The organism is Longimicrobium terrae (assembly GCF_014202995.1).
Classification (GTDB): domain Bacteria; phylum Gemmatimonadota; class Gemmatimonadetes; order Longimicrobiales; family Longimicrobiaceae; genus Longimicrobium; species Longimicrobium terrae.
This window is the reverse complement of the sequence record NZ_JACHIA010000004.1, coordinates 344835-393347: the sequence shown is the minus strand read 5'-3', so window position 1 is coordinate 393347 and position 48513 is coordinate 344835. Positions and strand designations below refer to the sequence as shown.

General features: G+C 72.8%; 8 protein-coding genes and 3 pseudogenes (1 of these 11 cut by a window edge). 1 reads left to right on the top strand and 10 read right to left on the bottom strand.

Annotated elements, in window-relative coordinates; genetic code table 11:
- The 4 genes from HNQ61_RS10155 to HNQ61_RS10140 all read right to left on the bottom strand — a co-directional run.
- A partial coding sequence (locus HNQ61_RS10155) for a non-ribosomal peptide synthetase (protein WP_183685624.1) occupies positions 1-1826 on the bottom strand: 1826 nt, incomplete at its 3' end.
- Positions 1827-1922: 96 nt separating this feature from the next.
- The gene (locus HNQ61_RS10150) at positions 1923-2138 is read right to left on the bottom strand and encodes an MbtH family protein (RefSeq protein ID WP_170040253.1); all 216 of its coding nucleotides are present in this window, start codon (positions 2136-2138) and stop codon (positions 1923-1925) included.
- Positions 2139-2607: 469 nt separating this feature from the next.
- Entirely contained in the window at positions 2608-3819 is a 1212-nt protein-coding gene (locus tag HNQ61_RS10145; protein WP_170040255.1) for an HlyD family secretion protein, read from the bottom strand.
- An 11-nt stretch (positions 3820-3830) separates the two neighbouring features.
- Positions 3831-5642: an ABC transporter ATP-binding protein gene (locus HNQ61_RS10140; protein ID WP_170040257.1), complete on the bottom strand. Its 1812-nt coding sequence runs from the start codon at positions 5640-5642 to the stop codon at positions 3831-3833.
- Positions 5643-6342: 700 nt separating this feature from the next.
- On the opposite strand from HNQ61_RS10140, the gene HNQ61_RS10135 reads away from it, so the two are divergent.
- Complete coding sequence (locus HNQ61_RS10135; protein ID WP_170040259.1) at positions 6343-7116, top strand: aspartate/glutamate racemase family protein; 774 nt, start codon at positions 6343-6345, stop codon at positions 7114-7116.
- A gap of 289 nt (positions 7117-7405) precedes the next feature.
- On the opposite strand, the gene HNQ61_RS10130 is transcribed toward HNQ61_RS10135, so the two are convergent.
- The 6 genes and pseudogenes from HNQ61_RS10130 to HNQ61_RS10110 all read right to left on the bottom strand — a co-directional run.
- Positions 7406-13855: a non-ribosomal peptide synthetase gene (locus tag HNQ61_RS10130; protein ID WP_170040261.1), complete on the bottom strand. Its 6450-nt coding sequence runs from the start codon at positions 13853-13855 to the stop codon at positions 7406-7408.
- A gap of 133 nt (positions 13856-13988) precedes the next feature.
- Positions 13989-20408 (bottom strand): annotated as a pseudogene (locus tag HNQ61_RS10125) (amino acid adenylation domain-containing protein); the annotation flags it as partial.
- A 1070-nt stretch (positions 20409-21478) separates the two neighbouring features.
- A pseudogene (locus HNQ61_RS29960) lies at positions 21479-22252 on the bottom strand (thioesterase domain-containing protein); the annotation flags it as partial.
- 87 nt (positions 22253-22339) lie between these two features.
- A pseudogene (locus HNQ61_RS10120) lies at positions 22340-31939 on the bottom strand (non-ribosomal peptide synthetase); the annotation flags it as partial.
- Between the two features lie 203 nt (positions 31940-32142).
- Positions 32143-38661 (bottom strand): non-ribosomal peptide synthetase, encoded by a 6519-nt coding sequence (locus tag HNQ61_RS10115; protein WP_170040266.1) that lies wholly within the window; start codon positions 38659-38661, stop codon positions 32143-32145.
- Between the two features lie 541 nt (positions 38662-39202).
- Positions 39203-48513, bottom strand: partial view of a non-ribosomal peptide synthetase gene (locus tag HNQ61_RS10110; protein WP_170040267.1) — the 3' portion only. The gene runs 364 nt beyond the window's last position; the window shows 9311 of its 9675 coding nt (coding positions 365-9675); its start codon lies off the right edge, out of view; it ends in the stop codon at positions 39203-39205.

Genomic DNA, 48513 nt, shown 5'->3' with positions numbered 1-48513 from the left:
GGCCCGTACAGGTTGCCGACCTTTTCCACGCCGGGCAGCGCGTACAGCCCCTGCGCCAGCGCGTTGGGCAGCGCCTCGCCGCCCAGGTTCAGCGTGCGCACGCTGGACGGAATGCCCCCGCTGCGCAGCAGTTCCGCCGCGGCGCTGGGCACCATGCTCACGTGCACCACCGGCTCGTCCAGCGTGGCCAGTTCCAGCGCGTTCTCCACCAGCACCAGCGTGCCGCCCCAGCTCAGCGTGCCGAACACCTCCGCCACGGAAACGTCGAAGTTGATGGAGGTGGAGAAAAGGACGGAGGCGCGCTCCGCATCCGTAACCGTCTCCCCCAGCCAGTGCAGCAGGACGACGGTGGACGCGTGGCGAATCATCACCCCCTTGGGCCGGCCGGTGGAGCCGGAGGTGAAGATGACATGCGACAGGTTCTCCGGGACCACGCCGCTCTCCGGCGCCGTCTCCGGCTCCGCAGCGAGCGCCGCGCTCTCCGCGTCCAGCAGCAGCGTGGCCGGGCCCTCCGGCAGCCGTTCCGCCAAGGTGGAATCGGTGATGACGAGCGTCACCCCGGCGTCCTGCAGCATGTAGCCCAGCCGCTCGCGCGGATACGCCGGGTCCAGCGGCACGTACGCCGCGCCCGCGGCGAGCACGCCCAGCATGGACGCGACGAGGTCCGGCATACGCGGCAGGCAGATGCCCACGCGCACCTCCGGCCCGGCACCACGGCGGCGCAGCGCATGGGCGATGCGGTTCGCCCGGCGATCCATCTCCGCATACGTCACCCGCTCGCCCCGCCACACCAGCGCGGCCGCGTCCGGCGTGCGCGCGGCCTGCGCGCGGAACAGGTCGTGGACGCACAGGCCGGCCGGGTAGGGCCGGTCGGTCGCGTTCAGGCCTTCAATCACCAGGCGGCGCTCTGCTTCCGGCAGCAGCGGCAGCCGGTCCACGGGCCGGTTGTCATCCGCCGTCATCTCCTGCAGCGCCCGCCGCAGGTAGCCGGCGAAGCGCTCCACCGTCCCGCGCTCGAACAGCGACGCGGCGTAGGTGATGCCGCCCTCCACGCCGTCCCCCGCCTCGCCCAGGACGAGCGACAGGTCGAACCCCGCCGTGTCCGCCGCATCCGCCGCGCTCTCCCAGGCAAACGTCACCTGAAACAGCGGGGTGTACGCCGGGCTCCCCGCCGGAGCGACCCGCTGCACGACTTGCTCGAACGGGATGGCCCCGTTCTGAAGCGCCTCGTGCGCGCGCGTACGCACGCGACCCAGCAGCTCCGCCACCGTGGGCGCGCCGGACAGGTCCACGCGCAGCGCCAGCGGGTTGGCGGACGCGCCGGACGCATCCCCGGGCTCGCCGGTGCCAAGGCTGCCCGCGGGCACGCCGACCACCACGTCCGTCTGCACGGAAAGCCGGCCGAGCACGAGGGCCCAGCCGGCGAGAAGCGTCATGGAGAGCGGGACATCGTTCCGCCGCGACAGCGCGCGGAGCGCCGCCGCCAGTTCCGCGTCCAGCGCCACGGGCACCCGGCCGCCGGCCGCGTCCCGCCGCGCCGGGCGCGGATGGTCCGCCGGAAGCTCCAGCAGTTCCGGCGCGCCGGCCAGCGCCTGCTCCCAGTAGCGCGCCTGGGCCGCGAAGTGCGCGGGCGAGCCGGCCGGACCGGCGGACGGTGCATGCACGCCCCGGTCACCGCCGCCGGCGGACGGAATCGGCCGTTCCACGCGCGCACGGTCGCCTTCCCCGGCGGCGGGGCGCGCGGAAAGGCCGCGCTCCCCCGCCTGTGCCGGATGCTCCGGACCTTCGCCTTGCGCGTGACTCAACTCGTTCCCGCCAGTGGACATGCAGCCTCGTAGTGCAAAAACGGATGGGGCGGTGGATTTCACCACCGCCCGGTACGGATCGGACAGATGCGGCCAGGGGCGGCCGGCCCCGGTGTTTCAGGCCGCGGCGGACGGATCCGGGCGCAGGCTGAGCGGCCTCATGTCGGTCCACACCTCCTGGATGTAGGCGAGGCACTGGTCCCGGGTGCCGGGCGTGCCCACGGCCGTCCAGCCCCGGGGAATCTCCCGGTCCGCGAGCCAGAGTGAATACTGCTCCTCGTCGTTCACCAGGACGATGTACGTGCTGGTGTCGTCCGTTGCGTCCGTCGTCATGTGCCGGATCTGGGAGGGGGGGGACCGGGAGCCCGCGGGGTTCCGCGAACCTTTCCATCGTTCCGGGCGCGGGAGCGGAGGTGCGCCCCGTCCTCATGCCGCATGCGGCACGGCGGCGGCGCGGCCCGGCATCCACGGAGCAGCGGTGGAAACCGGGTGCATCTGGACGGCGCGCGATGGTGCGCGCGCTGGCCTGTAATGCCTGCCGCAGTATGGATTGATTGGCGAAAAACTAACAGGTACGCCGGGCGAATCGCAACCCGGCGCTCCGCTGTGCTCCGCCAATCCGCCGGTGGAAACCGCTGAAATCCGGGCGCGAACCGTGTCACTCGAACCGCACGACCGAACACTGCATCCGAGCGGAGCACGGCGGCAAACGGAGCGGCGCCCCGCCCCGGCACTCGCCCCGGAATCCACCCGCACCGCCCTCCTCACCCCTCGGGGTGGAGCGGACGGACGAGCGAGCGGCCTAGCGCACCGCCGCGGGTTCCGCCGCCGCCGCCGCCGGCGCCGCGGGCGTGTTCAGCGGGCGGCGGCGTTCCATGCGCTGCAGCAGGTACTCCCACATCAGGGTGATCATCCGCTCCGAGCGCGTGACGATCTTGGCCTGCGCGGTGTAGCCGCGGCGCAGCCGGTCTACCCCCACTTCCTGCAGGTCCTTGGGGTCCAGGCGCACCGTCACGGGGAACATGCGGTTCTCCGTCGGCGGGCCGCCGGCCGCGGGCTCGGCGCCCACCGTGATCACCGTACCGCGGATCTCCGGCGCGTCCACCCGGCCGAACGCGCGAAGCTCCACCTGCGTCTCGTCGCCCACGCGGATGCGCGACACGTCGCGCTCCGCCACCAGCAGCACCGCGCGCCAGCCGCCGTGCTGCGCGATCTCCATCACCGTCTGCCCTTCCTGCAGCATCGTCCCCGACAGCCGCTCCAGCCCGTCCGTGAGCACGACGCCGGAGGCGGGGGCGTGCAGCGTCAGCCGCGAGAGCCGCTGCTGCAGCGTGGCGATCTGAAAGTCCATCTCCGCCACCTGCTCCACCTGCCGGCCCTGCTCGATGTTCTTGAGCCCCAGGCGCTCCCCGTCGATGTGCGCCGTGCGATTGGCGGCCTCGGCGGCCAGCACGTCCGCCAGCGCCGCGTCGACGGCCACGTTGGAGCCCAGCTGGTACGTCTGCCGCATCCGGGCCACGTCCGGATCCATGTCGTGCTCCACCAGGCGCTGGCGCAGCGTGGCGTTGGCCCGCACGAGCGCGGCGTTGGCCTCGGCGCGCTTTTCGGCGATGGAGCGCACCTCCAGCGGAACCGAGTTGCGCGCCAGGCGCAGGTCCAGCTCCAGCACCCGCCGGCGAGACCGGAGCTGGTCCAGCTGCGAAGCCAGCTGCAGAGAGTCCAGCCGGGCAATGGGCTGCTGCGCGCGCACGGTGTCGCCCATGCGGACGAGCACCTCGCGCACCACGCCCGGCTCCTCGGCGCGGACGGACCAGATCCCCGCCGGCTGCAGGGCGCCCGTGCCGTCCACGGTCACCTTGAGGCGGATCAGAACGGAGGCCAGGATGGCGCTCCCGAACAGCACCGTGAAAATGAGCAGCGTAAGGCTGACGGCGCGCGAAACCCACTGGCCGCCCACCACGCGGGGCGAAACCTCGGGAAGCAGCAGCTCGGGCTGGGGCACGGGTGGACGCATCGTGCTGGGCATCAGGTGGTGGCCGGCCTTGCCGCCGGCACGCGGCCGGAGTCGCGGCCGCCGGCGTTCACCATGTCGACGTACGGATCACAGGTGGCCAGGAGCGACTCGTGCGTCCCCACCCCTACCACCCGGCCGGAGCGCATCACGCAGATCTTGTCGGCCGTGGACACCGTGGCGACGCGGTGCGTCACGTACAGCGTCGTACGCCCCGCGCGGTACGAGAACAGGTCTTCCAGAATGGCGCCCTCCGTCTGCTGGTCGATGTTGGACGTGGCCTCGTCCAGAAGCAGAATGGGCGTGTCGCGGATGAGCGCCCGGGCCAGCGAAATGCGCTGGCGCTGGCCGCCGGAAAGGCTGGCGCCCCACTCGGCCACGTGCGTCTCATATCCCTTGGGCAGCTTGGCGATCAGCTCGTCCAGCCGGCACAGCCCCACGATGTCGTCCACCATCACCCGGCTGGGGTTCAGAACCCCCATGGTGAGGTTGTCCCAGATGCTGCCCCGCAGCAGGCTGGTGTCCTGCCAGACGACGGCGATCTGCCTGCGCACGTCCGGCAGGGGGATGGACGACCCGCTCATCCCGTCAAACAGCACGTGCCCCTCCAGCGGTTCTTCCAGGCGGCAGATCAGGCGCAGCAGCGAACTCTTGCCCGCGCCGCTCTGCCCCACCACCGCCGTCAGCTCCCCGGGTTCCAGCACCAGGTCGATGTTGTGCAGCACCGGCTCCTCCGCCTGGTAGCCGAAGGCCACGTTGCGCAGCTCCACCCGGCCGCGCAGCCGGTGCTCCACCGGCGCGGGCGGATGGTACGCCAGGGCGGGGTCCTGCTCCACCTCTTCGTCCAGGTACTCGAACATGCGGGCCAGCCCCACGGCCGACTGCTGCAGCTCCGAGAACATGGAGGTGATTTCCTTGAGCGGCTGCGTAAAGAAGGCCAGGTACGCCACAAAGGCGATGAAGGTGCCCAGCGTCATCTTCTGCTCAAGGATCAGCGTCCACCCGTACCAGGTGAACACCGCGGTGGACACCGCCGCCAGGACGGCGCTGGCCAGGGTAAAGCCCTGCCCCACGATGCCGCCCTGCAGGTTGTGCCCCAGCGCCACGTCGATCTGCCGGCGGGCGCGGTCAAACACCTGGTGTTCAACGGAGAACGTCTTGAGGGTGCGGATGTGGCTGTACACCTCCACCTGGTACGCGCGGAACTCGGCGTACCCCTCGGCCATGCGCTTGAAGTAGACGCGCAGCACGCGGGTGGAAAGGAGGGTGATGCCCACCGTGAGCGGGGCAAAGGCCAGCGCCACCAGGGCCAGCCGCCACTCCAGCAGAAACAGGAACGGGGGCACCAGCACCAGGTACACGGTCTGGATGAACACCGTGCCGAACGCCTTGGACACGGTGCCCAGCGCCTGGCGCACGTCCACGAAGCGGCTCATCACCTCGCCCACCTGGTGCTCTTCAAAGAACCGCGCGCGCAGGTGCTGCACGTGGTTGAAGAACAGGAGCGAGGCCGCGTCCGACAGGCGCGAGCTGACCTGGAACTGGAAGTAGTTGCGGATGGACTCCATGCACGCCACCGACACGGCAATGGCCAGCAGCCCGCCCACCAGCACGTGCATCAGCGTCACGTCACGCGAGGGGTACACCTCGTCGATCAGCAGCTTGGACAGGTACGGCGGCGCCATGCCGATCAGGCCGATGACCAGGGCCAGCATCATGCTCCGGCCGAGCCGTCCCCAGTAGGGGCGCAGCAGCACCAGAAGGCGCCGGTACTGGTTCACCGCGTCGCGAAGCGGAGGCGCGGGGTCTGTTCCGAACTTGGCCATCAGTGTCTGGTCGGGTCGTATGCGGTGCGCACCCCGCCGCGGCGGCGAGTGCCGGCATGCGGGGGCGAGGTGCGGAATTCGCCGTCTACGGGCGGAAAGGGATCGTGGTGCACGCCGGAGGCGGGGAGCAGCGAGGCAAAGTTCCCGCAACGCCGCACGCCGCCCGCGTTCCGTCACGGAACAGGCGAGCGGAAAGGGACATGCCGCGCGGCACGCGCCCGGAGGCGCCCGCGGCGCCCCCGACGCAGGAGTGAAACTTACCTACTCGGGGTCGTTTCGGGAAGCGGCAGCGGGCAAGATGGGACCGGAATGATGTGTCCCCGCGCCCGCGGCCGGGTCCTTTCGCCTCCCCCGCGAACGCCGCCGGCGCGTGCCCGGGACGCCCTTGCGGACCGGGGAAAAAGCGCGCCGCGCGTCAGGCGTTGCGGCCCGTTCCCCCCCGCCGCGGGCACGGGTTTGCGGACACCCATTTTCGCCGGGAACAGATTCCGCTAGATTTTTCTCTTCCTGTCTCCGCGGTGGCAGAAAAGGGGTCCCGCTCGCCGGACCCCGCGCCTTCCCGGAGCGCCCCGTGCACCCGCCCCCGCGGCGGAGCATGCCGTGGCGCAACCCTCCCCGGCCGTCCCCTGGCCGGGGTTCCCCGCGCGGCTCCGGCCCACGCTGCGGCACCACGCCCGCACGCGCACCATTCTGAGGAATCATGAAGAGTCTACGGGGTGAGGTCCTGGGCATCGTGGGCGGGCTGGGGCCGCTGGCGTCCGCCGAGTTCCTGCGGACGGTGTACCGGTGCGCCACGTGGGAGCGGGAGCAGGACGCGCCGCGGGTGCTGATGGATTCCAACCCGGCGTTCCCGGACCGCACCTCGGCCTTTCTGGCGGGCGAGGAGCACACCGTGTCGCCCATGCTGGAGGAAGTGTTGGCCGCGCTGCTGGAGCGGGGCGCCACGCGGCTGGTGATCTGCTGCATGACGGCGCACCACCTGCTTCCCCGCCTTCCCGCGGAGCTGCGGCGCCCCATCATCTCCGTGCCGGAGGTGATCGTGGCCCAGCTGCGCCGCACCCGGGGCCGCTACCTCATGCTGTGCACCCGGGGAACGCGGTACGTGTCGCTGTTTGAGCGCGAGCCGGGGTGGGAAGACGTGGCGGACCGGGTCGTGTTTCCCGAGGCGGCCGACCAGGACCTGATCCACGACGACCTGATCTACCAGATCAAGCGGATGGCGGACCCGGCCGCGCTGGCGCCCATCGTACGCTCGCTGCTGGCCAAGTACGGCACCGACGGCTTCATCGTGGGGTGCTCGGAGATCCACCTGGTGGCCAACGTGCTGCACGGGGGCGCGGAGCACCCGGAGTGCATCGACCCGTTCCTGGCCATTGCGTCGAGCTTTGCGCACGCCGCGGAGACTGCCGCACACGGTGCTGGCGACCGCATTCCGTCGCTGCCGGGCGCAATGGTGCGGGCCTCCGCCGCGTAGCGTTTCCGGGGGACGGAGCAGGCGCGGCACCCGGGCTCCCGTCGCATCCAGGCTCGGTATTGGGGAACGCGGAGGACGCGGGGGAAAAACAGAGGGGGACGCGGGGAAAAACGGAGGGGACGCGGAGAAACTCCTCAGTTTCTCCGCGTCCCCCTTCTGTTCCCCCCGCGTCCTCCGCGTTCCGTCCCGGGTGTTTCCTAACCGTACGCGGGATGGAGTCTCGAGCGTTCCGCGACTCTACCCGCGCGAACGAGTCGGGATGGAGGTCATCAAACGAAACGACGACGGCTCAAATCCGCAGTTCCACCACCTGGTCCGTGCTCGCCGCGAAATCGGCAAAGACGGGGGACAGAAAGAGCGTGCGCACCTCGGCGTGCAGCCCGCGCTGGCGCATCCGCTCCAGCAGCGTAATCGCCAGCAGCGAGTGCCCGCCCAGCTCAAAGAAGTTGTCCCGGCGGCCCACCCGCGCAATCCCCAGCACCTCCGCCCAGATCTCCGCCAGCGACTCCTCCATCTCCCCCACGGGCGGCTCGTAGTCGCGGGTGGAGTACGCGTCCGCCTCCGGGGCCGGCAGCGCCTTGCGGTCCAGCTTGCCGGTGCGCCCCAGCGGCAACTGGTCCAGCCGGACGTACGCCGCGGGCACCATGTACGCCGGAAGCCGCTCGCCCAGGTGCGCGCGCAGGCTTTCCACGTCCGCCGGGCCGTCGCCCACCCAGTACGCCACCAGCCGCGTGTCGCCCGGCGTGTCTTCGCGCACCAGCACCGCCGCGTGGCGCACCGCCGGGTGGTCCTTGAGCCCCTCCTCGATCTCCCCCAGCTCGATGCGGTAGCCCCGCACCTTCACCTGGAAGTCGATGCGTCCCAGAAACTCCAGGTCGCCGTCCGGCAGCCACCGCGCCCGGTCGCCCGTGCGGTAGAAGCGCGCGCCCGGCTGCGCCGCGAACGGGTCCGGAACAAACTTCTCCGCCGTCAGCCCCGGCCGCCCCAGGTATCCGCGCGCCACCCCGACCCCGCCGATGTACAGCTCGCCGGAGACGCCCGCCGGCACCGGCGCCATCCGCGCGTCCAGCACGTAGTGGGTCAGGTTCTGGATGGGCTTGCCGATGGGGATGCGCCCCGCCGCGGGCCGGTCCGCGGGGATCTCGTACAGCGAGCAGCCCACGACGGTCTCCGTGGGCCCGTACTCGTTCAGCAGCCGGACGCCGGGAGCGTGCTCGCGCCAGAACAGCGTGGGCTCCGCCATCAGGTTGTCCGCGCCGATCACCAGCGTTCCCGCCGCGCGCGCCGCGTCCTGCGGCGCCAGCGACTGGTTGAGCAGCGCCAGGTGCGTGGGGGTGATCTTGATCATGGCGAACCCCGGCTCGCGCCGGATGGCCTCCGCCAGCGCCTCCACCCCCGGCCCTTCGGGAAGCAGCGTCACGCGCTCGCCGGCGAAGAGGGGGATGAAGTTGGCCAGCGTCAGGTCCACCGCCATGGACGAAAAGACGGGCGCGCCCCGCCCCGCCGCGGCCCGGTACGCGCCGGTGCCCCAGTCGAAGTAGTTGGTGGGCCCGTAGTGGTGCATCAGCACGCCCTTGGGCCGCCCCGTGGAGCCGGACGTGTAGTAGACGTACGCCAGGTTCTCTGCCCGCACGCCGCTTTCCGGACGCCCCGCCGGCTCGGACGCCAGCACGTCCGCCATGCGGTCCATCCACAGCGTCTGCGGCCGGTCCTCCGGAAGCCCGTCCGCCAGCCACGACTGCGACAGCAGCAGCCGGGCCCCGCTGTCGCGCAGCATGTAGCCCAGGCGGTCCGCGGGATGCGTGGGCTCCAACGGCACGTACGCCGCGCCCGCCTTCATGATGCCGAAAAAGACGGGGAGCAGATCCAGGCTGCGCTCCATGCACAGCGCCACGCGGTCCTCCGGCCCCACGCCCAGCGCGCGCAGGTGGTGCGCCAGCCGGTTGGCCGCCGCGTCCAGCTCCGCGTACGTCAGAGACTTCCCCTCGTGCACCACGGCCACGGCGTCCGGCGTGCGGTCCACCTGCCGCTCGAACAGCTGGTGGATGCAGAGCTCCGCGGGATAGGGAACGTCCGTGCGGTTCCACTCCTCCACCACGCGGACGCGCTCGCTTTCCGGCATGAGCGCCAGCCGGTCCACGCGCTGGTTCTCATCCGCCACCATCTCCCGCAGCACGCGCAGCAGGTAGCTCACGTGGCGCTCCACCGTCGCCTCGTCGAACAGCGCCGTGGCGTACGTGATTCCGCCCGCGATGCGCGCCTCCGTGTCGCGCAGCGAAAGCGACAGGTCGAACTTGGAGGTGGCCCGCACGGTGGACTGCACCCCGCCCACCCGCAGCCCCGGCAGTTCCAGCCCGTCGCCCCCCGGCGTGTTCTGCCACGTGAGCAGCACCTGAAAGAGCGGAGTGTGCGACATGCTGCGCGCCGGGTCCACCCGCTCCACCACCTGCTCAAAGGGGATGTCCTGGTGATGCTGCGCCGCCAGCACCCGCGTCCGCGTCTGCGCCAGCAGCTCCGCCACCGTGGGCCCGCCCGCCAGGTCCAGCCGCAGCGCCAGCGTGTTTACGAAGAAGCCGATGAGCCCCTCCAGCTCCCGCCGCCCGCGCCCGGCCGTGGGCGTGCCCACCACCACGTCGCTCTGCCCGGACAGGCGGCTGAGCACTGTGGCCCACGCCGCCAGCACCGTCATGAAGGGCGTGGCGCCGTGCCGGCGGGACAGCGCCCGCACCCCGGCCGTGAGCTCCTCGTCCAGCTCCACCCCGAGCTGCGCGCCGCGATGGTCCATTTCCGCCGGGCGGGGGCGGTCCGCGGGAAGCTCCAGCAGCCCGGGGGCGCCCGCCAGCGCCCCGGTCCAGTACTCCGCCTGCTCGCGGAGGACGTCGCCCTCCACCCACCGGCGCTGCCACGCCGCGTAGTCCGGGTACTGCACGGGAAGGTCGGCCAGCGCCGGCTCCCGCCCCGCGCGGTGCGCGGCGTATCCCGCGGCCATCTCGCTGAAGAGCACCCCCATGGACCACCCGTCGCTGACGATGTGGTGCATGGTGAGAAGGAGGACGTGGTCGTCCTCCGCCACGCGGACCAGCCGGCCGCGGATGAGCGGGCCGTGCTCCAGGTCGAAGCGCGCGTTGGCCTCCGCGGCCATCAGCGGGGCGAGCGCCGCCTCCGGGTCCGCTTCGCCGCGCAGGTCGTGCTCCACCAGCGGAAAGCGGCTTCCCCGCGCCGGGGCGATGCGCTGCGCGGGGGCGCCGTCCACGCGCACGAACGTGGTGCGCAGCGCGTCGTGGCGGGCCATGAGCCCGTCCAGCGTGCGTACCAGCGCCTCGCGGTCCAGTTCGCCCCGCAGCCGCAGGGGGCGATGGATGTGGTACGCGCTCCCCAGGTCGCCCAGCTGCTCCAGGAACCACAGCCGCTGCTGCGCGAAGGAGAGCGGCACGGGGCCGTCGCCGCGCACGGGCTGAATGGGCGGCAGCTGCGCGCGCGCCGCGCCCTGCAGTTCCCGCGCAAAGTCCGCCAGCACGGGGCGGGTGAACAGCTCGCCCAGCGCGGTTTCCACCCCCAGCGCCTGGCGGATGCGGGAGATGACCTGCACGGCCAGCAGCGAGTGCCCGCCCAGCCCGAAGAAGTCGTCCCGGCGCCCCACCCGCTCCACGCCCAGCACCTCGGCCCAGATTTCCGCCACGGCCTGCTCGGCCGCGCCGGCCGGCGCCTCGTACGCACGCGCGGCAAAGGCGTCGCCCTCCGGCGCGGGGAGCGCCCGGCGGTCCACCTTGCCGTTGGGCGTGAGCGGAAGCGCGTCCATCCACACGAACGCGGCGGGAACCATGTACGCCGGCAGCGCCTGTCCCGCGTGCGCGCGCAGTTCCTCGGCACCGGGGGATTCGTCGCCCGCCGCGTACGCCACCAGCCGCCGGTCGCCCGGCGCGTCCTCGCGGACAATGACGACGGCCTCGCGCACGGCGGGGTGCTCCAGGAGCCGCGCCTCGATCTCTCCCAGCTCGATGCGGAAGCCGCGCACCTTGACCTGGTGGTCCGTGCGGCCCAGGAATTCAATGGTCCCGTCCGCCAGCCAGCGCGCCAGGTCGCCCGTGCGATACAGCCGCGCGCCCAGCTCCCCGCCGAACGGGTCGGGGACGAAGCGCTCGGCCGTGAGCCCGGGGCGGTCCAGATAGCCGCGCGCCACCCCCGCCCCGCCGATGTACAGCTCGCCCGCCGCGCCCACCGGCACCGGCTCCCCCGCCGCGTCCAGCAGGTAGACGCGCGTGTTGGAGATGGGCCGGCCCAGCGGCAGGGTTCGCGCGCCGGCCGCCACCTCGCGCACGGGGTGCGTGATGGCGTAGGTGGTGGTTTCCGTGGGGCCGTAGCAGTGGATGACGGAAACGGGGCCGCCCTCCGCCAGCACGCGGGCAAAGGCGGACGGGTCCGCCGCCTCGCCGCCGGTGAGCAGGTGGCGCAGCCCCGCCAGCGCGTCCGGGATGCTTTCCGCGTAGCGGTTGAAGACGGCCGTGGTGAGGAAGAGGGCCGTGACGCCGTGCTCCCGCAGCGCCCGCGCGAACGCCGCGGCGTCCAGCAGCGTATCGGCGCCGATGACGACGGTGCTGCCGCCGTTCACCAGCGGGGCCCACACCTCCATCGTCGTGGCGTCGAATGCCGGGTTGGCGGCGAAGGCCACGCGGTCGTCCGGCCCGAACTCCGCGTATCCATTGTCGATGACAAGGCGCAGGATGCCGCGGTGCGGCACCATCACCCCCTTGGGCCGGCCGGTGGAGCCCGACGTGTACATCACGTACGCCAGGTGGTCCGGCGTCAGCCCCTCCACGCCCGGGTCGGTGTCCGGGAGCGAAGCCCACGCGGGCGCCTCCGCATCCACCGCCAGCACGGGGAGGTCCAGGCCGCCGAAGCGCTCCGCCATCTCCTCCGTGGTCAGCAGGGCGGCGGGCGCGCTGTCGTCCAGCATCCCGCGCAGGCGGTCGGCGGGGTGCTCGGGGTCCAGCGGCACGTACACGCCGCCGCACTTCATCACCGCCAGTTCCGCTTCCACCAGCTGCGGCGAGCGCCCCATCGCCAGCGCTACCCGCGTCCCGGGAACCACGCCCAGGCCGCGCAGGTGGTGCGCCAGCCGGTTGGCCCGCGCGTTCAGCTCCCCGTAGGTGAGGCTCCCGCCGTCAAAGATCACCGCGGGTGCATCCGGCGCGCGCCGGGCCTGCGCCTCGAACAGCGTGTGCACGCACGACGCGGGAATGGCGGCGTCCGTGCGGTTCCACTCCTCCACCATCCGCGCGCGCTCGTCCGGGGACAGCATGGCCAGCCGCTCCACGGGCCGCCCGTCATCCGCCACCATCTGCTCCAGCACCCGCCGCAGGTAGCCGGACCAGCGCTCCACCGTCGCCCGGTCAAAGAGGGACTTGGCGTACGTCAGGTCGCCCAGGATGACGTCCCCCGTCTCGCGCAGGGCGAGCGACAGGTCGAACTTGGCCTGGATGTCGGAGGTCCCCATCGCCACGCCCTCCACCTCCAGCCCGGGGAGCGACACCACGCCGCCGGCCCCGGGGGTGCTCTGCCAGGCGAAGCTCACCTGGAACAGGGGATGATGGGCCAGGCTGCGGGTGGGCTGAACCAGCTCCACCATCTGCTCAAAGGGGATGTCCTGGTGGTGCTGCGCCTCCAGCGCGCGCGCCCTGACCCGCGCCAGCAGCTCCGCCACAGTCGGCTGGCCGGACAGGTCCAGCCGCACCGCCAGCGTGTTGACGAAGAAGCCGATGAGCCCCTCGGTTTCCCGCCGCTCGCGCCCAGCCGTGGGGGTGCCGATCACCACGTCGTCCTGCCCGGACAGGCGGCCCAGCACCGTCGCCCACCCCGCCATCACCGTCATGAAGAGGGTGGTGCCGTGCCGGAGCGACAGCGCCTTGAGCCCCGCCGTCAGCGTCTCGTTCAGGCTGACCCAGAGCCGCTCGCCCGCGTGTTCCGCCTGCGCGGGGCGCGGGCGGTCCGTGGGCAGTTCCAGCAGCCCCGGCGCACCGGCGAGGGTGCGCTTCCAGAACTCCGACTGCCTGGCGATCCCCTCGCCCTCCACCCGCCGCCGCTGCCACGCCGCATAGTCCGCGTACTGGATGGGGAGCGCGGCAAGCTCCGGTGCGCGCCCTTCGCGGGCGGCGGTGTATCCGGCCACCAGTTCGCGGGTGAACACCCCCATGGACCAGGCGTCGCTGACGATGTGGTGCACCGTCACCAGCAGCACGTGGTCGTCCGCCGCCATGCGCACCAGGCGCCCGCGGATGAGGGGACCGCGCTGCAGATCGAACGGGGCGCGCACCTCCCGGGCCATCAGCCGGCCCAGCTCCGCGTCCGCGTCCGCCCGCCCGCCGAGGTCCTCATCGGCGAGGTGGAACGCCGCGTCCGCCGCCCCGATGCGCTGCTCGGGCACGCCGTTGGTCTCCACGAACGTCGTCCGCAGCGCCTCGTGTCGGGCCACGATGCCTTCCAGCGCACGCGCCAGCGCCGCCCGGTCCAGGTCGCCCCGCAGCCGCAGGCGCAGGGGGATATGGTACGTGCTGCCCAGGTCGCCCAGCTGCTCCACGAACCACAGCCCCTGCTGCGCAAACGACAGCGGCACCCGTGCGTCACGGGACACGGGTTCGATGGGCGGCAGCTCCGACTCACCCCGTACGAGGTCGCGGGCGCGCGCCATCTGCAGAAGCTTGCGGCGCTCGGCCAGGGTCAGTTCGGTCACGTCGGACTTCATCAGTTGGGCGTCCCGTTCGGTCGGGTGGATCGCAAAAGCATGAGCGTCCCCGCGGCCGCGCATGCGGCCGCGGGGGCGTGTTCGTGTACATCGGGGGCGGGCGCGGAGCGGCGTCCGGTTGAACGGCGGAGCGTCATCCCTCGCCGGATTCGCGGAGCATGGCCATCAGCTGCGCCATTTCTTCCGGGTCCACCTGGGCCAGCTGTGCGTCAAGGATCTCCTGCGCGAAGTCCTTGAGCACGGGACGCGTGAACAGGTCGCCCAAGGCCACCTGCACCTCCAGCACCTGCCGCACGCGGGAGATCACCTGCACGGCGGAAAGCGAGTGCCCGCCGAGTTCAAAGAAGTTGTCCCAGCGGCCCACCCGCTCCACGTGCAGCACGTCGGCCCAGATCTCGGCCACGGCCTGCTCCGTCTCGTCCGCGGGCGCTTCATACGCACGGGCCGCGTACGCGTCTTCTCCGGGGGCCGGGAGCGCGCGGCGGTCCAGCTTGCCGTTGGGCGTCAGCGGCCACTGCTCCACCCGCACGTACGCGGCGGGGATCATGTACGCCGGCAGCGCCTCGCCCAGGTGCGCGCGGAGCGATTCCGCATCCACCGCATCGCCCAGCCAGTACGCCACCAGCCGCGGCTCCCCCTCGGCGTCCTCGCGCACCAGGACGACAGCCTCGCGCACGGCATCGTGCGAGGCGAGCCGCGCCTCGATCTCGCCCGGCTCGATGCGGTAGCCGCGCACCTTGACCTGCGTGTCCAGACGGCCCAGAAACTCCAGCGTACCGTCCGCCCGCCACCGTGCCCGGTCGCCCGTGCGGTAGATCCGCGCTCCTGCTTCACCAAAGGTGTCGGGGATGAACTTCTCCGCCGTCTGCCCCGCCGCGTTCTGATAGCCGCGGCCAACCGGCGTTCCGCCGATGTGTACCTCGCCCGCCACGCCGATCGGCACCGGGCTCCCCGTGCGGTCCAGCAGGTAGATGCGCCCGTTCGGGATCGGCCGGCCGACGGGCACCGGCTCCGTCAGGTAGATGGACAGGTCCGGCGCGAGGCGGTGATACGTGACGATGCCGGAGCACTCGGTGGGGCCGTACAGGTTGACCAGTTCCGGCCGCGGCTCCGGCAACTCCATCAGCTTGCGCGGCTGCACCGCCTCGCCCACCAGCACGGCCGTGCGCAGCCCCGCCAGCGCGCCATCCGCGTCCGCTTCCACCAGGGCCTGGAATGCGGAGGGCGTGCAGTTCACCAGCCGGATGCCGCCAGACGCGATCTGCCCGACGATCCCCGCAGGATCGAACGGCTCGGAGGCCAGGTGCAGCTGCCCGCCCGCGAAGAGCGGGGCGAACAGGTTGCGGTACGTGCCGTCGAAGCTGAACGACATCACCAGCAGCACGGCGTCGCGATCGGTGATCCCGAACTCCCGGCCGTACCAGTGGATCAGGTTCAGCGCCTTGTGGTGGATGGTCGGAACGCCCTTCGGCCGGCCGGTGGAGCCCGACGTGTACGTCACGTACGCGGGATGGTTGGGCGTGAGCCCATCGCGATCCGGGTTTGTTTCCGGCGCATCGGCCCACGCAGGCGCGGCCGCGTCCAGCTCCAGCACGGGGACGTCGCGGCCCAGCGCGGACAGCGTGGCGGCCACATTGCCCATCACGGAGCCCTGCGCCAGAACGGCCGCGGGGGCGCTGTCCGCCAGCATGTACTCCAGACGCTCGCGCGGGTAGCCCGGATCCAGCGGGACAAAGACGCCGCCCGCCTTGAGGATGCCCAGCAGCCCCGCCACCATGGACGGGCTGCGCTCCACACTCAATCCCACCCGCACGTCCGGTCCCACGCCGCGCGTCCTGAGATGGTGCGCCAGCCGGTTGGCGCGGCGGTTCAGCTCGCCGTACGTCACCCGCTCCCCGCGGGCGGAAATGAGGGCGACCGCGTCCGGCGTGCGCGCCGCCTGCGCCTCGAACAGCTCGTGGATGCAGGAGTCCGCCGGGTAGGCCGCCTCCGTGCGGTTCCATCCATCCACCACCAGGGCGCGCTCGGCGTCCGGCATGATGGGGAGCTGGTCCAGCCGCCGCTTCGGATTGGCGCCCATCTCCCGCAGCACGCGGCCCAGGTAGCCCGCCCAGCGCTCCACGGTGGCCGGATCAAAGAGCCCCGCGGCGAACGTCACGCCGCCGGCGATCGCTCCATCCTCCTCCCACAGCGTGAGCGACAGGTCGTACTTGGCCTGCATCTGCCCGGATTCCGCCTCCACCGGCTCCGTACGCAGCCCGGGAAGCGGGGCGTCCACCCCGCCGGGGACGTTCTGCCAGGTGAACATCACCTGAAAGAGCGGGCTGTGCGCCATGCTGCGCACGGGATCCACCAGCTCCACCACCTGCTCGAACGGGATGTCCTGATGCTGCTGCGCCTCCAGCGCCCGCGCCTTGGCCCGCCCCAGCAGTTCCGCCACCGTCTGCGTGCCCGACGCGTCCAGCCGCAGCGCCAGCGTGTTGACGAAGAAGCCGATCAGCCCCTCGATCTCCCGCCGCCCGCGCCCGGCCATGGGGCTGCCGATGACCACGTCCTCCTGCCCGGAAAGGCGGCTGAGCACCACCGCCCACCCCGCCAGCAGCGTCATGAAGAGCGTGGTGCCGTGGCGCCGGCTGAGCGCCTTGAGCGACGCCGTCAGCTCCGCGTCCAGCTCCACCGGCATCCAGTCGCCGGCGAACTCCTGCCTGCGCGGGCGCGGGCGGTCCACGGGCAGCTCCAGCAGCTCCGGCGCGCCCTTCAGCGTGCGCGTCCAGTAGTCCGCCTGCTCGCGCAGGACGTCGCCCTCCACCCACCGCCGCTGCCACGCCGCGTAGTCCGCGTACTGCGTGGGAAGCGCGGGGAGCGGATCGCCCCGGCCGTCGCGGAATGCGGCGTACAGCGCGCCCAGCTCGCGGACGAACACCCCCATGGACCAGCCGTCGGAGACCGCGTGGTGCATGGTGACGAGCAGCACGTGATCATCTTGGCCCATGCGCACCAGCCGCCCGCGCACGAGCGGCCCGGCCGACAGGTCGAACGGCGCGTGCCCCGCCTCCGCCACCAGCGGGGCCAGCGCGGCCTCCGCGTCGGGCTGCGCGGACAGGTCGTGTTCCACCAGCGCGAACCGGCTCTCCGCCGCCGGGGTGATGCGCAGCTCCGGCTCGCCGTCCACCACCGCGATCCCCGTGCGCAGCACCTCGTGCCGGGCGACGATGCGGTCCAGCGCACGCACCAGCGCCGCCCGGTCCAGCGCCCCGCGCAGCCGCAGGCGGAACGGGATGTGATAGGTGCTGCCCAGGTTTCCCAGCTGCTCCAGGAACCACAGCCGCTGCTGGGCAAAGGAAAGGGGAAGGCGGCCGCCACGGTCCGCGGGCTCGATGGCGGGAAGGGTGGCGCGCGTGGCGCTCTCCACCACCCGGGCCAGGTCCGCCAGCACGGGCGAGGCAAAGACCTCGTGCAGCGGGATCTCCGCGCCCAGCGCCTGCCGCACGCGCGACCCCACCTGCACCGCCAGCAGCGAGTGCCCGCCCAGGTCAAAGAAGTTGTCCCACCGGCTCACCCGCGACACGCCCAGCACCTCGGCCCACACGTCCGCCAGCGCCTGCTCCGTCTCCCCCGCGGGTGCCTCGTAGCCGCTCCGGGCATAGGCGTCGCCCTCGGGCGCGGGGAGCGCCGCGCGGTCCACCTTGCCGTTGGGCGTCAGCGGAAACGCATCCATCCGCACGTACGCCGCGGGCACCATGTACTCCGGCAGCGTCTCGCCCAGGCGGGCGCGCAGCACGTCTGCCGCGGGCGCGTCCGGCCCCGCCACGTACGCCACCAGCCGCGTTTCGCCGGGGGCATCCTCGCGCACCAGCACCACGGCCTCGCGCACCCCGGTCTGCTCCGCCAGGCGCGCCTCGATCTCCCCGGGTTCGATGCGGAATCCGCGCACCTTGACCTGGTGGTCCGTGCGGCCGAGGAAGTCCAGCCGCCCGTCCGCCAGCCGGCGCACCCGGTCGCCCGTGCGGTACAGGCGCGCCCCCGGCTCCGTCCCGAACGCGTCGGGGACAAAGCGCTCCGCCGTCAGCCCGGGCCGGCCCAGGTAGCCGCGCGCCACCCCGGCGCCGCCCACGTACAATTCGCCCGCCACCCCCACCGGCACCGGCTCTCCGCCGCGGCCGAGCACGTAGGCCTGCACGTTGGCGATGGGCAGGCCGATATCCGGCCGGCGCTCCGCATCGGTGCACTGCGCGGCGGTGCTCCAGATGGTGGCCTCGGTGGGGCCGTACAGGTTCCACAGGCGGTGCCGGGCGCCCCAGCGGGCCACCAGCTCCGCGGGGAGCGCCTCGCCCGCCACGGTGATGGTGCGCAGCGCGGGCAGATCCTCCACCGGGAGCGCGGCCAGCGCGGTGGGGGAAAGCGTCACCAGGGTCACCGCGTGCCGCCGCAGCAGGTCGATGAGCCCCGGCCCGGGAAGCAGCTCCTCGCGCGGGGCCAGGCAGAGCGCGCCGCCGGCCGCCAGCGCCATCACCAGCTCAAAGGCGGCCGCGTCAAAGCTGAACGAGGCGAACTGCAGCACGCGGTCGTCCGGGCCCGCGCCCAGCACGCGCTGCTGCGCGGCGGCCACGTTGCACAGCCCCCGGTGCGGCACCAGCACCCCCTTGGGGCGGCCGGTGGAGCCGGAGGTGTAGATGACGTACGCCGGGTGATCCGGCATCAGCGCGCCGCGCTCCGGGTCCGTGTCCGGCGCCCCGGCCCACGACTCCGCATCCAGCGCAACGAGCGGAACCGCCAGCCCGTCCAGCGGCTCCCGCAGCCGCTCCGCCAGGTGCGGCTGGACGAGAACAACCGCGGGGGCGCTGTCGTGCAGCATGTGGCGCAGCCGGTCCGCCGGATAGGCCGGGTCCAGCGGGACGTAGGCGCCGCCCGCCTTGAGCGTCGCCAGCAGCGCGACGATCATCTCCGGCCCGCGCTCCGCGCAGATCGCCACGCGCACCTCGGGCCCCGCGCCCAGGCCGCGCAGGTGGTGCGCGAGGCGGTTGGCCCGCGCGTTCAGCTCGCCGTACGACACCCGATCCGCGCCCCACAGAAGCGCGTCCGCGTCCGGGGCGCGCCGGGCGTGGTCCTGAAACAGCTCGTGGATGCACGACTGCGCGGGGAACTCCGCCGCCGTGCGGTTCCACCCGTCCACGACCCGCGCCCGCTCGTCGTCCGGGAGGATGGACAGGCGCTCCACCGGGCGCTGGTCATCCGCGGCCATCTCCCGCAGCGCCCGCCGCAGGTAGCCCGCGTGGCGCTCCACCGTGGATCGGTCGAAGAGGGCGGCGGCGTACTCCAGCGATCCGGTGATGCGCCCGTCGTCCTCCCACAGGGTGAGCGACAGGTCGAACTTGGCGGAGCTCCGCGCGTCGACGTCCACCTCGCCCGTCTGCAGCCCCGGCAGCGACAGCCCGTCTCCCAGCGCGTTCTGCCAGGCGAACATCACCTGAAAGAGCGGGGTGTAGGCCAGGCTGCGCACCGGGCGCACCCGCTCCACCACCTGCTCAAAGGGGATGTCCTGGTTCTGCTGCGCCTCCAGCGCCCGCGTGCGCACCTGGGCCAGCACCTCCGCCACGGTGGGCGCGCCGGACAATTCCACGCGCAGCGCCAGCGTGTGCACGAAGAAGCCGATCAGCCCCTCGATCTCACGCCGGTCGCGCCCGGCGGTGGGGGTGCCCACCACCACGTCGTCCTGCCCGGAAAGACGGCTGAGGACGATGGCCCACCCGGCCAGCAGCGTCATGAACAGCGTGGTGCCGTTGCGCCGCGACAGCGCCCTGAGCGCCGCGCTCAGCTCCGCGTCCAGCTCGAGCGGAACAGCGCCGCCCGCGTAGTCCTGCCGCGCCGGGCGGGGATGGTCCGCCGGAAGCTCCAGCAGCTCCGGCGCGCCCGCCAGCGTGCGCTCCCAGAAGCCGGCCTGCCGCTCCAGCAGTTCGCCCTCCACCCGGCGGCGCTGCCACGCCGCGTAGTCCGCGTACTGCGTGGGGAGCGCGGGAAGCGGGTCCGCCGCGCCCGTGCTGAAGGCCTCGTACAGCGCGCTCAGCTCGCCGCCGAACACGCCCATGGACCAGCCGTCGGAGACGATGTGATGCACGGTGATGAGCAGCGCGTGCTCGTCATCGGCCACGCGCACCAGGGCGCCGCGGATGAGCGGGCCCGCCGCCAGGTCGAAGCGCGCTTCCGCGTCCTGGCGCACCAGGGCGTCCAGCGCGGCGCGGGGATCCGGGGCGGCGCGCACGTCGTGCTCGGCGAGGGCGAAGCGGGCGGGAGCGGAAATGCGCTGCACCGGCTTTCCATCCACCTCGCCGAACGTCGTGCGCAGCACTTCGTGCCGGGCCACGATCCGGTCCAGCGCGCGGCGCAGGGCGGCCACGTCCAGCGTCCCCCGCAGGTACAGCCGCATGGGGATGTGGTACGTGCCGCCCATGTCCTCCAGCGCCTCCAGAAACCACAGGCGCTGCTGCGAAAAGGAAAGCGGCGCGACCCGGGACCCCGCGGGCTCCTTGCGGAGCAGGGATTCCAGGAGCGCCCGCTTTTCTTCGGGGGACAGGTTGCGCGCGCGCGACAGGTCGTTGCTCATGAGGCGGTTCGGTAGGAAAGCAGATCAGCCGGCGGCGTAGCGACTCGGTCCATCAGACGGCACACATCCCGGACGAATGGAAAGACCCGCTGCCCGCGCGCCGGCCCGGCCGCCGTGGGCGGCCGCGTATCCGGACGCCGGGCTCGCGGGTAGGCGACGGCGGCGTGGCGGGCGGCGCGCATCGCCCGTGCAGATCCCGCGTGAAATGTCAGCAGACGAAGCGCACGCCTTCACGCCCCTCGCGCCCGCCCTCCGGAGACCGCCGTCGGCCCAGTGCGCGGTGCGCCCGCCCCGGCACTCCGGCGCGGCCAACCGGCGGCTCGGCATCGGGATGACGACCCACGGCGAGGGAGGGGAGGGATGGATTTGGAAACCCCATTATAACCGGCGGAAAACTTTCCTTCAACCGGCGCGCCCCCCGCGCGCGCGAAGGGGCCAATCCGGGACGCCGCGATTCCCCGCCCCGCCGCCGGACGATCCTCCGCCCGCCCCGGACACCGCGTACCCGGCGCGCACCTTTCGGCCGGACGCATGGCCGGACACGCCGCAAAGGCTTCTTCGGCGCGGCATCCTGCATCTGCTCCAGCGTGGCGCCTAAGGGCCGTGGGGGATGATGCCGATCCCGCGGCGCGCGATCGTCCTTTCCCAGCCCCGTGCGCGCGATGGGCTGATGCGGACGCCGCCGCGCGGGTCCGATCCGCCCTCGATCGCACGCCTTTCCGTCGACGCAGACTTTCAGGGATCGCGATCAGGTGGATGCGGTGCCTGGCCGCCCTCATCATCACGATCGCGATCTGTAGAAGCCCGTCGCCCGACGAGGTGTGGATGCGCACGGGAGAGCGGCGCCCGAGACATCGCACGTCATCCACAGATTCCCGTGGCCTCGCGCGGACGGTCGGCCGAGAAAACAGCGGGCCGATGTTCTTTGGCCAGAGACAGCAGAGTCAGCAGAGAAACGACTCTGCTGACTCTGCGTGGGCGGGACCGGGTTCAGGCGAGCCGGCGCGGCTCCCTGCCCCGCGTCACGCGGGCGCCTCCACCCGGGCCGCCCGCGAGCGCTCCAGGCCCCGCGCCAGCGCCTGCCCCAGCACGGCCGAGTTGACCGGATCCATCATGGTCTGGTGCGTTCCCGGCACCGGCGTCACCTGAAGCAGATGCTCGGGGAGCAGGTCCCGCCAGCCGCGCGACGGCTCCTCCACCATCGGGCTCTCCTGCGCGGAGTAGTGGTAGACCACCACGGGGATCGGCTGGGGATCGTATCCCCGCACCGCCTGGTCGTTCACCCGCCCGCGGTTCCGCATCTCCCGGAACTGCGGCACCGTCACGTGGGCGGGCAGCTTGCCCTCCGCCTGAAGCCGCGCCACGTACGCCTCCAGCCCCGCGTCCCCGCCGCCGTCCACCGGGCCGGCCGCCTCCGCCGACGCCTCCGCCGACGGCTCCTCCACCGGCTCTCCCAGCCCGTCTGCGTCCACCGCGTACATGGGCGGCGCCGCGCGGAAGTACGCGGGAGGATACGTATCCAGCATCCCCACGAACTCCACCGTCTCGCCCCGCGCGATGAACTGCGCGGCAACCTCGTACGCCAGCACGCCGCCGAACGACCATCCGCCCACGCGATACGGACCCGCGGGCTGCACCTCGCGGATCATGCGCACCAGGCGCGCGGCCATCTCCTGCACCGTCCGCGGCTGCGCATCGGACAGGGGCGGGGCCGGAAGCGCGTACACCGGCACCTCGCCGCCCAGATGGGGGTGCAGCTTCTGCGCATAGGCGATGGACCCCGCGCCCGTGTACGCCAGAAAGAGCGGGGGCTCCGAGCCCGCCGCGCGGACGGCGATGGCCCGGCCCTCCACCACGGGAGCCTCCGGCGCCGCAAGTCGCGCCGCCAGCGATTCCACCGTGGGATAGGAGAAGACGTGCGTCAGAGGGATCTCCACCCCCAGCGCCTGCCGCATCCGCCCGATCGCCCGCACGGCCAGCAGCGAATGCCCGCCCAGGGCAAAGAAGTTGTCCCCGCGGCCCACCCGCGCCACGCCCAGCACCTCCGCCCAGATGGCGGCCAGCGCCTGCTCCGTCTCTCCCACCGGCGCCTCGTACGTCCCCGCCGCGAACGCGACGCCCTCGGGAGCGGGGAGCGCACGGCGGTCCAGCTTGCCGTTGGGAGTGACGGGGAACGCATCCATCCGCACGAACGCCGCAGGCACCATGTAGTCCGGCAGCTGGCGGGACAGGTGTGTGCGCAGCGCCTCGCCTTCCAGCGCCTCGCCCACGAAATACGCCACCAGCCGCTTTCCGCCGGCCCCGTCATCCAGCGCCAGCGCCACCGCCTCGCGCACGCCGGGGTGCGAGGCCAGCCCCGCCTCGATCTCCCCCAGCTCCACGCGGAATCCGCGCACCTTGACCTGGAAGTCGGTGCGCCCCAGGTACTCCACCGTCCCGTCGGAAAGCCACCGGCACAGGTCGCCGGTGCGGTACAGCCGCGCCCCCGGCTCGCCGAACGGATCGGGGATGAACCGCTCCGCCGTCAATCGCGGGCGGCCCAGGTACCCACGCGCCACCGCCACCCCGCCGATGAACAGCTCGCCGGCCACCCCCACCGGCACCGGCTCTCCATCCCGGTCCAGAACGTAGACCGCCGCATTGTGAATGGCCCGGCCGATGGAAACGCGCTCCGCGGCGGGGTCGCACGCCCACTCGGTCACCTCGCCGGACTCCGTGGGCCCGTACTGGTTGTACAGCCCCACGCCCGGCAGCCGCTCGTGGAACTGCCGCACCAGCGCCGCCGACACGGCCTCGCCGCTCACCGGGACGCGGAGCAGGCCGGTGCACGTTTCCGCCTCCGCGTGCTCCAGAAACAGCTGCAGCATGGAGGGGACGAAGTGCGCCACGGTAATCTCTTCGCGGCGGATCGTCTCCACCAGGTACGACGGGTCGCGGTGCCCGCCGGGGCGCGCCATCACCAGCCGCGCGCCCACCATCAGCGGCCAGAAGAACTCCCAGAACGACACGTCGAAGGAGAACGGCGTCTTCTGCAGCACCGCCTCGTCCGGCGTCATTCCGTACCGGTCCTGCATCCACTGCAGGCGGTTCACCAGGCTGCCGTGCTCCAGCATGACGCCCTTGGGGCGCCCGGTGGAGCCGGAGGTGAACAGGACGTGCGCCAGGCTCCCCGGCCCGGTTCCTTCGCGCCCGGGATCCGTCTCCGGCCGGTGCGCCCACGCCCCGTCATCCGCCAGATCCAGCACCGGGATGGCGGACCCCGCGGACAGCGCGGCGGCGGTGGCGGCCTGCGGCGGGTGCGTGAGCAGGACGGCCGGGGCGCTGTCCTCCACCATGTGGCGCAGGCGCTCCACCGGGTAGCTGGCATCGAGCGGAACGTAGGCGCCGCCGGCCTTGAGAATGCCCAGCAGCCCCACCACCATCTCCACGCTGCGCTCCACGCAGATCCCCACCCGCACGTCCGGTCCCACGCCCAGCGAGCGCAGGTGGTGCGCCAGCCGGTTGGCCCGCGCGTTCAACTCCGCGTACGTCAGGCTTTCCCCTTCGTACACGACCGCCACCGCGCCGGGCGTGCGCGCGGCCTGCCCCTGAAACAGCTCGTGGACGCACGCCTCGCGGGGGTACTCGCGCCGCGTGTCGTTGAACTCCCGCAGCACCCGCTGGCGCTCGTCCGGGGGCAGCACGCCCAGACGGCCCGGCACGGTCCCCGGCGCGGTTTCCAGCGCTCCCACCAGCGACTCCAGGGCGGCGTGCATCATCTCGCACACGCGCAGCGGCTGCACCGACACCGGGGCCTGCGCCGTGAGCGCCATCGCCTCGCCCAGGTCGTCCACCGACATCATCAGCGGATAGTTGGTCCGCTCCCCGGGTTGGCCCGTCGTTCCGGCGCGCGGGGGAGGCGCGGCCGACTGCACGCTGTGGCGGTAGTTCAGCAGCGCGGTGAACAGCGGGGCCGGCGCTTCCACCCCGCTGCACCGCTGGGCCAGCGCCAGCGAGGCGTGCTCGTGGCGCAGCAGCCTGACGAGCAGCGCGTGCGTCTGCCGCACGCTGGCCTCCACCCCCGCGTCCTCCAGGCGAACGCGGATGGGGAGGGTGTTGATGAACGGCCCGATCACCCGCTCCGACCCCTCGCCGCCCTGCATCCGGCCGAACAGCACGGTTCCGAACACCACGTCGCCGCGCCCCGACGCGCGCCCCAGCACCTGCGCCCAGGCCACGTGGCACAGCGTGGCCGCGCTCACCCCCAGCGCCCGCGCGCGCTCCCGCAGCCGTGCGGCCAGCGGCGGATCCACCCGTATCCGCGCCTGCTGCATGCCGGACCCGTCGCCCCGCGCGTCCAGCAGCCCGAACGGAGCCGTCGGCTCGTCCACGTCGGACAGCATCTCGGTAAAGAACGCCCGGTGCTCCTCCTGGCTCACCCCCAGGCGGGCCTGCGCCACGAAGTTGCGAAAGGGCAGCGGCGCGGGAAGCGAGTCCCCGCGGCCGTTGAGGTGCGCGTGAATCTCCTCGCGCAGCAGGTCGAACGCGGTGTGGTCGATGGTGAGGTGGTGGCGCAGCAGCAGGAGCAGCCAGCGCCCGTCCGCGTCGGGCGCGATGCACGCCCGCATCAGCGGCGCCCGGCGGATGTCCATGCGGTGGTGCAGCGGGTCCAGCCGCCGGTGCAGCTGCCCGGCCACGTCGCCCTCCGCGGGGTCCGGCACCACCTCCTCCACCGCGAGCGGCGCGTGGCGCCACACCACCTGCACGGGCTCCGGAACGTTCTCCCACACGATCGCCGTGCGCAGAACGTCGTGCCGCGCGATCACCGCGCCCAGCGCCCGCAGGTAGGCGTCCAGCCGCTCCCGCGTGGGAAAGGTGCCCACGTTGCCCAGCAGGAGGTAGGGATCACCTTCCGTGGTGGCCAGGTGGTGGAAGAGGAAGCCTTCCTGCAGCGGGGCCAGGGGATAGATGTCCTGCACGTTGGCCGCGCCGCCCGGCACGTCCGCCACGATGCCGTCGATGGCCGCCTGGTCCAGCGCAACGAGGGGCAGCATCTCCGGCGTGATGACGGGGCTGCCCGCGGGGATCCGGTTGGGCGGCACCTGCACCTCGCCGTGCTCGCCCGCCACGGCGGCGGCCAGCGCGGCCAGCGTGGGCGCGGTAAAGACGGTGCGCACGTCGGCGTGCATCCCCCGCCCCCGCATCCGCGCGATGAGCGTAACGGCCAGCAGCGAGTGCCCGCCCAGCTCAAAGAAGCCGTCGCCGCGGCCCACCCGCTCCACGCCCAGCACCTCCGCCCACACCTCCGCCAGCGCCGTCTCCACTTCTCCCACCGGCGCCTCGTACCCGCCCCGCGCGAAGGCATCGCCCTCGGGGGCCGGAAGGGCGCGGCGGTCCAGCTTGCCGTTGGAGGTGAGCGGCCACCCCTCCATCCGCACGTACGCCGCCGGCACCATGTACGCCGGCAGCGTTTCGGCGAGGTGCGCGCGCAGCACCTCCGCCTCCTCCACCGCGCCCACCCAGTACGCCACCAGGCGCGTGTCTCCCGGTGCGTCCTGGCGAGCCAGCACCACGGCCTCGCGCACCCCGGGGTGCTCCGCCAGCCGCGACTCGATCTCGCCCAGTTCGATGCGGAAGCCGCGCACCTTTACCTGGTGGTCGGTCCGGCCCAGGTACTCCAGCGTGCCGTCCGGCCGCCGCCGCCCCAGGTCGCCCGTGCGGTACAGCCGCTCCCCCGGCCGGCCGCCGAACGGATCGGGAACGAACCGCTCGGCCGTCAGCTCCGGGCGGCCCAGGTAGCCGCGCGCCACCCCGGCGCCGCCCACGTACAGCTCACCCGCCACGCCGACGGGCACGGGCTCGCCCGCCCGGTCCAGCAGATAGGCCCGCAGGTCCGGAATGCGCTCGCCGATGGGGCTGGCCCCCGCGCGGTCCGCGTCCGCCCGCGAGAGCGGTCGCCAGGTGACGTGCACGGTCGTTTCGGTGATTCCGTACATGTTCACCAGCCGCGGCGACGCATCGCCGCAGGCGTCAAACCACGGGCGCAGCCGGGGCACGTCCAGCGCTTCGCCTCCAAAGACCACGTACCGCAGCCGGTGCCCGCGGCCGCTTGCCGCGTGCGCCGCCATGAACGGGTAAAAGGCGCTGGGCGTCTGGTTCAGCACCGTCACGCCCTGGTCGCACACCAGCTGGTGGAACGCCTCCGGGTTGCGCGCCGTGTCTCCGGGGACCACTACGAGACGGCCGCCGAACAGGAGCGCGCCCCAGATTTCCCACACGGAAAAGTCGAACGCAATGGAGTGGAACAGCGTCCACACGTCCGAATCGCCGAAGCCGAACCAGGCATCCGTGGCGGAAAACAGCCGGGCCACGTTGCGGTGCGGCACCAGCACGCCCTTGGGCCGGCCGGTGGAGCCGGAGGTGTAGATGACGTACGCCACGCCGTCCGGCGTCAGCGCGCCGGGCTCCGGGTCCGTCGCGGGGGCGTGCGCCCACTTCGGGGCAGCCGCGTCCAGCAGCAGCACCGGCACGTCCACGCCGCCCACCAGGGCGTGCAGCGAATGCTGGGTGAGCACGGCCGCCGGCGCGCTGTCGGCCAGCATGTACGCCAGGCGCTCCGCGGGATAGTCCGGGTCCAGCGGCACGTAGGCGCCGCCCGCCTTGAGCACCGCGAGAAGGGCGATCACCATCTCCACGCCGCGCTCCATGCACAGCGCCACGCGCACGTCGGGCCCCACGCCCAGCGTGCGGAGGCGGTGCGCCAGCCGGTTGGCCCGCGCATTCAGCTCCGCGTAGGTCAGGCTCTCCGCCTGAAACGTCACCGCCACGGCGCCGGGCGTGCGCGCCGCCTGCCGCTCGAACCGCGTGTGGATGCAGGATTCGGCCGGGAAGTCCGTCGTGCGGTTCCACTCTTCCAGCACCCGCGCGCGTTCGTCCGCGGGCATGAGCGCCAGCCGCGTCACGGGCTGGTGCTCATCCGCCACCATCTCCTCCAGCACGCGCCGCAGGTAGCCTGTCCAGCGTTCCACGGTGGCGCGTTCAAAGAGCGAGGCGGCGTACTCCACGCCGGCCGTGATCCGCTCGTCCCGCTCGATGAAGCTGAGCGAAAGGTCGAACTTGGCCGTCACCTGCGCGGCGGCGCCCGGGGGAGTCGAAGCTGCGGCCGGGCCGGACGGCGCCGCGCCGGAAGGGCTCGCGGCATCCGCGGACGCGTTCTGCCAGGCGAACAGCACCTGAAACAGCGGCGTGTGCGAAAGGCTCCGCGCGGGGTCCACCCGCTCCACCACCTGCTCAAAGGGGATGTCCTGGTGCCGCTGCGCCTCCAGCGTCCGCTCCTTCACCCGCGCCAGCAGCTCCGCCACGGTGGGCGCGCCGGACAGGTCCATCCGCAGCGCCAGCGTGTTGACGAAGAAGCCGATCAGCCCCTCGATTTCCCGCTGCCCGCGGTTGGCCGTCGGCGTGCCGATCACCACGTCGTCCTGGCCGGAGAGACGGGCCAGCACCGCCGCCCATCCCGCCAGCACCACCATGTACGGCGTGGTGCCGTGCCGCCGCGCGAGGGTCCTGATCCCCGCCGTAAGCGCGCCATCCAGCTGCATGCCGAATTGCGCCCCGGCGGGGTCGCGCTGCGCCGGCCGCGGCTGGTCGGTGGGCAGCTCCAGCAGCTCGGGCGCGCCCGCCAGCGTGCGCGTCCAGTAGTCCGCCTGCGCCTGGAGGACTTCGCCCGCCACCCACCTGCGCTGCCACACCGCGTAGTCCGCGTACTGCACGGCCAGCGGGGGAAGCGGATCCGGCTCGCCCGCGCGGAACGCCGCGTACAGCGCGTCCAGCTCGCGGGTGAGCACGTCGCTGGACCAGCCGTCGCTGACGATGTGGTGCATCGTGATCAGCAGCAGGTGATCGTCCGCGGCCAGACGGATGAGGCGGCCGCGGATGAGCGGTCCCCGCTGCAGGTCGAACGCTTCCGCGGATTCATCCGCCAGCATCCGGCGGAGCGCGATGTCCGCGTCGGGCCGGCCCGCCAGGTCGTGGTCCGCGAGGGGGAACCCGGCGTCCGCGGGCGCGATCCGCTGCTCGGGGACGTCGCCCACCTGCGTAAAAGTGGTGCGCAGCGCCTCGTGCCGCGCGACGATGCGGTCCAGCGCGCGGCCCAGCGCCTCGCGGTCCAGCTCGCCCGAAAAACGCCGGCGGACGCGCACGTGGTACGTGCTGCCCAGGTTGCCCAGCTGCTCCAGAAACCACAGCCGCTGCTGCGCGAACGACAGCGGAAGCGGCCCCTGCCGGTCCGCGGGCTCAATGGGCGGAAGATCCGCGCGGGCGGACGTTTCCAGCCCGCGTGCAAAGTCGCTCAGCACGGGCCGGGCGAAGACCTCGCCCAGCGCGATCTCCACGCCCAGCGCCTGCCGCACGCGCGAAATCACCCGCACCGCCAGCAGCGAGTGGCCGCCGAGCTCAAAGAAGTGGTCCCAGCGCCCCACCCGCTCCACGCCCAGCACCTCGGCCCAGATCTCCGCCAGCGCCTCTTCCGTCTGCCCGGCCGGCGCCTCGTAGCCGTGCCGCGCGAACGCGTCGCCCTCGGGCGCAGGCAGCGCCTTGCGGTCCAGCTTGCCGGTGCGGCCGAGCGGCAGTTCATCCAGCCTGACGTACGCCGCCGGGACCATGTACGCGGGCAGACGCTCGCCCAGGTGCGCGCGCAGGCTCTCCACGTCCGCGCCGTCACCCGTCCAGTACGCCACGATGCGCGTGTCGCCCGGCGTGTCTTCGCGGATGAGGACCGCCGCGTGGTGCACGCCCGGGTGTTCCCGCAGCCGCTCCTCGATCTCGCCCAGTTCGATGCGGTAGCCGCGCACCTTCACCTGGAAGTCGATGCGACCCAGAAACTCCAGTTCGCCCTCCGGCAGCCACCGCGCCCGGTCGCCCGTGCGGTAGAAGCGGGCGCCGGGCTGTGCCGCGAACGGGTCCGGCACGAACTTCTCCGCCGTCAGCCCCGGCCGTCGCAGGTACCCCCGCCCCACCCCGATCCCGCCGATGTACAGCTCGCCCACCACGCCCACGGCCACGGGCTGCATCCGCGCGTCCAGCACGTAGTGCGTCAGGTTCTGGATGGGCCGGCCGATGGGGATGCGTCCCTCGGCGGGGCGATCGGCGGGGATCTCATAGATCGAGCAGCCGACGACGGTCTCCGTGGGCCCGTACTCGTTCAGCAGCCGCACGCCCGGGGCATGCTCGCGCCAGAAGAGCGTCGGCTCCGCCAGCAGATTGTCGGCGCCGATCACCAGCGTGGCCCCGCTCCCCGCCGCGTCTTCCGGCGAGAGAACCTGGTTCAGCAGCGACAGGTGCGTGGGGGTGATCTTGATCATCGCGTACCCCGGCCGCCCGCGGATCACCTCCGCCAGCGCCTCCACTCCCGGTCCCTCGGGGAGCAGCTCGATCGGCTGCCCGGCGAAGAGCGGGACGAAGTTGGCCAGCGTCAGGTCCACGGACATGGACGAGAACACCGGCGCGCCGCTGCCGCCGTTGGACAGGTACTCCTCGCGCGCCCAGGCGAAGTAGTTGACCGGCCCGATGTGGTGCATCAGCACGCCCTTGGGGCGCCCCGTGGAGCCGGAGGTATAGTAGACGTACGCCAGGCTTTCCGGCCCCGCGCCGCTCTCCGGCCGCTCCGCTGGCTCGGCCGCCAGCACGTCTGCCATCTGGTCGACGAACAGCGTATCCGGCCGCGCCTCGGGAAGCCCGTCCGCCAGCCACGACTGCGTCAGCAGCATCCGCGCGCCGCTGTCTTCCAGCGTATAGGCCAGCCGGTCGGCGGGGTGCGTGGGCTCCAGCGGGACGTACGCCGCGCCCGCCTTCATGATGCCGAAAAAGGCGGGGAGCAGGTCCAGGCTGCGCTCCATGCACAGCGCCACGCGGTCCTCCGCGCCGATGCCCAGGCCGCGGAGGTGGTGCGCAAGCTGGTTGGCGCGCCGGTCCAGCTCCGCGAACGTGAGCTGCTGCCCCGCGAAGATCACCGCCGGAGCGTCCGGCGTGCGCGCGGCCTGCGCTTCAAAGAGGCCGTGGATGGACCACTCGGGGGGAAGCTCCGCGTCCGTCCGGTTCCACTCGTCCACGACCCTGGCGCGCTCCTCCTCCGGCAGCACGGCCAAGCGGCCCAAGGCGGCGCCGGGCGCGGTTTCCAGCGCCGTCACCAGCGACTCCAGCGCGGTGTGCATCATCCAGCACACCCGCAGCGACTGCACGGTCACGGGCGCCTGCACGGTGAGCGCGAAGCCGTCGCCCAGGTCATCCACCGACAGGTTCAGCGGATAGTTGTTGCGCTCTCCGCCCTGGCTGGTCCGCGCGGCCGGGCGCGCCGCACCCACCGGCGCCCGACGCTTGCTGTAGCGATAGTTGAGCAGCGACGTGAACAGGGGCGCGGACGCATCCACCGCGCTGCACCGCTGCACCAGCACCAGCGAGGCGTGCTCGTGGCGCATCAGCCCGGCCAGCAGCGCAGCCGTCTGCCGCACGCCCGCCTCGGCCCCGACGTCGCCGGTGTGCACCCGGATGGGGAGGGTGTTGAGGAAGGGGCCCATCACGCGGTCGGCGCCTTCGCCGCCCTGCATGCGGCCGAAGAGCACTGTGCCGAAGACGACGTCGTCACGCCCGGACGCCCGCGCCAGCACCTGCCCCCACGCCACATGGCACAGGGTGGCCGCGCTCACGCCCAGCGCCCGCGCGCGCTCCCGCAGCCGGTTGCCGAGCCCCTCATCCACCTCCAGCCGCCCCTGCTCGATGCCGGACCCGTCGCCGCGCACGTCCAGCAGGCCGAACGGCGCCGTGGGTTCATCCACATCGCCCAGCATCTGCTGAAAGAACGCCTGGTGCTCCTCCCGGCTCACGCCCAAGCGCACCTGCGCCATGAAGTTGCGGAACGGCACCGGCCGCGGCAGCGCGTCCTGGCGGCCGTTCATGTGCGCCTGGATCTCCTCGCGCAGCACCTCCACCGTCGTGTGGTCGCCGGCCAGGTGGTGCAGGAGCATCAGCATCACCCACCGCTCCCCGTCCGCCTCGCGCGCCACGTGGCAGCGCAGCAGCGGAGCCTGGCGGATGTCGATCCGGTGGCGGCGCGGGTCGAAGCGCGCATACAGCTGCTTCGCCACGTCGCCCTCCGCGGGATCGATCTCCTCCTCCTGCACGGGAAGCGGGGCGTCGATCCACACCACCTGCACCGGCTCCGGGACGTTTTCCCAGACGATGGAGGTACGCAGGATGTCGTGCCGCGCGACCACGGCGCGCAACGCCTCCAGCCAGGCGTCCAGCCGCTCCCGGCTGGGGAAGCGGGTGATGGTGCCCAGCAGGTAGGGATCGCCCTCCTCCGAGGCCAGGTGATGGAAGAGAAAGCCTTCCTGCAGCGGAGCCAGCGGATAGATATCCTGCACGTTGGCCGCGCCGCCCGGCACCGTCGCCACGATGCCGTCGATCTCCGCCTGCGTGAGCGAGACGAGCGGCAGCAGCTCCGGACGGATGGGCGGCGGCGTCCACCACTCGTCGCCGCTCCCGATGCGCTCCAGGAGCTGCGCCTTGTGCGCGCGCAATGCGGCCAGCAGCTCGGGGTCAAGCCGTTCGCGGTTGCCGGCGACGGCCAGCTCGCCGCCGCGGTTGCGCAGGCGGATGCCGGCGTCCTCGATGCGGGCCAGGGCCGCTTCCAGCGTCATGGGCTCCATCGTGGTCACAGCAGCACCTCTACGTCTTCATCGTCAGGGGCGGCCGCGCGGGCGGCGGCCGTGCGGATCAGGTTGGCCGGCACCGCCACCTCTTCGGGCGCGGTGCCCAGGGCCGCCGCGAATTCGGCCAGCGTGGGCGTGGCGAACAGGGCGCGCACGTCGGCGCGCAGCCCCTGCGCCCGCATGCGAACGATGAGCGTGACGGCGAGCAGCGAGTGGCCGCCCAGCTCAAAGAAGCCGTCGTTGCGCCCCACCCGCTCCACGCCCAGCACCTCGGCCCAGACCGCCGCCAGCGCGTTTTCCAGCTCGCCCACGGGTGCCTCGTAGCCGCGCCGCGCAAAGGCGTCGTCGTCCGGCGCGGGGAGCGTGGCGCGGTCCACCTTGCCGTTGGGCGTCAGCGGAAGCGCGTCCAGCCGCACGTACGCGGCGGGCACCATGTAGTCCGGCAGGCGCTCCAGCAGGTGTGTGCGCAGCGCTTCCGGCTCCGCCGCCCCGCCCACCCAGTACGCCACCAGGCGCTTGGCGGCGCCACCCTCTTCCAGGCTCGCCACCACCACCGTTTCCTCAATGCCGGGGTGCTCCAGCAGGCGCGCCTCGATCTCGCCCAGCTCCACGCGAAAGCCGCGCACCTTGACCTGCGCGTCCACCCGGCCCGCGAACTCCAGCTCTCCTTCCGCGTTCCACCGCGCCAGGTCGCCCGTGCGATACAGCCGCGCGCCCGGCTCCGCCCCGAACGGATCGGGGACAAAGCGCTCGGCTGTCAGCGCGGCGCGGCGCCAGTAGCCGCGCCCCACCGTCGCTCCGCCGATGTACAGCTCGCCCGCCGTGCCCAGCGGCACCGGCCCGCCCGCCGCGTCCAGCAGGTACACGCGGACGTTCGCAACCGGCCGCCCGATGGGCGGGACGGCGGATCCGCCGGGCACGTAGTCGTGCAGCGTGGTGCAGACCGTCGCCTCCGTGGGGCCATATCCGTTGATCAGCCGGCGCCCGGCCGACCAGCGGGCCATCAGCTCCGCGGGCGGCGCGTCGCCGGACACGATCAGCGTGCGGATGGACGGCAGCCGTTCATCCTCCGGAAGCGCGGCCAGCACGGCGGGCGGGAGGATGGCGTGCGTGATCCCCGCATCCGCCACGATGCGCACCAGATCGTCGCCCGCGAGCGGGCCCGGCTGGGCGGACAGGTGCAGCGACGCGCCCCGGGCCAGCGCCAGGAACACTTCGTAGACGTGCCCGTCGAAGCTGAACGAGGCGAACTGCAGCACGCGGCTCTCCGGCTCCAGCGGCAGAGAGCGCTGCTGCGCCGCCACCATCCCGGCGACGTTGCGGTGCTGGACGATGGCGCCCTTGGGACGCCCGGTGGAGCCGGAGGTGTAGATCAGGTACGCCGGGTGCTCCGGGCGCAGTCCGCCGCGCTCCGGATCGGTCGCGGGCGCGCCGGACCAGGGTGTGTCATCGGCAAGATCGATGAGCGGCACGCCGGAATCCGCGAAGCGCGCGGCCAGGGAGCCGCGCGTCAGCAGCAGCGCGGGCGCGCTGTCCTCCATCATCCAGCGCAGCCGCTGCTCGGGGTAGTTCGGATCCAGCGGGACGTACGCGCCGCCCGCCTTGAGCACGGCCAGCAGGGCGATGACCATCTCCGGACCGCGCTCCACGGAGATCGCGACGCGCGTGTCCGCACCCACGCCCAGCGAGCGGAGGTGGTGCGCGAGACGGTTCGCGCGCGCGTTCAGCTCCGCGTACGTGAGGTGATCCGTGCCGCACGCCAGCGCCAAGGCATCCGGCGCACGCTCCGCCTGGCGCTGAAAGAGTTCGTGGGCCAGCGACTCCCTCTCGTACTCCGCCTCCGTCCGGTTCCACTCCTCCAGCACCAGCGCGCGCTCCGCCGGCGGCAGCATGGGGAGCTGCGCGATCGGCTGGTGCTCATCCGCCACCATCTCCTCCAGCACGCGGCGCAGGTAGCCGAGCCACCGCTCCATGGTGTCGTGCGTAAAGAGCGAGGTGGCGTAGGTCACGTTGCCGATGATCCGCCCGTTCACCTCGCCCAGCGTGAGCCCCAGGTCCTGCTTGGCGACGCCGCGGTCTTCCATGGCGTCCACGCGGCCCAGCGTGAGCCCGGGCAGTTCCAGCCCGCCGCGCGGCGTGTTCTGCCACGCGAACATCACCTGGAACAGGGGCGAATGCGACAGGCTGCGCGCGGGCGCAACCAGTTCCACCACCTGCTCAAAGGGGATGTCCTGGTGATGCTGCGACTCCAGCGCGCGCACCTTTACCCGCTCCAGCAGCTCCGCCACCGTCGGCGCGCCCGACAGCTCCACGCGCAACGCCAGCGTGTTGACGAAGAAGCCGATGAGCCCCTCGATCTCGCGCCGCCCGCGCCCCGCCGTCGGCGTGCCGATCACCACATCCGCCTGGCCGGAGAGGCGGGAAAGCACCACGCCCCATCCCGCCAGCAGCGTCATGAACAGCGTGGTGCCGTGCCGCCGCGACAGCGCCGCCAGCCCCGCCGTGAGCTGTTCATCCAGCGCCACGTTGAGGCGCGCGCCCCGCGGGTCCATCTGCGCCGGCCGGGGATAATCCGTCGGCAGCGCCAGCAGCTCCGGCGCGCCCCGCAGCGTGCGGGTCCAGTAGTCCGCCTGCTCGCGCAGGATGTCGCCTTCCACCCACCGCCGCTGCCACGCCGCATAGTCCGCGTACTGCACCGGCAGCGGCGCGAGGCCGGCGTCGCGCCCCTCGTGGCGGGCGGCGTAGAGCGCGGACAGTTCCCCGGTGAGCACGCCCATGGACCAGCCGTCGCTGACGATGTGGTGCATCGTCACCACCAGCACGTGATCGTCCGCCGCCAGCCGGATCAGGCGCCCGCGGATGAGCGGCCCGTGCTCCAGGTCGAAGCGCGTTCCCGCCTCCTCGGCAAGCAGCCGCCGCAGCTCCGCGTGTGCGTCGGCGAGCCCGGTTGCGTCGTCCACGGCGTGGTCGCTCAGGTCGTGCTCTACCAAGTGGAACCCGACGTCCGCCGGGGCGATGCGCTGCTCGGGAAGGCCGTCCACCTCGGCGAACGTCGTCCGCAGCGCCTCGTGCCGCGCGACAAGGCCGTCCAGCGCGCCCACCATCGCCGCGCGGTCCAACTCGCCGCGCAGACGCAGGCGCGCGTGCATGTGATAGGTGCTGCCCAGATCGCCCAGCTGCTCCAGGAACCACAGCCGCTGCTGCGCAAACGACAGCGGGAGGCGGCCTTCCCGGTCCGCGCGTTCGATGGGCGGCAGCTCCGCGCGCGCGGACGTCTCCAGCCCGCGCGCAAACTCCGCCAGCACTGGGCGCGTGAACAGCTCGCCCAGCGCGACCTTCACACCCAGCGCCTGCCGCACGCGCGAGATCACCTGCACGGCCAGCAGCGAGTGGCCGCCCAAGTCGAAGAACTGGTCCCGCCGCCCCACCCGCTCCACGCCCAGCACCTCGGCCCAGATCCCGGCCAGAATCTCCTCCACATCTCCCGCCGGCGGCTCGTAGGCGCGCGCCGTGTACGCTTCGCCCTCCGGAGCGGGAAGCGCCTTGCGGTCCACCTTGCCGTTCGGCGTCAGCGGGAATTCCTCCAGCCGCACGTAGGCCGCCGGGACCATGTATCCCGGCAGCGACCCGGCCAGATGCGTCCGGAGCGCGTCCGCGCCGACTTCGTCGCCCACCACGTACGCCACCAGCCGCTTCTCTCCGCCCGTGTCCTCGCGCGCCATCACCACCGCGGCGCGCACGCCGGGCAGTTCCGTCAGCCGCGTTTCGATCTCGCCGGTCTCGATGCGGTAGCCGCGCACCTTTACCTGGCCGTCGCCGCGGCCCAGGAACTCGAGCGTACCGTCCGCCCGCCACCGCCCCGCGTCGCCCGTGCGGTAAAGACGCGCGCCGGGCTGCTGGGAGAACGGGTCCGCCGTGAAGCGCTCCGCCGTCGCCTCGGGCCGGTCAAGGTAGCCCCGCGCCACACCCGCCCCGCCGATGCAGATCTCCCCCGCCACGCCCGTCGGCACCGGCTCGCCGCGCGCATCCAGGACGTAGATCTTCGTGTTGCCGATCGGCTGGCCGATGGGCGCGACGGTGCCCTCCACGTCCAGCGTCCACCGCAGCCCGGATGAGGCCACGGTCGTCTCCGTCGGACCGTACATCTGGTACAGCGCCGCATCCGGCAGCAGTTCGCCGAAGCGCCGCGCGATTGACGGTGCCAGCGCCTCGCCGCCGTTCATCACCCGCACCAGCGACGTGCACGACGACGCCTCCGGATGCTCCACAAACGCGCGCAGCAGTCCGGGAAGGTGCGCCGTGCCGATCTTTTCGCGACGGATGAGGTCCACCACGTGATCGGGGTCACCGTGCCCGCCGGGGCCGGCCATGACGATCCGGGCGCCCGCCGTGAGCGGCCAGAACAGCTCGCGCACGGACACGTCGAAGCTGAACGAGATGCGCTGAAGCACCGACTCGCCCGGCTGCAGCTGCCACCTCTGCTGGCTCCACGCCAGCAGGTTGGCCACGCTCCGGTGATGGTTGACGACGCCCTTCGGCCGGCCCGTAGAACCCGACGTGTAGATCACGTAGCACGGGCTGTCCGGCGTAAGATCCGGGACAGCGGGCGGCGTGCCGGGCAGATGCGCCCACGGCGAGGCGTCCGCCAGGTCGACCACCGGGATGCCGGACTGCGCTCCCTGGCCGCCATTGATGACGAGGACGGCGGGCGCACTGTCTTCCAGCATGTACGCCAGCCGCTCCGCCGGATACGACGGGTCCATGGGGATGTACGCGCCGCCCGCCTTGAGGATCGCGAGCAGACCGGTCATCATCTCCGGGCCGCGCTCCAGCGAGATCCCCACCCGCACCTCCGGCCCCACGCCCAGCGAGCGGAGATGGTGGGCAAGGCGGTTGGCGCGCTGGTCCAGCTCGGCGTACGTGAGATGATCACCCACGAACGTCACCGCCACGGCATCCGGAGTGCGCGCGACCTGCGCCTCGAACAGCATGTGGATGCACGCCGGGCCCGCGTAGTCGGCTTCCGTCTGGTTCCACTCCTCCAGAACCCGGACGCGCTCCTCCGCAGGCATCAGCGTCAGTTGATCGACGCGCTGGCCATCATCCGCCGCCATCTGCTCCAGCACCCGCCGCAGATAGCCCGCGTACCGCTCCACCGTTTCGCGATCAAAGAGCGCCGCGGCGTACCGCAGCCCCCCCACCACACGGTCGCCCGCCTCCCGCAGCGAGAGCGACAGGTCCAGCGTCGCGCTCACCTGCGCGGCCACGGTGCCCACGCCGCTCATGTCCACCCCGGAAAGCGACAGCTGCCGGCCGCCCTCCGTCGCGCTCTGCCACGCGAACAGCGCCTGGAAGAGCGGATGGTGCGCCAGGCTGCGGACGGGATCCACCCGCTCCACCACCTGCTCGAACGGGATGTCCTGATGCTGCTGCGCCTCCAGCGCCCGCGCCTTCACCCGGCCCAGCAGCTCCGCCACCGTCGGCGCGCCGGACAGGTCCATCCGCAGCGCGAGCGTGTTGACGAAAAAGCCGATCAGCCCCTCGATCTCCCGCCGTCCCCGCCCCGCCGACGGCGTGCCGACGACCACGTCCTCGCGCCCGGACAGGCGCGCAAGCACCACGGCCCATCCGGCCAGCACCGTCATGAAGAGCGTGGTGCCGTGCCGGCGAGACAGCGCCTTGAGCCCCGCCGTCAGCTCCTCGTCCAGCGCCAGCCCCACGATGGCTCCCGCGGGGTCCATGCGCGCCGGGCGCGGCCGGTCGGTGGGCACGTCCAGCAGCTCCGGCGCGCCCGCCAGCATCCGCGTCCAGTACGCGGTCTGATCGCGCAGCACGTCGCCGTCCACCCACTGCCGCTGCCACGCCGCGTAGTCCGCGTACTGCACGGGGAGTTCGGGAAGCGGGTCCGGCTCGCCGCGCTTGAATGCCTCGTACAGCGCGCTCAACTCGCGGGTGAGCACGCCCATGGACCAGGCATCGCTGACGATGTGGTGCATCGTGAGCGCCAGCACGCAGTCGTCCTCGGCCAGCAGGATGAGCCGCGCGCGGATGAGCGGCCCGTGCTCCAGATCGAACGGCGCGGCCATTTCCGCGGCGATCAACCGCTCCAGTTCCGCGTTGGCGTCCGCCCGGTCGCGCAGATCGTACTCCACCAGATGGAATCCCGCGTCCGCGGGCGCGATGCGCTGCTCCGGCACGCCGTCCACCTGCGCGAACGTGGTGCGCAGCGCCTCGTGCCGCGCCACAATGGCGTCCAGCGCGCGCGCCAGGGCGGCCCGGTCCAGCTCCCCGCTCAGCCGCAGGCGCCGGGGGATGTGGTACGTGCTGCCCAGGTTGCCCAGCTGCTCCACGAACCACAGCCGCTGCTGGGCGAACGAAAGCGGAAGACGCCCGTCCCGCGCCGCGCGCCCGATGGGCGGCAGCTCCGACCCGCGGCGGGCAAGATCGCGCGCCCGCGCCAGCTTCAGGAGTTCACTCCGCTGCGCCAGCGTCATGCCGGTCAGGGTTCCGTCTGGTTTCATCAAGGGTACGGTCGGCCACGAAAGGGGGGAGGGGGTGCGGCCCCCTGGACACGGGCGCCCTTGACTGCGGTACGGATCGCCGCCGCCCCGCCGGCGCACGCCGCGGGGCCGCGATTCCTTTTCAGACGCACCAATGCGGGAATGGCGTGCCCGGCCCCCCGTACGCCGGGCGTGCGGGCCCGATGCGGGAACCGGCGCCGCGGTGCCGGTTCCGGGCCGGCGCCGCGAGGGTTGGCCGGGGGAGGACCGCCAGCGGCCGAAGATCATGCACCCGTTTGCGGGCCCGGGAAACGGGCCCGCCGGGGGAGCCTGGCGTGGTCGCGAGAGCCCTCAAGTCTATCGGAATCAGCCGCTTCGTGCCACCCCCGAGGCCTGAATGGCGGACCCAGCCGCCGTGCTGGCCGGGGCGCTCGCCGGTGCGGGCGGGCCCGCCGGGCGCCGGTGCATGCCGGTCCCGCGGGCGGCGGCGCGGGGCCGGGAGCCGGGGCCCAGACCCCGACCCTCTTCGGCCACTGTCCGTACAGGTTCAGCGTCGCGCCAGCTACGACTCGCCGAGCAGCGCGGCCAGTTCCGCAAGCTCCGCGGGATCGAACTGGGCCAGCTGGGCGTCCATGACCTCCTGCGCCAGGTCCTGAAGCACGGGCCGGGTAAACAGCTCGCCCAGCGGCAGGTTCACCCCCAGCGCCTGCCGCACGCGCGACACCACCTGCACCGCCAGGAGCGAGTGTCCGCCCAGGTCAAAGAAGTTGTCCCGGCGGCCCACGCGATCAATGCGCAGCACCTCGGCCCAGATTTCCGCCAGCGCCTCTTCCGTCTCGTTCACCGGCGGCTCGTACTCGCGCGAGGCGTAGGCCCCGCCCTCCGGCGACGGAAGCGCCGCGCGGTCCAGCTTTACGCTGGGCGTCATGGGCAGCGCGTCCAGCCGCACGAAGGCGGCGGGAATCATGTAGTCCGGAAGACGCCCGGCCAGGTGGGCCCGCAGCGCATCCACCTCCAGCGCATCGTCCCCCACCCAGTACGCCACCAGCCGCCGGTCGCCGGGCACGTCTTCGCGGACAATGACGACCGTCTCCCGCACGCCCGGGTGCTCGCGCAGCCGCGCCTCGATCTCGCCCGGCTCCACGCGGAATCCGCGCACCTTCACCTGGAAGTCGTTGCGGCCCAGAAACTCCATCATTCCGTCCGGCAGCCAGCGGCCCAGGTCGCCGGTGCGGTACAGACGCTCACCCGGCTCCGCGCCGAACGGGTCGGGGACGAAGCGCTCCGCCGTCAGTCCGGGGCGGTCCAGGTAGCCGCGGCACACGCTGTCCCCGCCGATGAACAGCTCGCCCGTCACGCCCACGGGAACGGGGCCGCCGGCCGCGTCCAGCAGGTACACGCGCGAGTTGGCCGTCGGGCGGCCGATGGGCACGGTGGCGCGGGCCTGCTCCGGCCCGCAGTGCATGGCCGTCATCGCCGTGGCGGCCTCGCTGGGGCCGTAGGTGATGTGCAGCGCCGTCGCCGGAAGCCGCTCCAGCAGGCGGGTGAGCCCGGTGCCGGGAAGCGCCTCGCCGCCCACCAGCAGCTGCCGCAGCGACGTGCACTGCTCGATCAGCGGATGCTCAAGCAGCACCAGCAGCATGGAGGCGTTCATGTTCATGGTGGTCACGCCCTCGGCGCGGATCAGATCCACCAGGTAATCGGGGTCGCGCTGGCCGCCGGGACGCGCCATGGCCACCCGCGCACCCACGCTCCACGGCAGGAACATCTCGCGGATGTGCCCGTCGAAGCTGAGCGACGTCTTGCACATCACCACGTCGTCCGCGCTCATCGTCCACACGCGGGCGCCCCACGACAGCCGGTTCACCAGGCAGCCGTGGTGGTTCATCACCCCCTTGGGCCTGCCCGTCGATCCGGACGTGTAGATGCAGTAGACCAGGTGCTCCGGATGCACGTCCGTCCGCGCCGGGTTGCTCTCCGGCCGGTCCGCCCACGCCTGTCCATCCGTCTCGATGCGGATGACGGGAACGCCGCTTCCCTCCGTCAGCCCATCCACCAGCGACTCGGGAACGCGGGAGGCCAGCAGGGCGGCGGGATGGCTGTCCTCCACCATGAAGCGCAGCCGGTCCGCGGGATAATCCGGATCCAGCGGGACGTACGCGCCGCCCGCCTTGAGGACGGCCAGCACACCGACCGCCATCTCCAGCCCCCGCTCCATGCAGAGCCCCACCAGGATGTCCGGACCGACGCCGAGCCCGATCAGGTGGTGCGCCAGGCGGTTGGCGCGCGCGTTCAGCTCCGCGTAGGTGAGCGTCCCGTCTTCTCCGTTGACCGCGATGGCGTCCGGCGTGCGCTCCACCTGCCGTTCGAACAGCTGGTGCGTGCACAGCTCGCGCGGATACGGCGCGTCGGTCGCGTTCCACTCTTCCACCACCCGCGCGCGCTCCTCGGCCGGCAGCAGCGACACGCGGTCGACGCCCAGACGATCATCCGCGGCCATCTCCTGAAGCACCTGCCGCAGATAGCCCGCCCAGCGATCCACCGTCTCGCGTTCAAACAGCGCCGTGGCGTAGGTGATGCTCCCCACGATACGCCCCTTGACCTCGCGCAGCGACAGCGAGAGATCGAACTTGGCCTGCACGTCCGCGGCGCCCGCGCCCGCGCCGGCCACGCCGCCCACGTTCAGCCCCGGCAGGTCCAGGTTGCCACGCGGCACGTTCTGCCAGGTGAACATCACCTGAAAGAGCGGATGGTGCGCCAGGCTGCGCACCGGGTCCAGCAGCTCCACCACCTGCTCAAAGGGGATGTCCTGGTGATGCTGCGCGCCCAGCGCCCGCTTCTTCACCCGCCCCAGCAGCTCCTCCACCGTGGGCGCGTCCGACAGGTCCACCCGCACGGCCAGCGTGTTGACGAAGAAGCCGATCAGCCCTTCGATCTCCCGCCGCCCGCGCCCCGCCGTCGGCGTGCCGATCACCACGTCGGACTGCCCGGAAAGCCGGCCCAGCACCACGGCCCACCCGGCCAGCAGCGTCATGAACAGCGTGGTGCCGTGCCGACGGGAAAGGGCCTTGAGCCCGGCCGTGAGCTCCGCGTCCAGCTCCACCCCCAGCTGCGCCCCCGTGTGGTCCATCCGCGCCGGGCGCGGGTGGTCGGCGGGCAGTTCCAGCCGCTCCGGCGCGCCGGCGAGCATCCCCGTCCAGTAGGCCGTCTGCTCCCCCAGCACCTCGCCGCCCACCCAGCGCCGCTGCCACGCCGCGTAGTCCGCGTACTGCACGGGGAGCGCGGGAAGGTGCGGCTCCGCCCCGTCGCGGTGGGCGGCGTAGAGCGCGGAAAGTTCGGTGGTGAGCACCCCCATGGACCAGCCGTCGCTGACGATGTGGTGCATGGTCAGCAGCAGCACGCTGTCGTCCTCCGCCAGCCGGATCAGCCGGCCGCGGATGAGCGGCCCGTTCGCCAAGTCGAACGGGGCGCGCGCGTTCTCCGCCATCAGCCGGCGGAACTCCGCCTCCGCGCCGGGGTGGCCGGCCAGGTCGTACTCCAGCAGGGGAAAGCCGCCCGTCCCGGCCGGCGCGATGCGCTGTCCGGGAATGCCGTCCACCTCCGTAAAGGTGGTGCGCAGCGACTCGTGGCGCGCCACGATGCCGTCCAGCGCGCGCACCAGCGCCTCGCGGTCCAGCACGCCCCGCAGGCGCAGGGGACGGTGGATGTGGTACGCGGTGCCCAGGCTTCCCAGCTGCTCCAGAAACCACAGCCGCTGCTGCGCGAACGACAGCGGGAGCCGCGCTCCGCGGTCCGCGGGTTCGATGGGCGGCAGATCCGCCCGCGCCGCCGTCTCCAGCTCGCGCGCGAAGTCGGCGAGCACCGGGCGGGTGAACAGCTCGCCCAGCGCGACCTCCACCTCCAGCACCTGCCGCACGCGGGAGATCACCTGCACCGCCAGCAGCGAGTGCCCGCCCAGCGCGAAGAAGTCGTCCCAGCGGCCCACCCGCTCCACGCCCAGCACCTCCGCCCAGATCTCCGCCAGCGCCTCTTCGGTGCCTTCCGCGGGCTCCTCGTACGCGCGGGCGGCAAAGGCGTCGCCCTCCGGCGCGGGGAGCGCCCCGCGGTCCACCTTGCCGTTGGGCGTGCGCGGGAACTCGTCCAGCCGCACGAACGCCGCCGGGACCATGTAGGCGGGCAGGCGCTCGGCCAGGTGCGCGCGCAGGGCGTCCGCGGCCACCGGCGCCTCCGCTGCCACGTACGCCACCAGGCGCGTGTCGCCCGGCGCGTCTTCGCGCGCCACGACCACCGCGGCGCGCACGTCCGGGTGCTCCAGCAGCCGCGACTCGATCTCCCCCGGCTCGATGCGGAACCCGCGCACCTTGACCTGGTGGTCGGCGCGGCCGGCGAACTCCAGCGTCCCCTCCGCCGTCCAGCGGCACAGGTCGCCCGTGCGGTACAGCCGCGCCCCCGGCTCCGCGCCGAACGCGTCGGGAACAAAGCGCTCCGCCGTCAGCGCGGGGCGGTCCAGGTAGCCGCGCGCCACCTGCACGCCCCCCGCGTACAGCTCCCCCGCCACCCCCACCGGCACCGGCTCGCCCGCCGCGTCCAGCACGAAGACGCGCGTGTTGGCCGATGGCGCGCCGATGGGCGCCGGCCCGTCACCCCGCGCCTGGAGCGGCACGTCGTAGAGCGTGGCGCAGATGGTGGTTTCCGTGGGCCCGTAGCCGTTGAGGATGCGCAGCCCGGGAACGGCCGCGCGGATGCCGGCCAGCAGCGGCTCGGCGATCGGCTCCACCCCCACCAGCAGGCGCCGCAGACGGGTGCGTTCCGGCGCGGCGGCCACGCGGTCGTGCAGCGCGGGGACGAGGTGCGGGGGAAGGTAGGCGCCGCTGACGCCGCGATCCTCCATCCAGTCCAGAAAGGCGCCGGCCTGCAGCCGCAGTTCGTCGCCGGGAATGCACAGCCGCGCACCGGCAAGGAGCGCGGAAAAGATCTCGTAGACGGAAACGTCGAAGCTGGTGCTGGTCCACACGCTGCACGCGTCGCCCTCACCCAGCGGCGCGCGGCGCTGCACGTCGGCCAGCAGGCTCAGCACGCCGCGGTGCGGAACCGCCACGCCCTTGGGCCGGCCGGTGCTGCCGGAAGTGTAGATGACGTAGCACAGGTGGTCCGGCGAGAGCCCGGCCGGCCGCGGATCGGCGGCGGGGTGGTGCGCCCACGCCTCCGTGTCCGCCGGGTCGATGACCGGCACGCCGCTCCCCGCCAGCCGCTGCGCCTGCGCGGGGGAGGCCAGCAGCACCGACGGGCGGCTGTCGGCCAGCATGTAGCGCAGCCGATCTTCCGGATACGACGGATCCAGCGGCACGTACGCGCCCCCGGCCTTGAGAACGGCCAGCATCGCCGGCACCAGCTCCGGGCCGCGCTCCACGCACAGCGCTACCCGCGCATCAGGCCCCACGCCCAGCGCGCGCAGGTGGCACGCCAGCCGGTTGGCCCGCGCGTTCAGCTCGCCGTACGCCAGCGCGCCGTCCCCGTACTCCACGGCGACGGCATCCGGCGTGCGCGCCGCCTGCTGCTGAAAGAGCTCGTGGACGCACGCCGCGTCCGGGTATTCGGCGCCGGTGCGGTTCCACTCCTCCAGCACCCGCGCGCGCTCGTGCGGCGGCAGCATGGGCAGCCGCGACACGGAGCGGTGCTCGTCCGCGGCCATCGCCGTCAGCACCTGGCGCAGGCAGTCCGCGAAGCGCTCCGCCGTGGTCTGATCGAAGAGCGCGGTGGCGTAGGTGAGCGCGCCCAGGATGCGCCCGTCCTGCTCCCACGTGGCGAGGGAGAGATCGAACTTGGCCCGCACCTGCGCGGACCCCGCCCCCGCCCCGCGCACCTCCAGCCCGGGAAGGACGAGGCCGCTCCGCTGGGCCGCTGCCTGCCAGGTGAACATCACCTGAAAGAGGGGGTGATGCGCCATGCTGCGCACCGGCGCGGCCCGCTCCACCACCTGCTCAAAGGGGATGTCCTGGTGATGCTGCGCGCCCAGCGCCCGCTCCTTCACCCGCCCCAGCAGCTCCGCCACCGTCGGCGCGCCAGACAGGTCCATCCGCACCGCCAGCGTGTTGACGAAGAAGCCGATCAGCCCCTCGATCTCCCGCCGCCCGCGATTGGCCGCGGGCGTGCCCACCACCACGTCGTCCCGCCCCGCGAGCCGGCTGAGCACCACCGCCCATCCGGCCATGAGGGTGATGAACAGCGTGGTGCCGTGCCGGCGGGAAAGCGCCTTGAGCCCCGCCGTGACTTCCGCGTCCAGCTCCAGCCCCGCCATCGCCCCCGCGTGGTCCACCTGCGCCGGGCGGGGACGGTCCGCGGGAAGTTCCAGCACGTCCGGCGCGCCCGCCAGCGTGCGCGTCCAGTAGTCCCCCTGCTCGCGCAGCACGTCGCCCTCCACCCAGCGGCGCTGCCACACCGCGTAGTCCGCGTACTGCACGGCGAGCGGGGCCAGCTCCGGCGCGCGCCCCGCGTGGTGCGCGGCGTACAGCGCCGCCAGCTCTCCGAACAGCACCCCCATGGACCACCCGTCGCTGACGATGTGGTGCATGGTCACCAGCAGCACGTGCTCGTCCGCCGCCAGCCGCACCAGCCGCCCGCGGATGAGCGGGCCCTGCTCCAGGCCGAAGGGCGCCCGCACCTCCTCCGCCAGCAGCCGCGCGAGCTCGGCCTCCGCGTCGTCGCGCCCGGCGAAGTTGTGCTCCACGAGAGCGAAGCGGCTCCCGTCCGCCGGGGCGATGCGCTGCCCGGGGACGCCGTCGCCGCGCACGAAGGTGGTGCGCAGCGACTCGTGGCGGGCCACGATGCCGTCCAGCGCCGCCACGAGCGCGGCACGGTCCAGCTCCCCCCGCAGGCGCACGGGACGGTGGATGTGGTACGCGCTCCCCAGGTTCCCCATCTGCTCCAGGAACCACAGCCGCTGCTGCGCGAACGACAGCGGCACCGGCCCGTCTCGGGGCGCGGGCTCGATGGGCGGAAGCGCCGCCCGCGCGGCCCCGTCCAGCTCCCGCGCAAAATCCGCCAGCACGGGATGGGTGAACAGCTCGCGCAGCGCCGCCTCCGCGCCCAGCGCCTGCCGCACGCGGGAGATCACCTGCACGGCCAGCAGCGAGTGCCCGCCCAGGCCGAAGAAGTCGTCCCGGCGGCCCACCCGCTCCACGCCCAGCACCTCGGCCCAGATCTCCGCCAGCGCCTCTTCCGTCTCCCCCGCGGGCTCCTCGTACGCGCGGGCGGCGAATGCGTCGCCCCCGGGCGCGGGAAGGGCGCCGCGGTCCAGCTTGCCGTTGGGCGTGAGCGGCCACGCGTCCACGCGCACGAAGGCGGCGGGAACCATGTGCGCGGGCAGCGTCGCGGCGAGGTGGGCGCGCAGCTCCTCCGCGCCCGCGCCGCCGATGGCGTAGGCCACGAGCCGCGCCTGGCCGGGCGCGTCCTCGCGCACCAGGACCACGGCCTCGCGCACGTCCGGGTGCTCCGCCAGCCGCGCCTCGATCTCCCCCGGTTCGATGCGGAAGCCGCGAACCTTGACCTGGTGGTCCGTGCGGCCGACGAAATCCAGCGTCCCGTCCGGCGTCCACCGGCACAGGTCGCCGGTGCGGTACAGCCGCGCCCCCGGCTCCGCGCCGAACGCGTCAGGGACGAAGCGCTCCGCCGTCAGCCCGGGACGCCCCAGGTAACCGCGCGCCACCTGCGGCCCGCCCACGTACAGCTCGCCCGCCACGCCCAGGGGCACCAGCTCGCCCGCGCCGTCCAGCAGGTACGTCCGCGCGTTCGCGATCGGCCGGCCGATGTCCGGCGCAGCCGATCCCCGCACATCGCCGGAGGTGGCCACCACGGTGGTTTCCGTGGGGCCGTAGTTGTTCACCAGGCGGAATGGGATGGGCTCCGCCGGCATCCGGCGCAGGCGGTCGCCGCCCACCAGCAGCGTGCGCACCGTGCCCTCCCGCACCCCGCGGCTGAACGCGTACTCGGCCATGGGCGTGGGGAGAAAGCTCACGTCCAGCGTCTGCCCGTCCCACCAGTCCAGGATGTCGTCCGGGTCCACCCGGCCGCGACCGGGCAGGGCCAGCTCGCCCCCGGCGGCCAGCGGGGGCCAGATCTCCCATGCCGCCGCGTCGAAGCCCAGGCTCGCGACGCTGGACGAGCGCGTCCCCCGCCCCACGCCGAACGCCGCGCGGTGCCACTGCACCAGGTTCACCAGGCTCGCGTGCGCCACCATTACGCCCTTGGGGCGGCCGGTGGAGCCGGAGGTGTAGATGACGTACGCCACGTGAGCCGGCGTAAGCGCGCCCGGCTCCGGATTGGTGGCGGGCTGGTCCGCCCACGCCGGCGCGGCCGCGTCCAGTTCGATCACCGGCACGTCCAGCCCGGCGACCCGGTCGCGCAGCGCCGCCTGCGTCAGCACCGCGGCCGGGGCGCTGTCCGCCAGCAGGTACGCCAGCCGCTCCGCGGGATACGCCGGATCCAGCGGCACGTACGCGCCGCCCGCCTTCAGGATGCCCAGCAGGCCGACGAGCATCTCCGGGCTGCGTTCCACGCAGATCGCCACGCGCACGTCCGGCCCCACGCCCAGCGCGCGGAGGTGGTGCGCCAGGCGGTTCGCGCGCGTGTTCAGCTCCGCGTACGTCAGCGACTCGCCTTCGCAGACGACGGCCGGTGCGTCCGGCGCCTCCGCCGCCCGGGCCTGAAAGAGTTCGTGGATGCACGACGACTGCGGGTAATCCGCATCCGTCCGGTTCCACTCCTCCAGCACCTGCGTACGCTCTTCCGCGGACAGCATGGACAGCCGCTCCACGCGCTGCCCGTCATCCGCCACCATCTGCTCCAGCACGCGCCGCAGGTAGCCGCCCCAGCGCTCCACCGTCGCCCTGTCGAAGAGCGACGTGGCGTACGTCAGATCGCCGGTGATGCGGCCCCCCGTCTCCCGCAGCGCGAGCGACAGATCGAACTTGGCCTGCGTTTCAAAGGTGCCGGACCGCATGCCGCCCACCGCCAGCCCCTGGAGCGAGGAGCCGTCTCCCTCGGGGACGTTCTGCCAGGCGAAAGTCACCTGAAAGAGGGGAGAATGCGCCAGGCTGCGGGTGGGGCGGATGAGCTCCACCACTTGCTCAAAGGGGATGTCCTGCTGGTGCTGCGCCTCCAGCGCCCGCGTGCGGACGCGGGCCAGCAGCTCCGCCACGGTCGGCGCGCCGGACAGGTCCGTGCGCACGGCCAGCGTGTTGACGAAGAAGCCGATCAACCCCTCCGTCTCCCGCCGTTCACGCCCGGCCATGGGCGTGCCGATCACCACGTCGTCCTGCCCCGAAAGGCGGCCCAGCACCGTCGCCCAGCCCGCCAGCAGCGTCATGAAGAGCGTGGTGCCGTGCCGCAGCGAGAGGGCCTTGAGCCCCGCCGTCAGCTCCTCGTCCAGGCCCACCCACAGCCGCTCGCCCGTGTGGTCCACGTGCGCGGGGCGCGGGCGGTCCGTGGGAAGCTCCAGCAGCTGCGGCACCCCGGCGAGCGTGCGCTTCCAGAAGTCCGCCTGCTTCGCGATTCCCTCGCCCTCCACGCGCCGCCGCTGCCACGCCGCATAGTCCGCGTACTGCACGGGGAGCGGCGGCAGCTCCGCCTGACGGCCTTCGCGCGCGGCGGCGTAGCCCGCGGACAGCTCGCGGGTGAACACCCCCTTGGACCACGCGTCGCTGACCATGTGGTGCAGGGTCACCAGCAGCACGTGGTCGTCCGCGGCCAGGCGCACCAGGCGTCCGCGGATGAGCGGGCCGTGCCGCAGGTCGAACGGCGCGCGCACCTCCTCGGCGATCACCCGGCGCAGCTCCGCATCGAGGTCCGCCGCGCCCTCCAGGTCGTGCTCCCCCA

Bases quoted from the DNA above. Each gene is read 5' to 3' on its own strand.
- HNQ61_RS10150 (WP_170040253.1), bottom strand. From the start codon at position 2,138: ATGACGACGGACGCAACGGACGACACCAGCACGTACATCGTCCTGGTG.
- HNQ61_RS10145 (WP_170040255.1), bottom strand. From the start codon at position 3,819: ATGCGTCCACCCGTGCCCCAGCCCGAGCTGCTGCTTCCCGAGGTTTCG.
- HNQ61_RS10140 (WP_170040257.1), bottom strand. From the start codon at position 5,642: ATGGCCAAGTTCGGAACAGACCCCGCGCCTCCGCTTCGCGACGCGGTG.
- HNQ61_RS10135 (WP_170040259.1), top strand. From the start codon at position 6,343: ATGAAGAGTCTACGGGGTGAGGTCCTGGGCATCGTGGGCGGGCTGGGG.
- HNQ61_RS10130 (WP_170040261.1), bottom strand. From the start codon at position 13,855: ATGAAGTCCGACGTGACCGAACTGACCCTGGCCGAGCGCCGCAAGCTT.
- HNQ61_RS10115 (WP_170040266.1), bottom strand. From the start codon at position 38,661: ATGAAACCAGACGGAACCCTGACCGGCATGACGCTGGCGCAGCGGAGT.